The organism is Actinomycetota bacterium, from assembly GCA_035765775.1.
Classification (GTDB): domain Bacteria; phylum Actinomycetota; class CADDZG01; order JAHWKV01; family JAOPZY01; genus DASTWV01.
Window position 1 is genome coordinate 1 of the sequence record DASTWV010000013.1, and the last position, 56,159, is coordinate 56,159.

Annotated in this window: 53 protein-coding genes and 1 pseudogene (1 of these 54 running past the window's edge); 33 read left to right on the forward strand and 21 right to left on the reverse strand. The window is 70.3% G+C overall.

From position 1 onward, the window contains the following. Positions 1 to 83: 83 nt before the first annotated feature. The 3 genes from VFW71_02390 to VFW71_02400 form a co-directional block, all read right to left on the reverse strand. The gene (locus VFW71_02390; GenBank protein ID HEU5001613.1) at positions 84 to 248 is read right to left on the reverse strand and encodes a hypothetical protein; all 165 of its coding nucleotides are present in this window, start codon (positions 246 to 248) and stop codon (positions 84 to 86) included. Between the two features lie 247 nt (positions 249 to 495). Continuing rightward, the gene (locus VFW71_02395) at positions 496 to 810 is read right to left on the reverse strand and encodes an ATP-binding cassette domain-containing protein (protein HEU5001614.1); all 315 of its coding nucleotides are present in this window, start codon (positions 808 to 810) and stop codon (positions 496 to 498) included. A 67-nt stretch (positions 811 to 877) separates the two neighbouring features. Then, positions 878 to 1,366: a flavodoxin domain-containing protein gene (locus VFW71_02400; GenBank protein ID HEU5001615.1), complete on the reverse strand. Its 489-nt coding sequence runs from the start codon at positions 1,364 to 1,366 to the stop codon at positions 878 to 880. Between the two features lie 629 nt (positions 1,367 to 1,995). Here VFW71_02400 and VFW71_02405 point away from each other — a divergent pair. After that, complete coding sequence (locus tag VFW71_02405) at positions 1,996 to 4,773, forward strand: GNAT family N-acetyltransferase (protein HEU5001616.1); 2,778 nt, start codon at positions 1,996 to 1,998, stop codon at positions 4,771 to 4,773. Here the strand turns inward: VFW71_02405 and VFW71_02410 are convergent, their stop codons facing one another. From VFW71_02410 to VFW71_02420, 3 genes and pseudogenes are all read right to left on the reverse strand, one after another. Then, positions 4,774 to 5,658, reverse strand: coding sequence for a universal stress protein (locus VFW71_02410; protein HEU5001617.1), 885 nt, complete (start codon positions 5,656 to 5,658; stop codon positions 4,774 to 4,776). 38 nt (positions 5,659 to 5,696) lie between these two features. After that, positions 5,697 to 6,014: pseudogene (locus tag VFW71_02415) on the reverse strand (universal stress protein). A 442-nt stretch (positions 6,015 to 6,456) separates the two neighbouring features. Continuing rightward, entirely contained in the window at positions 6,457 to 7,110 is a 654-nt protein-coding gene (locus tag VFW71_02420) for a response regulator transcription factor (protein ID HEU5001618.1), read from the reverse strand. Between the two features lie 146 nt (positions 7,111 to 7,256). On the opposite strand from VFW71_02420, the gene VFW71_02425 reads away from it, so the two are divergent. After that, positions 7,257 to 7,673 (forward strand): universal stress protein, encoded by a 417-nt coding sequence (locus VFW71_02425; protein HEU5001619.1) that lies wholly within the window; start codon positions 7,257 to 7,259, stop codon positions 7,671 to 7,673. Positions 7,674 to 7,714: 41 nt separating this feature from the next. Here VFW71_02425 and VFW71_02430 read toward each other — a convergent pair whose 3' ends face one another. Further along, positions 7,715 to 9,373: a GAF domain-containing sensor histidine kinase gene (locus VFW71_02430; GenBank protein HEU5001620.1), complete on the reverse strand. Its 1,659-nt coding sequence runs from the start codon at positions 9,371 to 9,373 to the stop codon at positions 7,715 to 7,717. A gap of 429 nt (positions 9,374 to 9,802) precedes the next feature. Between VFW71_02430 and VFW71_02435 the strand changes: the two genes are divergently transcribed. The 3 genes from VFW71_02435 to ppsA all read left to right on the forward strand — a co-directional run bounded on the left by VFW71_02435 (position 9,803) and on the right by ppsA (position 15,840). Further along, the gene (locus VFW71_02435) at positions 9,803 to 10,378 is read left to right on the forward strand and encodes a CBS domain-containing protein (protein ID HEU5001621.1); all 576 of its coding nucleotides are present in this window, start codon (positions 9,803 to 9,805) and stop codon (positions 10,376 to 10,378) included. Between the two features lie 100 nt (positions 10,379 to 10,478). Further along, entirely contained in the window at positions 10,479 to 13,361 is a 2,883-nt protein-coding gene (locus VFW71_02440; GenBank protein ID HEU5001622.1) for a cation-transporting P-type ATPase, read from the forward strand. A gap of 79 nt (positions 13,362 to 13,440) precedes the next feature. After that, entirely contained in the window at positions 13,441 to 15,840 is a 2,400-nt protein-coding gene (gene ppsA, locus VFW71_02445) for a phosphoenolpyruvate synthase (GenBank protein HEU5001623.1), read from the forward strand. A 298-nt stretch (positions 15,841 to 16,138) separates the two neighbouring features. Here the strand turns inward: ppsA and VFW71_02450 are convergent, their stop codons facing one another. Continuing rightward, on the reverse strand, positions 16,139 to 16,813 hold the full coding sequence (locus VFW71_02450; protein HEU5001624.1) for an integrase core domain-containing protein: 675 nt from the start codon (positions 16,811 to 16,813) through the stop codon (positions 16,139 to 16,141). Continuing rightward, on the reverse strand, positions 16,810 to 17,247 hold the full coding sequence (locus VFW71_02455; GenBank protein ID HEU5001625.1) for a transposase: 438 nt from the start codon (positions 17,245 to 17,247) through the stop codon (positions 16,810 to 16,812). Before VFW71_02455 ends, VFW71_02450 begins: the two co-directional genes overlap by 4 nt. A gap of 65 nt (positions 17,248 to 17,312) precedes the next feature. Between VFW71_02455 and VFW71_02460 the strand changes: the two genes are divergently transcribed. The 4 genes from VFW71_02460 to VFW71_02475 all read left to right on the forward strand — a co-directional run bounded on the left by VFW71_02460 (position 17,313) and on the right by VFW71_02475 (position 18,340). Continuing rightward, positions 17,313 to 17,450, forward strand: a complete 138-nt coding sequence (locus VFW71_02460) for a DUF4160 domain-containing protein (GenBank protein HEU5001626.1) — start codon at positions 17,313 to 17,315, stop codon at positions 17,448 to 17,450. Positions 17,451 to 17,459: 9 nt separating this feature from the next. Then, complete coding sequence (locus VFW71_02465) at positions 17,460 to 17,720, forward strand: DUF2442 domain-containing protein (GenBank protein ID HEU5001627.1); 261 nt, start codon at positions 17,460 to 17,462, stop codon at positions 17,718 to 17,720. 114 nt (positions 17,721 to 17,834) lie between these two features. Continuing rightward, positions 17,835 to 18,083 carry a type II toxin-antitoxin system prevent-host-death family antitoxin gene (locus tag VFW71_02470; GenBank protein HEU5001628.1) on the forward strand — a complete coding sequence of 83 codons (249 nt, stop codon included), beginning with the start codon at positions 17,835 to 17,837 and terminating at the stop codon, positions 18,081 to 18,083. Beyond that, positions 18,080 to 18,340, forward strand: coding sequence for a Txe/YoeB family addiction module toxin (locus VFW71_02475; protein ID HEU5001629.1), 261 nt, complete (start codon positions 18,080 to 18,082; stop codon positions 18,338 to 18,340). The genes VFW71_02470 and VFW71_02475 overlap by 4 nt, the downstream gene beginning before the upstream one ends. Positions 18,341 to 18,409: 69 nt before the next feature. On the opposite strand, the gene VFW71_02480 is transcribed toward VFW71_02475, so the two are convergent. Next, a complete protein-coding gene (locus VFW71_02480; GenBank protein ID HEU5001630.1) occupies positions 18,410 to 19,495 on the reverse strand; it encodes a helix-turn-helix transcriptional regulator in 1,086 nt (361 codons plus the stop codon). A gap of 140 nt (positions 19,496 to 19,635) precedes the next feature. Here VFW71_02480 and VFW71_02485 point away from each other — a divergent pair, with 140 nt between their 5' ends. From VFW71_02485 to VFW71_02510, 6 genes are all read left to right on the forward strand, one after another. Then, positions 19,636 to 20,535: a GNAT family N-acetyltransferase gene (locus tag VFW71_02485; GenBank protein ID HEU5001631.1), complete on the forward strand. Its 900-nt coding sequence runs from the start codon at positions 19,636 to 19,638 to the stop codon at positions 20,533 to 20,535. A gap of 45 nt (positions 20,536 to 20,580) precedes the next feature. Next, complete coding sequence (locus VFW71_02490) at positions 20,581 to 21,117, forward strand: cupin domain-containing protein (GenBank protein HEU5001632.1); 537 nt, start codon at positions 20,581 to 20,583, stop codon at positions 21,115 to 21,117. 134 nt (positions 21,118 to 21,251) lie between these two features. After that, the gene (locus VFW71_02495; GenBank protein ID HEU5001633.1) at positions 21,252 to 21,680 is read left to right on the forward strand and encodes a nitroreductase family deazaflavin-dependent oxidoreductase; all 429 of its coding nucleotides are present in this window, start codon (positions 21,252 to 21,254) and stop codon (positions 21,678 to 21,680) included. A 79-nt stretch (positions 21,681 to 21,759) separates the two neighbouring features. Beyond that, complete coding sequence (locus VFW71_02500) at positions 21,760 to 22,083, forward strand: metalloregulator ArsR/SmtB family transcription factor (GenBank protein ID HEU5001634.1); 324 nt, start codon at positions 21,760 to 21,762, stop codon at positions 22,081 to 22,083. Next, positions 22,083 to 22,838 (forward strand): DUF2071 domain-containing protein, encoded by a 756-nt coding sequence (locus VFW71_02505; protein HEU5001635.1) that lies wholly within the window; start codon positions 22,083 to 22,085, stop codon positions 22,836 to 22,838. The genes VFW71_02500 and VFW71_02505 overlap by 1 nt, the downstream gene beginning before the upstream one ends. A gap of 115 nt (positions 22,839 to 22,953) precedes the next feature. Then, positions 22,954 to 23,358, forward strand: coding sequence for a DUF4332 domain-containing protein (locus tag VFW71_02510; GenBank protein ID HEU5001636.1), 405 nt, complete (start codon positions 22,954 to 22,956; stop codon positions 23,356 to 23,358). A 295-nt stretch (positions 23,359 to 23,653) separates the two neighbouring features. Here the strand turns inward: VFW71_02510 and VFW71_02515 are convergent, their stop codons facing one another. After that, positions 23,654 to 24,298 carry an alpha-ketoglutarate-dependent dioxygenase AlkB gene (locus tag VFW71_02515; GenBank protein HEU5001637.1) on the reverse strand — a complete coding sequence of 215 codons (645 nt, stop codon included), beginning with the start codon at positions 24,296 to 24,298 and terminating at the stop codon, positions 23,654 to 23,656. 122 nt (positions 24,299 to 24,420) lie between these two features. Between VFW71_02515 and VFW71_02520 the strand changes: the two genes are divergently transcribed. The 7 genes from VFW71_02520 to VFW71_02550 all read left to right on the forward strand — a co-directional run bounded on the left by VFW71_02520 (position 24,421) and on the right by VFW71_02550 (position 31,154). Next, positions 24,421 to 24,933 (forward strand): SigE family RNA polymerase sigma factor, encoded by a 513-nt coding sequence (locus VFW71_02520; protein ID HEU5001638.1) that lies wholly within the window; start codon positions 24,421 to 24,423, stop codon positions 24,931 to 24,933. Next, on the forward strand, positions 24,930 to 25,937 hold the full coding sequence (locus tag VFW71_02525) for a hypothetical protein (protein ID HEU5001639.1): 1,008 nt from the start codon (positions 24,930 to 24,932) through the stop codon (positions 25,935 to 25,937). The genes VFW71_02520 and VFW71_02525 overlap by 4 nt, the downstream gene beginning before the upstream one ends. Positions 25,938 to 26,101: 164 nt before the next feature. Then, positions 26,102 to 27,244 carry a methyltransferase domain-containing protein gene (locus VFW71_02530; GenBank protein HEU5001640.1) on the forward strand — a complete coding sequence of 381 codons (1,143 nt, stop codon included), beginning with the start codon at positions 26,102 to 26,104 and terminating at the stop codon, positions 27,242 to 27,244. A gap of 61 nt (positions 27,245 to 27,305) precedes the next feature. Beyond that, positions 27,306 to 27,608, forward strand: a complete 303-nt coding sequence (locus VFW71_02535) for an antibiotic biosynthesis monooxygenase (protein HEU5001641.1) — start codon at positions 27,306 to 27,308, stop codon at positions 27,606 to 27,608. Between the two features lie 33 nt (positions 27,609 to 27,641). After that, positions 27,642 to 29,468: an SARP family transcriptional regulator gene (locus VFW71_02540; protein HEU5001642.1), complete on the forward strand. Its 1,827-nt coding sequence runs from the start codon at positions 27,642 to 27,644 to the stop codon at positions 29,466 to 29,468. A 29-nt stretch (positions 29,469 to 29,497) separates the two neighbouring features. Beyond that, entirely contained in the window at positions 29,498 to 29,875 is a 378-nt protein-coding gene (locus VFW71_02545; GenBank protein HEU5001643.1) for a ChaB family protein, read from the forward strand. Between the two features lie 718 nt (positions 29,876 to 30,593). Next, positions 30,594 to 31,154 (forward strand): iron transporter, encoded by a 561-nt coding sequence (locus VFW71_02550; protein HEU5001644.1) that lies wholly within the window; start codon positions 30,594 to 30,596, stop codon positions 31,152 to 31,154. 6 nt (positions 31,155 to 31,160) lie between these two features. Here VFW71_02550 and VFW71_02555 read toward each other — a convergent pair whose 3' ends face one another. The 3 genes from VFW71_02555 to ligD form a co-directional block, all read right to left on the reverse strand. Further along, positions 31,161 to 33,404 (reverse strand): cation:proton antiporter, encoded by a 2,244-nt coding sequence (locus tag VFW71_02555; GenBank protein ID HEU5001645.1) that lies wholly within the window; start codon positions 33,402 to 33,404, stop codon positions 31,161 to 31,163. A 526-nt stretch (positions 33,405 to 33,930) separates the two neighbouring features. After that, positions 33,931 to 34,704: a PhzF family phenazine biosynthesis protein gene (locus tag VFW71_02560; GenBank protein ID HEU5001646.1), complete on the reverse strand. Its 774-nt coding sequence runs from the start codon at positions 34,702 to 34,704 to the stop codon at positions 33,931 to 33,933. 432 nt (positions 34,705 to 35,136) lie between these two features. Then, on the reverse strand, positions 35,137 to 36,114 hold the full coding sequence (ligD, locus tag VFW71_02565) for a non-homologous end-joining DNA ligase (GenBank protein HEU5001647.1): 978 nt from the start codon (positions 36,112 to 36,114) through the stop codon (positions 35,137 to 35,139). Between the two features lie 504 nt (positions 36,115 to 36,618). Between ligD and VFW71_02570 the strand changes: the two genes are divergently transcribed. Both VFW71_02570 and VFW71_02575 read left to right on the forward strand, forming a co-directional pair. Then, positions 36,619 to 38,679 (forward strand): DUF11 domain-containing protein, encoded by a 2,061-nt coding sequence (locus tag VFW71_02570; protein HEU5001648.1) that lies wholly within the window; start codon positions 36,619 to 36,621, stop codon positions 38,677 to 38,679. Between the two features lie 618 nt (positions 38,680 to 39,297). Beyond that, positions 39,298 to 40,356, forward strand: coding sequence for a hypothetical protein (locus tag VFW71_02575; GenBank protein ID HEU5001649.1), 1,059 nt, complete (start codon positions 39,298 to 39,300; stop codon positions 40,354 to 40,356). A 1-nt stretch (position 40,357) separates the two neighbouring features. Here the strand turns inward: VFW71_02575 and VFW71_02580 are convergent, their stop codons facing one another. Beyond that, positions 40,358 to 40,543: a hypothetical protein gene (locus VFW71_02580; GenBank protein HEU5001650.1), complete on the reverse strand. Its 186-nt coding sequence runs from the start codon at positions 40,541 to 40,543 to the stop codon at positions 40,358 to 40,360. Positions 40,544 to 40,689: 146 nt separating this feature from the next. Here VFW71_02580 and VFW71_02585 point away from each other — a divergent pair, with 146 nt between their 5' ends. After that, the gene (locus VFW71_02585) at positions 40,690 to 41,073 is read left to right on the forward strand and encodes a hypothetical protein (protein HEU5001651.1); all 384 of its coding nucleotides are present in this window, start codon (positions 40,690 to 40,692) and stop codon (positions 41,071 to 41,073) included. A gap of 357 nt (positions 41,074 to 41,430) precedes the next feature. On the opposite strand, the gene VFW71_02590 is transcribed toward VFW71_02585, so the two are convergent. From VFW71_02590 to VFW71_02600, 3 genes are all read right to left on the reverse strand, one after another. Then, positions 41,431 to 42,447 carry a plastocyanin/azurin family copper-binding protein gene (locus VFW71_02590; protein ID HEU5001652.1) on the reverse strand — a complete coding sequence of 339 codons (1,017 nt, stop codon included), beginning with the start codon at positions 42,445 to 42,447 and terminating at the stop codon, positions 41,431 to 41,433. Between the two features lie 186 nt (positions 42,448 to 42,633). Beyond that, positions 42,634 to 44,199, reverse strand: a complete 1,566-nt coding sequence (locus tag VFW71_02595) for an ATP-binding cassette domain-containing protein (protein HEU5001653.1) — start codon at positions 44,197 to 44,199, stop codon at positions 42,634 to 42,636. A gap of 4 nt (positions 44,200 to 44,203) precedes the next feature. Beyond that, a complete protein-coding gene (locus VFW71_02600) occupies positions 44,204 to 44,710 on the reverse strand; it encodes an FtsX-like permease family protein (GenBank protein ID HEU5001654.1) in 507 nt (168 codons plus the stop codon). A gap of 433 nt (positions 44,711 to 45,143) precedes the next feature. Between VFW71_02600 and VFW71_02605 the strand changes: the two genes are divergently transcribed. Next, a complete protein-coding gene (locus VFW71_02605; GenBank protein ID HEU5001655.1) occupies positions 45,144 to 47,648 on the forward strand; it encodes an APC family permease in 2,505 nt (834 codons plus the stop codon). Between the two features lie 208 nt (positions 47,649 to 47,856). Here the strand turns inward: VFW71_02605 and VFW71_02610 are convergent, their stop codons facing one another. Next, on the reverse strand, positions 47,857 to 48,069 hold the full coding sequence (locus VFW71_02610) for a hypothetical protein (GenBank protein ID HEU5001656.1): 213 nt from the start codon (positions 48,067 to 48,069) through the stop codon (positions 47,857 to 47,859). A 71-nt stretch (positions 48,070 to 48,140) separates the two neighbouring features. On the opposite strand from VFW71_02610, the gene VFW71_02615 reads away from it, so the two are divergent. Next, entirely contained in the window at positions 48,141 to 49,160 is a 1,020-nt protein-coding gene (locus VFW71_02615; protein HEU5001657.1) for a helix-turn-helix domain-containing protein, read from the forward strand. Between the two features lie 55 nt (positions 49,161 to 49,215). Here VFW71_02615 and phoU read toward each other — a convergent pair whose 3' ends face one another. Next, positions 49,216 to 49,932: a phosphate signaling complex protein PhoU gene (phoU, locus tag VFW71_02620; GenBank protein ID HEU5001658.1), complete on the reverse strand. Its 717-nt coding sequence runs from the start codon at positions 49,930 to 49,932 to the stop codon at positions 49,216 to 49,218. Between the two features lie 94 nt (positions 49,933 to 50,026). On the opposite strand from phoU, the gene VFW71_02625 reads away from it, so the two are divergent. The 6 genes from VFW71_02625 to VFW71_02650 all read left to right on the forward strand — a co-directional run bounded on the left by VFW71_02625 (position 50,027) and on the right by VFW71_02650 (position 55,695). Next, positions 50,027 to 50,572 carry a hypothetical protein gene (locus VFW71_02625; protein ID HEU5001659.1) on the forward strand — a complete coding sequence of 182 codons (546 nt, stop codon included), beginning with the start codon at positions 50,027 to 50,029 and terminating at the stop codon, positions 50,570 to 50,572. 163 nt (positions 50,573 to 50,735) lie between these two features. Then, positions 50,736 to 51,164 carry an alternative ribosome rescue aminoacyl-tRNA hydrolase ArfB gene (gene arfB / locus VFW71_02630; protein ID HEU5001660.1) on the forward strand — a complete coding sequence of 143 codons (429 nt, stop codon included), beginning with the start codon at positions 50,736 to 50,738 and terminating at the stop codon, positions 51,162 to 51,164. 120 nt (positions 51,165 to 51,284) lie between these two features. Next, complete coding sequence (ettA, locus tag VFW71_02635; protein HEU5001661.1) at positions 51,285 to 52,964, forward strand: energy-dependent translational throttle protein EttA; 1,680 nt, start codon at positions 51,285 to 51,287, stop codon at positions 52,962 to 52,964. A gap of 14 nt (positions 52,965 to 52,978) precedes the next feature. Continuing rightward, positions 52,979 to 53,713, forward strand: a complete 735-nt coding sequence (locus tag VFW71_02640; GenBank protein HEU5001662.1) for an SDR family NAD(P)-dependent oxidoreductase — start codon at positions 52,979 to 52,981, stop codon at positions 53,711 to 53,713. A gap of 240 nt (positions 53,714 to 53,953) precedes the next feature. Further along, a complete protein-coding gene (locus VFW71_02645) occupies positions 53,954 to 54,412 on the forward strand; it encodes a MarR family transcriptional regulator (GenBank protein ID HEU5001663.1) in 459 nt (152 codons plus the stop codon). Then, the gene (locus VFW71_02650) at positions 54,409 to 55,695 is read left to right on the forward strand and encodes an MFS transporter (protein ID HEU5001664.1); all 1,287 of its coding nucleotides are present in this window, start codon (positions 54,409 to 54,411) and stop codon (positions 55,693 to 55,695) included. The genes VFW71_02645 and VFW71_02650 overlap by 4 nt, the downstream gene beginning before the upstream one ends. A gap of 26 nt (positions 55,696 to 55,721) precedes the next feature. Here VFW71_02650 and VFW71_02655 read toward each other — a convergent pair whose 3' ends face one another. Further along, a protein-coding gene (locus VFW71_02655; protein HEU5001665.1) for a hypothetical protein crosses the window boundary here: on the reverse strand, positions 55,722 to 56,159 show its 3' portion. The gene runs 42 nt beyond the window's last position; only the last 438 of its 480 coding nucleotides appear in the window; its start codon lies beyond the right edge, outside the window; the stop codon is at positions 55,722 to 55,724.

Consider the following 56,159-nt stretch of genomic DNA (forward strand, 5'->3'; position numbering starts at 1 on the left):
GGAGGCCAAAGCCCGCGCCCAGGTGGGGGCTCCAGTGAAGGAGGAGGTGATCGCTCCCGCCAAGCCCTGACCCCCGTAGATGCTCAGGAGGTGGGGACTTTTAGTTGGCCACCAGTGGGGCGCGCGACTTGGCCATTGACATCCTTGAACAGCGTGGTGGCCTGGTTCGCGAGAGTCGTGTCGTTCGGATTGGCCTGCGCCGCCGTGCTGACCTGGTCGCAGGTCTTGCCCCCGGCGACCTCCTTCACGTGGGCGCCGATAACGTGGTCGGCGTACGCACGGGCCTGGGCACCGAGGGCCATCTTCTGGGGTCGCTCTTGACTAGCGCGCTGGACCGGCCCGAAATGCCTCCGGTTCAGGCTTCCCTCTTTCCAGCGCTACGCAAGGATGGCTTCAAGAGCCCTTTGCGAAGGCCTGCCTCCATCGCCTTGACCCGGGCCTCTTTGGGATGACGCCTCGCCACCAGCAGCTACAGCTCCACGTTCTCCACCGCGGTCAGGACCGGCATGAGGTTGTAGAGAATTGAAAGACAAAGCCCATCCGTTCCGCCCGGTAGCGGGTGCGCTCCCGATCGGACATCTGGTCGAGGGGCACCCCCTCGATGCGCACCACCCCTCCGTCGATGGAGTCCAGGCCGGACAGGCAGTTCAGGAGGGTCGTCTTCCCGCACCCGCTCGGCCCCATGACCGCCACCATCTCGCCGCTCGCCAGGCGGAGATCCATGCCATTGAGGGCCGGGACCTGGACCCGCCCGGTGTCGTAGATCTTGGTGACGCCCACGGCCTCGACGATCGGGGTCGTGACACCCACAGCTTCGACGATGGGCGTCGCCCCCGTTGCCGTGGGGGGCGCTTCGTCGTGGCCATGCCGCGCATAGCTATGCCGCGCGAACATGGCCCTTCCCCACGAGTTGGTGCTGCATCTCCTCGCCCCACATCCGAGCGTGGGCAAGTTCCCCGTCGACCAGCGGGCCCTTGGCATCGGTGACGTAGAAGCTCTCCGCGGCAGCGGCGAGATGGAAGCCCTTCCGCCGAAGGTGCCTCGCCGCCCCTCCTGCCGCCGAGCCAACGAGCCACCCTGGCCTGGGGAAGCGGGTGTCGAAGGTCGCCGCCCAGCCAGTCCGCACCGGGTCCAATGAGTCGATCCATTCCCGGATGCCGACCCGTCCCTTGCGAGTCGAGGACCGGCTCATGCCGTGGGCGTGGGTGGGACCGCCGATCACCAGAAGATCCGTCTCCGGATCCTTCGGGGCCTGCTCGACGTCCACCACGTCCACCTGCATGCCCGTCGCCAGCCCGGCGGCGATCGCGTCTGCGACGGCCCTGGTGTTGCCATAGATGGATTCCACAACGATCAATGCACGCATGGCGCACCTCCTTGCCTCGACGCTATGCCAGGTTCAGCGTGGGCCGACAGAGCCGTTTGGGCTGGTCGCCGGGGGCCCTTCGGAGTGGCCCGGGCTCCCCTGGTTCCTCGATCTAGGCCGGTGAAGCGAGGTCAGCCCAGCGGTTGCAGGATAGGCCCAGTGGCGTATGTGCGGAGGTGGGCGGACTTTCTCCCTAACATGTAGCTTTTTCCGCCCACCGCCGAGCTGGCCCTGAGCAGTTCCTAGCCGCGAGGACCTTGCGCAGCATGCGGTACTGCTCTACGTCGATCTCACCCCGGGCGTGTCGCGGGTCCAGGATGCTGCCGGCATCCTCGGACGCCCGCCCGTCGGGGCATCGGGTGGCGGCGGTGAGCAGCGCATTACGCCGCCCAGATGACCAGAACCCAGACGCGATCATCCCGGCTCACATCAGGCCAACCTGCCAGAACGCCACGTGGCTGATGTACCAGAGCATCATCTACCTCCCCACCTGGGGACGGGCGTGCGGAACTCCTGCCGGCCCCGTTCTGCGCATGTCCGCCCTTGCGCCGCCAGCGACGGCTTCAAACGGGCGCCAATCAGGCGTCGTATGCTCGCCCTGGCGTGACAGCGCGAACCGATCGGCTGCGATGACCGAGCTGAGCCGGCAGGACCCGGCCCTCCCCGCCCGCTACCCCGCTCACCGCATCGCTGACATGGTGCTGCGGGACGGCTCGACCGTGCGGATCCGGCCGGTGCTGCCCTCGGATGCCGACCAGGTGTTGGCGCTGTTCGGCCGGCTCTCGACCGAGTCTCTGGCCCGCCGGTTCCACGGGGTCCACCGCCTGAGGCCGTCCGAGGCGCGCTACTTCTGCACCGTCGACTACGTGGCCTCCTTCGGCTTGGTGGCCGAGCATGGCGGGGGGCCGTCGCTGCGAGTCGTCGCCCTTGCCAACTACTTCGCCACCCGTCCGGGGGTCGCCGAGTGCGCCTTCTGTGTGGACGAGAACCTGCAGGGCCGAGGCCTGGGCAGCATTCTGGTCGAGCACCTGGCGGAGGCGGCCGCCGAGGCGGGGATCACAACCTTCGAGGCCGATGTCGTCGGCTCCAACACCGCCATGCTGGGGGTCTTCGGCGCCACCGGCCTGCCGCTGGAGCGCGAGGTGTCTGCTGGTGAGGTGCATCTCGAGTTCCCGACCTCGCTCACCCCCGCTGCGCTGGAGGCCTTCGATCGCCGGGAGGCCACTGCTGCGGCCGCCGGCGTGGCCGCCCTCCTGCGGCCCCGGACGGTGGCGGTCGTGGGGGCGTCCCGGCGCCAGGGATCGGTCGGGGCGGCGATCTTCCGCAATCTCGTGAGCAGCGGGTTCCAGGGCACCGTGTTCCCGGTCAACCCCAAGGAAGAGTCCGTGCTCGGGGTGGCCTGCTTCCCGTCCGCCCGCACACTCCCCACTGCCGTCGACCTGGCGGTCATCGTCGTGCCCGCGCCCGCGGTGCTTGAGGTCGCCCGGGACTGCGGCGAGGGGGGGGTGCGAGCGCTCCTGGTCATCTCTGCGGGTTTCGCCGAGGTCGGTGCCGAAGGCCGGGCGCGCCAGGCAGCGCTGGTTGAGCTGGCCCGAGCCTACGGGATGCGGATCATGGGGCCGAACTGCCTTGGGGTGATCAACCTGGACCCGGACGTCCGGCTCAACGCCAGCTTCGCTCCGGAGCTGCCGGCCGCGGGGACCGTGGCGTTCACCTCACAGTCCGGCGCCCTGGGCATCGCCCTCCTCGACGAGATGAACTCCCTCGGGCTCGGCGTTTCGAGCTTCGCCTCCTTGGGCAACAAGGCCGACCTCACGGGAAGCGATCTGTTGGAGTACTGGGAGCAGGATCCCCGGACTGGTGTGGTTCTCATGTATCTGGAGTCCCTGGCCAACCCTCGCCGCTTCGCCCGGGTCGCCCGGCGGGTGGGGCGGGCGAAGCCGGTGGTGGCCATCAAGAGTGGCCGCTCCAAGGCAGGGGCGCGGGCCGCCGCCTCCCACACCGGCAGCCTGGCGCAGGGCGAGGCAGCCGTCGGCGCCCTGTTCCGGCAGGCCGGCATCATCCGTACCGAAACCCTCGAGGAGCTGTTCGAGGTGGCCGGCGTGCTGGCCCGTCAGCCGCTCCCGCCGGGCAACCGCGTCGGCATCCTCACCAACGGCGGAGGTCTCGGCGTCCTGTGCGCCGACGCCTGCGAGACCGCCGGGCTGGCGGTGCCGGCGATGGGGGAGGCCGCCGCCGCCGCCCTGCGCGAGTTCCTCCCGCCTCAGGCCGCGGTCGGCAACCCGGTCGACATGCTGGCCTCGGCCACGGGCGACCACTACCGGCGGTCACTCGAGATCCTGCTTGCCGACGACGGCTTGGACGCCGTCGTGGTCGCCTTCATCCCACCCGTCGTCACCGAAGCGGCTGAGGCGGCCGCCGGGCTGCTCGCCGCTGCCGGCGGAGCGACGAAGACGGTCGTAGCCTGCTTTGCCGGTGTGGAGGGTGCGCAGCGAGCACTCGACGGCGCCGAGGTGCGGATCCCGGCGTACCGCTTCCCGGAGTCGGCGGCCCGATCGCTGGCCCGTGCCGCCGACTACGCCGCCTGGCGCCGGGCTCCGGCGGGGACCGCATGGCACTTCGGCGACATCGACCACCTTCGCGCGGCGGCGCTGGCGGCCCAGCTCCTCGCCGATCCGGGTCCCGGCTGGCTCAGCCCGCTGGTGACTGCCGAGCTCCTCGGGTGCTACGGCATCGATGTCGCCCGCGGGGTGGCGGCTGCCACCCCGCAGGAGGTGGCGACCGCAGCCGAGGCCATAGGTGGGCCGGTCGCCGTCAAGATCACCTCACGGAGCCTGTTGCACAAGAGCGATGTCGGGGGGGTGGCGCTCGGGCTCGCCACACCGGGGGAGGCCGTCGCTGCGGCTGAGCGCATGCAGGAGGCGCTTGCCAGCTCGGGACTGGGAGCGGGCATAGACGGCTTCCTGGTGCAGGAGATGGTGGCCGGCCCGGGCATGGAGCTGTTCGTCGGGGTGGTGACGGACCCGTTGTTCGGGCCCCTGCTTGCCTGCGGCGCCGGGGGAACCCTGGTGGAGCTGTTGCGCGACGTCTCGGTGCGGATCACCCCGGTGACGCGGGAGGAGACGCGGGAGATGGTACGGGCGCTCAAGACGTTTCCTGTTCTCGAGGGCTACCGCGGCTCGCCCGCCCTCGATTCCGGGGCCCTTGAACAGCTGGTCGGCCGGGTGGGCCTGCTCGTCGAGGACCTGCCGGTGGCCGAGGTGGATCTGAACCCCGCCTTCGTGCGTCCCGCGGGCCAGGGATGCCTCGTGCTCGACGCCCGGATCCGCCTTGCCCCCCCGCCTCCCCGGCGCCCCATGGGGTCCCGGCTGAACCCGGCGGCGCCGGCCCGCCCGCAGGCCGGCTGATCAGCCGGCCGGCCCCAGACGTGCCCGGCCGACCAGCGTTGCCGGGGCGTGATTGACCAGGGCTTCACTCACCGAACCCATGAGCGCCCGCCGGATTGGCCCCAGCCCGCGGGAACCCACGACCGCCAGGTCGAACTGGCCGTCTCGCACCGCATTCAGCAGGCTGGACTTCACCGGTCCGAATACCATCTCGGTCTCGGCGGCAAAGCCGGCCTGGCTCAGCGCCCGCTCGGTCTGAAGAAGTTCCTCGAGGGCGTCTGGTGTCAACGGCGGGCCGACATAGGGAGCGGTTAGCCCGGAATCGACCGCGGTCGACCACTTGGGTGGCATCGCCGAGGCGGTCACGACCTTGATCGAGCAGCGGTGGGGGTCCAGGAATCCTTCCAGCCCGGAGGCGGCGACGCGAGCCTCCGCCGAGCCATCGGTGGCCAGCAGCACCCGGCAGCGCTCGAGCGAGGCGGGTGCGCGATGAGCCAGCAGAACCGAAGTGGGCGCTTCCTGGAGGAGGAAGGAGCCGGTGCTGCCGAGCAGCCGCGTCCCAAGCCACCGGTGCCTTCCGTAGCCCATCACGACTAGGTCGGTGGTTCCCCGATCGAGTTCGTGAAGCACCTGGGCGCCCGGGTGCCCCGTGCCGACGAGGGAACTGGAGCGAAACCCATTCTGAGCGAGGTGCTCGGCCACCGTTCGCGAGGTCCGTTCGGCCCGTTCCAAGTCCTCGGCCACCGCGTCCTTCAGGTAGTCCGGCGGCCACCCCGGCGCGGTATCGGCCAGGGTGGCGACGGAGAAGGCGGTGATGGTGACGGTGTCGCGGCGGGCGCCGGCGATCAGGAGCGACGCGGCGGCCTCCGCCTCCTCCGAGCCGTCCGTCGCCAGCACCACATGCATAGCTCTTCCCTCCCCCCCGATCGGTTGCTAGGGGCCGGTTAGGCCGGATGTTCGCCGGGCTCGAGCGGAACCACTCTCACCGGGCAGGTGGCGTGGTGGAGCACCGCTTGGCTGACCGAGCCGAGCATCATCCCGGAGAAGCCGCCCAGCCCGCGGCTCCCCACGACCAGCACGTCAGCACCCTCCGAGGCCTGGATCAGAGCGGGGACCGCATGATCTTTGATCAACAGCTCCTCGACTTCGATCCCGGTACCGTCCACGGCACCGTGGACGCATTTCACCACCTTGGCCGCGGCCTCCTCCAGGAACGACCAGTCGACAGCGGGGCCGACCGCGTCGGCCAGGCTGAGCGATGCCGGGACGTGCCAGGCGTGACCAGTACCAGCCGGTCATGGCGGAGACGGGCCTCTTCGGCCGCCCAGCGCACGGCCGTCAATGAGCCCCCTCGAGCCGTCGACGCCGACAACGATCACACCCATCGCCTTCCTCTTCTCGCTCCGCCATCGGATGGCCGCCGGTGCGAATGGACCGCCCGCGGCCGGCGCCTGCGACGTCCCCACGCCGCTGGCACCATCCTCGGATGTCGGCGCCGGTGTCACCACTTCCGTTCGGCCCCCGTTGCCGGATCTACTCGGCTCACGCGGCGCGACGGGTGACGGTCCTGGATCGCCGGCCCTCTTTGCCTACACAGGAGGGGCCACCTGGCTCTAGCCCCACCGTTGGCGTCGAGCCATCGTGGGGGACGAGCAAGCGGGTTGGGTGACCGGAGAAACCATCGTGAAAATCGCTCAAGGGCCGTTAACCGACGTCTGGCGGCGCGGCATGGGTGGATGCCTTGCTGCGGGCCACGTAGGACGCCGCCTCGGACCGCCGCTGGACCTCCAGCTTGCTCAGGATGCTGGACACGTAGTTCTTCACGGTCTTGTCGGACAGGTGGATTTTCTCGGCGATCTCCCGGTTGGTACGGCCCTCGGCCACGAGGTCCAGGATCCTTTCCTCCTGCGGCGACAGCCGCGCCAGCTTGGGATCCTTGTCGTCGTATTTGGCCTTGCGCAGCCGCTCCAGCACCCGGGCGGTGATCGACGGGTCCAGCAGGGACTGCCCGCCCGCCACCCGGCGGATGGCGTCGATGAGGTCATGGCCCCGGATTTGCTTGAGCACGAACCCGGAGGCGCCGGCCATGATCGAGGTGAAGAGCGCCTCGTCGTCGGAGTACGAGGTGAGCATGATGACCGAGGCGCCGGGGAGGATATCCCGCAACGCCCGGCAGGCTTTGATCCCCCCGCCGTCGGGCATGCGCACGTCCATCACCACGACGTCGGGGCGGTAGATCGGTGCCACGCGGACGGCCTCCGGGCCGCTGGAGGCCTCTCCGACGACTTCCAGGTCTTCCTCGACCTCGACCAAGGAAGCCAGCCCTTTGCGGACCACCTCGTGGTCGTCAACGAACATTACGCGGATTGCCGTCAGCGCTCACTTTCTCGTGTCCCGTACACCTTGGAAATCACCCCGGATCCTGGCTGCGTTGGGGAGGAGGAATCATGATCATGGAACAGGATCTCACGAGCTCACCAAGCCCGGCAGCTTCCCTTTCGGTCATGTTGGCGACTGATGGTTCTGACCATGCCCTCCGGGCCGCCCGTTTCCTCGCCCGCGTGCTCGATCCCAGCGTGGGAACAATCCGGCTGCACACCGTGCTGTCGGTGTCGATGGAGCCGACCAGCTACATGGGCGACCTGGCGGACGCCTTGGAGCGGCGTGCGGCGATCGCGGCTGCTGTCGAGGAGGCCACGGCGGCGTCCCGCCAGATCCTGGAGAACGCGGGCTTCGCCACCACGACGTCCCGGTCGTTCGGCCATCCTCCCGACGAGGTGCTGACCGAGGCCACGGAGTTCGGCATCGATCTGCTGGTGGTGGGCCGTCGCGGGCTCCGCCTGCCCACCGCCCTGATGCTGGGAAGCGTATCCGGCTACCTCCTGCACCACGCCACGATGCCGGTCCTGATCGTACCCTGAGCCTTGATCGTTCCCCGGGCCCGCGGTCCATGGGCCTGGCGTCACGGGACGGGCACCGCAAGCATGCGACGCATTCCACCGCCTTCCCGTGGCTGGACGAGCCAGGTGGCGCCGAGACCGGCCGCCCGGCTCTCAATGTTGGTGAGCCCGTGCCCTCGGGTGGCGGTGGCCGGATCGTAGGGCTCACCGTTGTCCTCCACCGTGAGTTGCACGCTGTCCGGGAGCGGGCTCACAGCGACGTGGACCTGCGTCGCCTTCGAATGCCGGGCGATGTTCGACAGGGCCTCGCGCAGGATCTGGATCATGCTGGCCTCCTGATCGGTGCTCAAGCGGGCGAGGGCTTCTCGGTCGAGGTCTGGAACGACCTGCGCCAAGGTGTTGACCTCAAATTCTTTGATCAGCTGATGGATGGCGCCCTCACCGCCCTGCTCGATGATGGCGTGGGGGCGGAGTTGGAAGATGTAGTTGCGCACGTCGCGCACCACGTCGTCCAGGCGGGTGATGGCCTCGTCGAGGCGGGCCCGCACCCGTGGGGTATCCCTATCCAGCAATCCCATGGACCCCTGCAACGACAGGCCAACTGAGTAGATGGCCTGGATGACGCCGTCGTGGAGCTCACGGGAGATGCGTTCTCGTTCCTCGAGCACGGCCATCTCCCGCAGCATCCCGCTGAGCCGTTCGTTCTCGAGGGCCATGGCCACCTGGTTGCCCAGCATCTGGAGCACAAGCAGGTCGTCATCGGTGAACGGCCGCCCGCCCGCCTGCCCGTAGACGGCCAGCGCGCCCAACGGGCGATCGCGGATCTGCAGCGGCGCAAACGCACCATTTTCAGGGTTGCCCAGTAAGCGCCGCACCTGGCCGTTGATCTCGGGGTCGGAACTCAGGTCGTTCACCCGTTCGGGACGGCCACGGTCCATGATGGCCCCCGACTTCGATGTCCCGGGATGGAGGTGCGCCCCGATGAGCTTTTCCGGCTCCGGTCCGCCCACGGCCTGGCGGATGACCAGGTCGTTGCTGTCGGGGTCGCGCAGCATCACCGTCGCCCGGGTGCCGTTGGTGAGCGAGCGCGCCTCCTCGGCCAGCGCACGCAGGATCTGGTCGGTGGTCGTGGGGGCGACCAGCAGCCGCCCCACCCGGTTCACCGAGGCAAGCTGAGCGAGGCGCTGGGTCAGCTCCAGGCCACGCACCCGTAGCTGCTCGAACAGCTCCGAGCGCTCGATCGCGGAGCCGGCCTGGGCGGCCAGGACGGTTGCCAACCGTTCGTCCTCGTCGGAGAAGTCCTGGCCGCCTTCTTTGTCGGTCAGATAGAGCCGGCCGTAGATCCGGTCCCGCACGACGATCGGCACCCCGAGGAAGGAGTGCATCGTCGGATGATGGGCTGGGAAGCCGGCCGATCGCGGGTGCTCCGACACTTCCCTGAGCCGGAGGGGAGCGCGTTCGGTCAGCAACGCCCCGAGGACACCCTCTCCGGTGGGCAGGTGCCCGATCGCTTCCACGGTGTCCGGATCCATCCCGGAGTGGAGGAACTTCACCAGAGCGCCCTGGCGGACCACCCCGATGGCCCCGTACGAGGCACCGACCACCTTGCGGGCGAGCGTGGCGATGCGCGCCAGCAGCAGGTCGAGTTCGTGCTCACCGGCGAGGGCCATCGCCGATTCGACCAACGCGTCCAGCCGCCGGGGTCCCTGGCTGTCGGCCATGACGCGCCCGAGTTTACGACGCCGTTCGGGAATTGGCAGGCGGCCGTGTTCGGCCTGACCGGGGCCGGTCCTCGCGGACCGGCCAAGACAAGCCGTTCGGCACCTGACCCCACCGCGCCGGGCGGCGTAGCGTCACGGTTGGCAAATAGCGACAACCAAACGAGGAGAGTAGTGCACCATGCAGCGCCAAATTTTCGACCGCGTTGTTTCATGGATCGGTGGCACCGGCGCCAGGTCGGACCGGAGTTGCGGAACTTCAGCCCCGAACCCGTGCCCACCGCCGCATAGGGTCGGTATCCATCGAAGGACATTGGTCCCTCCGGCGGTGGGCCGGGTGGCCCTCCCCTCCCGGGGAGGCCGAGTCCTAGAAATAGTGATGCCACTCGACGAAGGAGATGTGATGTGATGCGGCCCCGAGCTGTTGACATCATGACGCCCGACCCGGTGACGGTGACCGGAGACACCTCCTCGGGAGGGGTCGCCCGTATCCTGGGGGAACATCACTTCAAAGGGATCCCGGTCGTCGACGAGGCCGGACGCGTGATCGGCGTGGTTTCGGAGACTGATCTACTGGTCAAGACCTTGCGCGAGGACGACCTCCGTTCCCGGCTGGATGTGGTCACCAACCGCTCCCGCGAGGAGCGCCGCCGCCACCCTGGCGGAACCGCCGCCGACATCGTGACCCGTGAGCCAATTACGGTTCCCGAGCAGATGCCAGTCACCGAGCTGGCCCGGCTCATGCTGCGCCAGGAGATCCACCGGCTTTCCCTGGTCCGTGACGGCAGGTGCGTGGGCATCGTTACCCGCAACGACGTCCTGAAGGTGTTCAGCCGCGCCGATGGCGAGACTGCCCTGGACCTGCGCGACGACGTGGTCGAAGACTTGTGGATTGACCCGCACCGCCTCCGCATCCGTCTTGCGGACGGCGTCGTCACCCTTCAAGGCGAGGTCCAGGGCGAGATCGAGCAGGGCCTGATCACGGAAGCCGCCAGGACGCCGGCGTGACCGATGTCGACGCCACGCAGCTCAGCCATGCCTAGGACCGGTACGGCCGGCGGGTACGTCGATAGCGGGCGGTGGTTGGCGGGCGCTGGCGAGGTGAACGGTGGCCGTTGACGTCCAACCGGCAGCGGTGACCGGCGGGCCGGCGGGCCTCCTGCCAGAAACCCTCGTCCGGCTTCCGGTGGACGAGGTCTACCGCGCTCTGGCCTCAACGCCGGCGGGCTTGTCGAGCTCCGAAGCCGAGGCTCGGCGTTCCTGGGCCGGGCTGAACCGGATCGTCGAGCTCCCCGGGCCACCGTGGTCGCGACGGCTGGCGGAACAGTTCGTCCACCTGTTTGCGCTCCTGCTGTGGGCTGGCGCCCTGCTGGCGCTGATTGCCGGGGAGGTGACCGTCGCCGCCGCCATCGTGGCGGTGATCGTGCTGAACGGAGTCTTCGGGTTCGTGCAGGAGCACGCCGCCGAGCGCGCGGTGGCCGCGCTGAAACGACTGCTGCCCGGCGATGCGGCGGCGCTTCGTGACGGCGCGGTGGTGCGGATTGGCGTGGACCAACTGGTCCCGGGGGACGTGGTGGTGCTGGAAGAGGGGGACCGGGTACCGGCCGATCTGCGGTTGGTGATGGCCACCGACCTCCGGTGCGACGAGTCGAGCCTGACGGGCGAGGCGTCGCCCACCCACAAGGTGGCCCAACCAGCTGCGGAGCGGCCCGGGACCGTCATCATGGCGCCCAACCTGGCCTTCGCCGGGACGACGGTGACCTCCGGGGAGGGGACGGCGGTCGTGTTCGCCACCGGGATGGGTACGCAGTTCGGGCGCATCGCCGCCCTCACCCAGGCCGTGGAGGATTCGCCGAGCCCCCTGCAGATTGAGGTCGGCAAAGTCGCCAAACGAGTCGCCCTGCTGTCGCTGGCGATGGGGGCCGGGTTCTTCTTCATCGGGCACGCGGCGGGCGATCTCAGCCTGCGCGGCGGCGCCATCTTTGCGATTGGGATCGTGCTGGGCAACGTCCCTGAGGGGCTGCTTCCCACGATGACGCTCGCGCTGGCGATGGGAGTCAAGCGAATGGCGTCCAGGAACGCCATCGTCAAGCGGCTGTCCTCGGTCGAGACGCTGGGATCGTGCACCGTCATCTGCACGGACAAGACCGGGACGGTGACCGAGAACCAGATGACGGTCCGCGAGCTGTGGGCTGGTGGCCGCTCGGCGACTGTCACCGGGTCGGGCTACGAACCGGTCGGCCGGCTCGACGTCGGCGGGAAGCCGGCCGGCACCCGGGAGCTGGCCCCATTCCTCCCGGCGCTCCGTGTGGGCCAGCTGTGCAACTCAGCCGCGCTTGTTGCCCCCACCGAGCGGGAACCATGGCGCCTGCGCGGCGACCCCACCGAAGGGGCGCTGCTAGTGGCGGCGGCCAAAGCAGGTCTGGATCGCCAGGCCGAGGAGGCCCTCCGCCCGCTCGTCCGAAAGCTGGCCTTCGATCCCCGCCGGAAGCGGATGTCGACGATCCACCGCAGCTCGCAGGGCGACGAACAGGTGGTGGTCTACGTGAAGGGCGCCCCACGGGAGCTGCTGGCCCACTGCTCGGCGCTGCTGCGCGACGGGGTTGAGGTCGCCCTCACGCCCGAGCTCCGCCAGCAGGTAGCGGAGGAGAACGACCGGTTGGCCGCACAGGGGCTGCGCGTCCTGGCGATGGCCTACCGGCACTTCAGCGCCGCCGAGGAGAGCACGCTGGGAACCGCAGAACCGGGCCAGATCGAGCGGCACCTGGTCCTTGCCGGGCTGATCGGGATGCAGGATCCCCCCCGCCCGGAGGTGGCGGATGCCGTCGCCAAGTGCCATCAGGCGGGGATCAGGATCGTGATGATCACTGGCGACTATGGGCTGACCGCGGCCTCGGTGGCCCGCCAAGTGGGCATCGTCGGAGGCGGACCGCTCACCGTGGTGGACGGGGGCGACCTCGACGCCACCTCGGACGACGAACTGCGCCAGCTGCTTGCCGGCGGCCAGGTGTTGTTTGCCCGTGCCACTCCCGAGCACAAGCTCCGGGTGGTGTCCCTGCTGCGGGCGATGGGCGAGGTGGTCGCCGTTACCGGCGACGGCGTCAACGATGCCCCGGCGCTCAAACGGGCCGACATCGGGGTTGCCATGGGGCGGGCGGGGACCGATGTGGCCAGGGAGGCAGCGGACATGATCCTGGTTGACGACAACTTCGCCACCATCGTCGGCGCCGTCGAAGAAGGCCGGGCCATCTTCGACAACATGCGCAAGTTCATCGTGTACATCTTTGCCCACCTCTCGCCGGAGGCGCTGCCGTTCATCCTCTACGCCCTCTTCCGGGTGCCGCTGCCGCTGACCGTGATGCAGATCCTGGCGATCGACCTGGGCACGGAGACACTGCCGGCGCTCGCGCTTGGGATCGAGAGGCCGGAGCCCGACGTGATGGCCCGGCCTCCCCGCCCAAGGAGTGAACGGCTGCTGAGCGGGGGCTCCCTCCTGCGCGGCTACGCCTTCCTCGGCGGCCTCAGCACCGCGGTGGTGACGTCCGCCTTCTTCCTGTTCCTGCACGCCGCAGGCTGGCGCTGGGGAGCCCCGGCTCCGGCGCCCCGGACGGGCGCCGAGGCCGCCACCATCGTGTTCCTGGGCATCGTCGTCATGCAAGTGGGCAACGCGTTCGCCTGCCGGACCGAGCGGGCCTCGGTGTTCCGGGTCGGGCTGGCCGGCAACCGGCTGCTGTTGTGGGGCATCGCGTTCGAGCTCGCCTTCGTGGTCGCCCTGATCTACCTACCCTGGCTGCACCCCGTCTTCCAGACGGCTTCCGTCCCGCTGCTGTGGTGGGTGTACTTCACGGCGTTCCTCCCGGCGATCTTCTTTGCCGAAGAGCTCAGAAAGCGGCTGGTCCGCGGTCGGGCTGGAGCCGCTCCAGCGCGATCCGGCCGGCCTGCACGACGGGGGTCATTGGGCCCTGGGGCGGCGCCGGGCGGGGCGCCATGATGGTCGGGGCGCATCACCGGCTTTGCCTGCGACACCGTCGTCACGGCTTGCGGCTCACTGCGCGAGAGGGAGGATGGCAATGAGCGAGTACCGCTTCCTCAAATTCTTCGATGAGTTCGGGATCGGCGACGTCCCCCAAGTCGGCGGGAAGAACGCCTCGCTGGGGGAGCTGTACCGCACGCTGTCCGCCCGCGGCCTGCTGGTCCCGAACGGCTATGCGATCACGGCCGACGCCTACCGCTACGCGCTCGACGCCGCCGGTGCCGCGGCCAAACTGCGGGCGACCCTGGACGGGTTGGACCCTACGGATGTCGACGATCTGGCGGAGCGGGGCAAGCTGGCCCGGGAGATCGTCTACGGCGCCGGATTGCCGGAGGATCTTGTCAGCGAGATCCTTGCTGCCTACGGGCAGCTGCAGGCCGAGTACGGCGACGGCGTGCGCCTCGCCGTGCGCAGCTCCGCCACGGCCGAGGACCTGCCGACGGCCAGCTTCGCCGGGGCGCAGGAATCGTTCCTCAACATCCGGGGCGCGGACAACCTGATTGAGGCCACCCGCCGCTGCTACGCCAGCCTGTTCACCGACCGGGCGATCCACTACCGCATCGACTCGGGCTACGAGCACGAAAAGGTCGCCCTGTCCGTCGGGGTCATGAAGATGGTGCGGTCCGATCTGGCAGCCTCCGGCGTGATGTTCACGCTGGACACCGAGTCCGGCTTCCCGGACGTTGTCTTCATCAGTGGCGCCTACGGCTTGGGGGAGAACGTCGTCCAGGGCGCAGTGGACGTCGACGAGTTCTACGTTCATAAGCCGACCTTCCGCAACGGGCACCGGGCAGTGCTGCGCCGGCGCCTGGGCAGCAAGGAGATGAAGCTGATCATGGTCGAGGGGGGAACCGGCCACAGCACCCGAAATGTCGCCACCCCGCAGGCGGACCAGGACCGGTTCTGCATCAGCGACGACGACGCCCTGGCGCTCGCCGGCTACGCGCTCGAGATCGAGGACCACTACCGGCGGCCGATGGACATCGAGTGGGCCAAGGACGGCGACGACGGCAGGCTCTACATCGTGCAGGCCCGGCCGGAGACCGTCGCCGCCCGGCGGGCGACGACCACCCTAGAGACTTTCGTGCTGGAGGAACCGGGCGCGGTGGTGATCGAAGGCCGGGCGGTGGGCGAGCGGATCGCCAGCGGCTCGGCCCGGTTCATCGCGGACTTGTCACACCTGCACGAGTTCCTGCCGGGGGAGGTCCTGGTGGCCGAGACCACCACCCCGGACTGGGAGCCGGTGATGAAGACCGCCGCCGCCATCGTCACCGACCGGGGAGGCCGCACCTGCCATGCCGCCATCGTTGCTCGCGAGTTGGGGGTCCCCGCGGTCGTGGGCACCAGTACCGCCACGACCACCGTCCGAGGGGGCTTACCGGTGACGGTGTCCTGCGCGGAGGGCGAGACCGGGCGGGTCTACGCGGGGAAGCTTCCGTACCGGGTGGAGTGCACCGACCTGAGCGACCTCCCCCGGCCAGCCACCAAGATCATGGTGAACCTGGGCAACCCGGACCTCGCCTTCAAGACCTCGTTCCTACCCAACGACGGGGTGGGGCTGGCCCGGATGGAGTTCATCATCAGCGAGTCGATCAAGGCTCACCCGCTGGCGTTGATCCACCCCGAACGGGTCACCGATGCGGAGGCCCGCCAGGAGATTGCCCGGCTGTGCCGGGGCTATCGCGACGGCGGGCAGTACTTCGTGGAGCGGCTGTCCGAAGGGGTCGGCACGATCGCCGCCGCCTTCTGGCCGCGGCCCGTGGTCGTGCGCATGTCGGATTTCAAGACGAACGAGTACGCCAGCCTGCTGGGCGGTGCCGCCTTCGAGCCGGCCGAGGACAACCCGATGCTGGGTTTCCGGGGCGCCTCCCGGTACGCCCACCCCGCCTACGAGGAGGGCTTCGCTCTGGAGTGCGGGGCGATGCTTCGGGTACGGCGGGACATGGGACTGACCAACGTCGTGCTCATGCTGCCGTTCGTGCGGCGGGTGGCCGAGGCGCAACTAGTGCTGGAGCGGATGGCGCAGCTGGGGCTTCGCCGGGGCGAGTACGGGTTGAAGATCTATGCCATGTGCGAGATCCCCAACAACGTGATCCTGTTGAAGGACTTCGCCCCGCTGTTCGACGGCTTCTCCATCGGGTCGAACGACCTAACCCAGCTCACCCTCGGCATCGACCGGGACAGCGAGCTTGTGGCCTTCGATTACGACGAGCGCGATCCCGGGGTCAAGGAGATGATCCGCCTGGCGGTCGAGGGCTGCCACCGCTACGGCATCCATTCCGGGCTGTGCGGCCAGGCACCGTCCGACTTCCCTGACATGGCCGAGTTCCTGGTCGAGATCGGTATCGACTCGATCAGCCTCAATCCCGATACGGTCGTGCGCACCACCGCCAGGCTGGTCGACCTGGAAGCCCGGACCGGTCGGAGCAATCCTTGACGCCGCCGGCGGTCGGTGGGTGCCGGAGCGGCAGTGCGAGAAGGCGCCATCAGGCTGGCCAACGTCGGCCTGGCCTACGCCAAGCGCTTCGAACGCAGTGGGGATCTCGGCGATGCATCGGCAGCCGGTGCCAGGTGGGAGGAGGCGCTGTCACTCTCCCTGCGGGAGACATCGATCGGATCGGCATGCTTTCCCAGGCGGACGCTGGGGCCGAGCCTCAGCCCCCAACACCCGAGGTGCCGTGGCCGCCTCGGGGGGAAGCGGCAGTTGGGCTTCCCCCGTCAGCCGGACACACAATCTAGGCTGCGGTGCGGGTCTTGAGTCGCTCCTCGAATTCGACTGGCGGTACGTAGCCCAGTGAACTATGAAGGCGTGTTTGATTGTACCAGAGTATCCACTCAAAGACAAACACTCTGGCCTCCGCTATTGTTTTGAAATGAGTCTCGTAAACGAGTTCTCTTTTGAGCGATGCCCACACCGATTCGGCCATGGCGTTGTCGTTGGAGTCGCCGACGGTGCCCATTGAGCGGGTGATGCCCAGCCTGGTGCACAGCTCGGCGTACTCGGCGCTGGTGTATTGGCAGCCGTGGTCGGAGTGGAAGTCGCGCTGGACCAGGTCCGGCGCTGGCGTGGCGGCAGGGTCCTTGCGGGTGGTGACCACCTTGCGTCGCCCGCAGATGCCCTGGATGCCCAGCATCCGCATCAGCCGGGCCACCTTCTTGTCGTCAGCAGCCCGGCCCTCCCGGCTGAGCTGGGCGGTGACCCGAGGAACCCCGTAGCGGCGGCGGGAGCCCGACCAGATGTCGTAGATCCGGTTGGCCAGGTAGGACTCCTCGATCGTGGCCGCATCCGGGCCGGCGCACGTGGCGCCGGCCCAGTCGTAGAACGCCGAGGTCGAGGTCTCGCACACCCGGCACAAGATCTTCACGGGGAAGCTGGTCTTCTGGGAGTCGATGAAGCGGTAGAGCCTCACTCGTTCGACTCCTTCACCCAGAAGACCACAGCTCGTTTTAAGATTTCGCGCTCCATCTCCAGCTCAGCGATGCGCTTCTTCAAGCGCCGGACTTCCTGCATCTCGGCATCCTCCGGGCCGGGGGGAAGTCCGGCTTTCTTGTTGTTTCGTCGATCGTCTCGGACCCACTTGCCAAGGGTGGCGTCATCGACCCCCAGTTCCCTGGCGATCTGGGCCATCGGCCTGCCCGACGTGTGCACCAACGCAATCGCGTCTCGTCGGAACTCGCCGTGTACGACTTGTTCACGGGCACATCCTCTCCCCAACCTCAAGGGCTGGTCCAGGTGGCTCCGGTGGACGGGGGGAGGATCAGGCGTAACCAGGCGGTAGTCTCCGAACGTGCCCAAAGTGAGCACCTTTATGGGATCGTCATCGCCATGTACCTTCATGAGCATGGCGTTCGCACTTCCACGCTCGTTACGCCGGAGAGCAGGCCTCGATCGCGATCGCGGGCCTCGGAGTGCTAGCGGGCACGCTCCCTGAGCGCGCCATGCGGCTGGTCCGAGAATGGGCGACTATGCATCAGAGCGAGTTGGAGGAGAACTGGCGTCGAGCACGGGCGGAACAGCTCCTGGAGCCCATTGCGTCACTTCCTTAGGATGGACACATGACTGAACTCATTGACGTCACAGACGTGCGGGTGGTGGGGACGCACAGGCTCCGCGTTACCTTTGCCGACGGCTTCGCTGGGGAGCTTGACTTCACCAATCGAGAATGGGGCGGTATATTCGCATCTTTAGCAGAGCCTGAGTATTTCGACAAGGTTCACTTGGACCCAGAGCTTGGGACGATCGTGTGGCCAAATGGGGCAGACATCGCGCCCGAGATGCTCTACGAGCTGGCTACCCAGCAACGGCTCAGCGCCTGACTGGAGGCCTGCTTCAAACCTATTGCAGTTCACGCGGTACGGCGGCGAGAGTGCTCGAAGACGATGCCAGTCGTCGACGGGTGGTACAGTTTCCTGTACCAGAAGGAGGTCGCGGTGGCAATTACGGCGAGCGAGGCGCGTCGAGCCCTATTCCCGTTGATCGAGAAAGTCAATGACGATCGGACGGCTATTGAGATCACATCCAAGCGCGGCAACGCGGTACTGATGTCAGCCGACGAGTACGCGGCCTGGCAGGAAACGGCCTACCTGTTCCGGTCGCCGGCCAACGCACGGCGCCTGCTTGATGCGGCGGAGGCGGCACGGTCCGGCGAGACCGCAGAGCACGCTCTCGACCGGGAGTGAGGCTGGTCTTCACTCCGCAGGGATGGGAAGACTACAAGTACTGGCAGAGCGTCGAACGATCCGTTGTTAAGCGGATCAACCGTCTTCTGGATGACTCATTACGCGATCCCACGAGCGGAATCGGCAAACCAGAGCCCCTCAAGTATGGAATCAGCGGGGCGTGGTCGCGCCGCATCAACGAGGAGCACCGGCCCGTCTATCAGACACTTGGCGCCGACCTAGTCGTTCTGCAGGCCCGCTACCACTACGAAGGGTAAGCAGGGCGGGCGCCGAGAGCTCGCCCATAGCGAGATTCGCGCTGCCTGGCACGGCCATCGGTCCCGCGGTCAGATCGCCGGGACCCCGTACATTGCCAGCACCAGCTCCCGGCGGTTGCGCACCCCGGCCTTGGTGAAGACAGCCTTCAGGTGATCCTGCACGGTATCGGCCCCGATGTGCAGCGCGGCGGCGATCTCGGGCCCGGAGCAGCCCTGGAGGGCGAGGCGGGTCACCTCGGCCTCCCTGGCGGTGAGGCCGAAGGCCTCGAGGTAGAGCGGGGCCAGCTGGTGGGGGGTGGCGGGCTCCATGACTACGGCGATCTGCGGCCCCGATCCCGCCTGGAGTAACGAGGCGTGCAGGACCAGCCATCCCTCTGCGGTGCGGACCCGGCACGAGGGCGGGCCCGGCGGTTCGGCGATGTCCTCGCTGTGGAGCAGGGAGATGCGCTCCGCCAACGCGACCATGGCGGTCGGCAGGCCCCGATAGCGGGTCTCATCGACGGCGAGCATCGCCTGCAGCCACCGCTCCGCAGCCATCGACGTCGCCGCCACTGACAGGTCCGACTCGAGGATGAGGACAGCGGCGCCGGGCGAGGACGTCCCGGTTGCCCGTGGGTGATCGCTCGCCCCGGCGATGGCAGCCCGGCGGAGGCCGTCGGTGACATAGGGGGCAAGGAAGCGCAGGGCGGCGGCCTCCTCGGCTCCGAATCCCGCCTGTGCGTCTTCTCGGTGCAGGCACAGGAACCCCCAGGTCGTCCCGCCGGAACGAAACGCCATCCGAAGCTCGTCGCCCAGGCCGAGGGGCTCCAGGATCTCCCGGTAGCGCGGACTCGTGGCGCGTTGGCCCGCCGTCGCCCGGTCCAGGGAGTCGATTGCTCGTGGCCCCCGGGCGAGATCGACGAAGTGGTTCACGTCGCCACCGCGCAGTTCGTTGTCGAGGAAGCGCTGCGAGGCGTCGGGCGGGATGTGCCGCGTGGTCGCCCCGGTGAACAGAAGGGTTGTGGGGTCGGTGGAAGCGAAAAACGCGGCATCGACCGGCAAGACCTTATTGAGTGCCGCCAGCACCCGCGAGCGGAGGTCAGCCGACGCCAGGCCGGTGGATGCGATGGAGATCACGTCCCGGCGGGCTTGGCGAAGCTGCTCCCTACGACGCATTGCTCCAGAAGTCTATGACCGCTCGCGGACGCCGGTCATCCCCGTAAGCGGGGATTGAGCCGGTCCGCGTTCGCCGGCAGGCTGACGACTGTCAGGGCGGAATGGGCCCGTGAGGAGCGGAAAGGGAGGAGCAAATGAACGTGACGACTGGTGCGATGCCAACTCGTGGCCTGGCTGAGGCGGGCAGGCTGCACCTACGACGGGGAACGGCGGCGGACGCTGACGCCTGCGGGCGGATCTTCTGGGAGGCCTTTGCCAGCGTCGCCAGCCGGCACGATTTTCCGGCTGAGCCCGTCACATCGCAGTTCGCCGCCATGATGGCCCCGCTGTGGCTTGGCCAGGCAGGCATTGACTGTGTCGTTGCTGAAGCCGAGGGCGCTCTGGTGGGTTGCGCCTTCTCGGACCGGCGGGATCCCGTGATCGGGATTGGGCCGGTGTGCGTCGCGCCCCAGGCTCAGGACGCCGGCATTGGCCGGGCGATGATGCAGTGGCTCCTGCACGGCTACATCCAGGAGGGGGCGGCGGCGGTGCGGCTCGTGCAGACGGCCTACCACTACCGCTCGTTGGCCCTGTACGCCAAGCTCGGTTTTGTGGTCCGCGAGCCATTGTCGGTCGTTTCGGGCTCACCGCTCGGAGTTGTGATCCCTGGCCGCTCCGTGCGCCCGGCCAGCGCCGACGACCTGCCGGTCTGTAACGCCATCTGCTCGTCGGTGCATGGCCACGACCGGGGTGCTGAGCTGGGTGAGGCTGCGGGCATGGGGATGGCGGTTGTCGTCGAGAAAGCCGGTGAGGTGACGGGCTATGCCACCGGGTTCGGCTACGGCTTCCATGCGGTCGGTCGGGAGAACGCCGACCTGATGGCCCTCATCGGGTCCGCCCCGTCGATTCTCGGCTTGGGGATCCTGGTGCCGAGCCGGAACGCCGAGCTCCTGCGCTGGTGCCTCGGCAACGGCTTGCACATCGTGCAGCAGAGCACCCTGATGACCATCGGCCACTACCAGGAGCCGGCCGGTGCCTGGCTCCCCTCGATCCGCTACTGACGATTCCTGCACTGGCGGTTCTCTACGGGAGAGGGGGTGGGGCTGATGTTGCAGCTGGGACACGAAGTGGCGCCAACCGTGGTCGGACCGGGTGAGGGGTTGGCCCTTCTGGCGGGCGGGAGCGGGACCGTCTTCAAGCTCTTCTCCGCCGAAGCTGGCGGGCGACTTTCGCTCGTCGAGCACCCCGTCGATCCGGGTGTGCTGATCCCGCCCCACGTGCACAGCCGGGAGGATCAGATCTCGCTCATCTTGGAGGGCACGGTGGACATGTTGGTGGGAGAGAAGACCTTCCGCTGCCCGGCCGGGTCCTACGTCACCAAGCCTCGAGGGCTGCCGCACGCCTTTTGGAATCCCACCGCACAGCCCGCCCGGCTCCTGGAGATCAGCCTGCCGGGCGGCGTGGAGCACTACATGCGGTCGATGTTCGAGCACCTGCTGGCAACCGCAGGATCGCCCGACCCGAAAGTCCTTCACGCGCTGGCGGATGCCTACGGGATCACGCTGGCGCCGGAGCTCGCGGTGCAGCTCTGCGGACGCCATGGCGTACGGCTTATGGGTACCCGGTCGCCGGGGGCGCTGTAAGCCGGCCCTGGTTGATCAGCCCGCACCCTGGGCGACGCCGGGATAGCCCAGGACCCCTCACTGCCCTATCCTGCCTGGGTACCCGACGGCCGATCCGGGCTTCGAGCGGATAGGCGACGACCCAAGGAGCAGACATGGCAGATGCGAACGACTGGAACACCAAGATCATCGAGGAGTTCCGCGCCAATGAGGGCCGCGTCGGCGGGCCCTTCGAAGGGGCTCCCGTTGTGCTGGTGCACCATCACGGCCGCAAGACCGGTCAGGAGCGGGTCAATCCGATGATGTACCTGCCCGACGAGACCAACGACGACGTCATCTACGTGTTCGCCAGCAAGGCGGGCGCACCCAGCCACCCCGACTGGTACCGCAACCTCACGGCTGCCGGTGAGGGCTCGGTCGAGCTTGGAACCGACACCTATCACGTCACCGTCCGTGACCTGGCCGGCGAGGAACGCGATCGCATCTACACCGAGCAGGCCCGGCGCTACCCGCAGTTCGCCGACTACGCCAAGAAGACGGAGGGCATCCGCACCATCCCGGTCCTCGAACTCACCCGCAGCTAGCGGAGGGACCAACCGCAGAGGCCGGCGGCCGGGCGGAGCCCGCTTGACGGGATCCGTAGCTATATGGCTAAATAGCTATATGGAAGAGGACGCTGCGGCTAGCGTGTTCCGGGCCCTCGCCGACCCTACCCGGCGCCAGATCCTGCAGGACCTCCGGGAGGGGGAGCTGGCCGCCGGCGAGATTGCGGCCCGGTTTCCCATCAAGGCGCCCTCGGTGTCCCGCCATCTCTCGGTGCTGAAGGCCGCCGGCCTGGTCCGGGAGCGCCGGGATGCCAACCGCATCCTGTACTCCCTGGCCAAGGACCGCCTGGCGCTCTGCGTCGGCGGCTTCCTGTCCAGCGTCTGCCCGGAACAGGTGGTCTTCCGCCACCGGCGCTCCCGGCGTGCGGACGAGCCGTCGTGATGCCTACCCTCCAGGCGACGATGCAGCGGCGCATCCTGGTCAACTACCGGGTGGACCCCAGCCTCCTCGCCGCCTGGCTTCCCCACCCCTTCCGGCCCGCGGTGGTCAACGGCTACGGCGTGGCCGGCATCTGCCTGATCCGCCTGGGCCACATCCGGCCTCGAGGGATCCGGGCAACCCTCGGGCTCACTACCGAGAACGCCGCCCACCGGGTGGCGGTCGAGTGGGACACCGCCGAAGGTCCCGTCACCGGCGTCTACATCCCGCGCCGGGACACCTCGTCGCGTCTCGCCGCCGCCCTCGGGGGCCGCGCCTTCCCGGGCTGGCAGCACCTTGCCGCCTTCCGGGTCGAGGAGTCCCCCGACCGCTACCGGATCCAGATCGACAGCAAGGACGGCGAGGTCCACGTCACCGTCACCGCCCACCGCAGCGACCGGATCATGGCCGGCTCCGTCTTTGCTGATCTCGACGCCGCCTCCCGCTTCTTCCAGGAGGCGCCGGTCGGCTATGCCGCCACCCCCACCGAAGGCGTGTTCGACGGCGTCGGCCTGGCCACCGATACCTGGCAGTTCGGGCCGCTCGCCCTCGACGAGCTCAGATCCAGCCTGTTCGACGACCCCCGGACCTTCCCGCCGGGCTCGGCGCACCCCGATAGCGCGTTCTGGATGGGCGGCATGGCGACGACCTGGCAGCCCCGCCCCAAGCTAGTTGCCTGCCAGGCACCCTTCCCGGCAGGCTGCAGCGAGGCCTGCTGAGGCCCACCGGCGTCCACGTCGGCCGGGGGCGCACCATGCACGCGCGGATGCGGCCGTAACCTCCCTCCGGGAAATGTCCGGTTAAGGTGGGAGGTCCCAGAGAAGGGAGCGCGAGATGACCAAGCTGGCGGAGGTGGAGGGCATCGGACCGAAGTACGCCGCAGCTCTGGAGGGGGCCGGTGTCGGCAGTGTTGAGGAGCTCTTGGAGCGGGGGGGCACGCCAGGGGGTCGCCAAGGAGTTGCCGACAAGGCGAAGCTCTCCGACAAGCTGATCCTGGAGTGGGTCAACCACGCCGACCTGATGCGGATCAAGGGTGTGGGCTCCGAGTATGCCGATCTCCTCGAGGAGGCCGGCGTCGACACGGTGCCGGAGCTCGCCCAGCGCAACGCCGCCAACCTCGCGGCGAAGTTGGAGTCGGTCAACGAGGCGAAGAACCTCGTCCGGCGGGTCCCCGCCGAGTCCCAGGTGGAGACCTGGATCGCCGAGGCAAAGAGCCTGCCGAGAGCAGTGCACTACTGAGGCTCCCAGGGTCAGGCGTCCAGCCCAGGCGGCCGTGCCGAACAGCCAGCCTTTGATGCCGGCCCGATGCCGGAGACGGCCAACCCGTTCCGTACCGGGCTGTGGCATGACCTCCCAGCCCACGATTCTCGGATTGCCAGGCGCCGTCCAGTGCCGCCGGCAGGGCCGGATGAGGACGATCTGCCTGCGGACCGGTTCCAGGGTCGGGAGCTGTTCGGGGGACACCCAGTCGTTGCCGTCGGCAAGCTCGTTGAACTTGGCGCCGTAGGGGGCTGTTTTCGCTGGACTCCGCCCGTTAGGTGCCCCGGTACGGGGCGGGCCGGGCCCCGTGCCGGAAGGCGATGCTGATCCGGGGCCCCACCGGGCGGGCCGACTTCGGGACGCTGTGGTCCCAGTCCCGCTGGAAGCGCCCGCCGGTGACGAGGAGGTCGCCCCCACCGAGGTGCAAGCTGCGGGACGCCCCGCCGCCATGGGGGCGCACCGAGAATCTGCGGTAGGCGCCGAGGGAGACCAGCACCACCAGCGGGTCCTGGATCTCCTTCGGGATGCGGTCCCGGTGCCAGGCGACGCTGTCGCTGCCATCCCGGTACAGGTTCATGCCCACCGAGTCGAATGCCGCCCCGTAGCGGGCGGACAGGACCGTGCGCATCTCCTCGAGCAGCGCCGGCCGGAGCGGGTGGCCCTCGGCGGCGTGCCAGTGGGACGTCAGCCGGGGCTCGGCCACCACCTTGTCGTACATGTGCCGGCTGCGCTGCGCCCAGTCGGCCGCCTCTACCAGGTCGGCGAACAGGTTGTCCTGGCCCCGCACCCATCCCGGCAGGTAGTCCAGCCAGGAGTGCTCGTCCAGCTGCATGCGGGTGAGCCCGGCGAAGCGGTGGTCGATGTCCGGCTCGGGCCCCGATCCGAGCAGCGTCGGCTGCCAGGTCAGCGCATCAGTCATGCATCCACGGTACCGGGGCGTCCTCGAGGCCCGACCGACTCCGACGGAAAACCTCAGGGGGCGACAACCTTCCTGCCCCGGGCGGGTGTCTACTGCTACATGCGAGCACCGAGGTCCACCCCCTGAGCCGCCCCGACGACGAGTTCCGTGCCTTCGTGGAGCCCCGGGCCGCCGCCCTGCACCGCAGCGCCTACCTGCTGTGCGGCGACTGGCACCTGGCCCACGACCTGGTCCAGGAGGCGCTGGCCAAGGCCTACCGGCACTGGGGGCGGGTCGAGCGGGCGGACAGCCCGGAGGCCTACGTGCGCCGCATGGTCGTCAACGAGGCCCACCGGCACTGGCGCCGGCATCGCCACCGGGCAGGCGTCGTCGACAGCCGCTCCGAACGTCCCATCCTCGACCCTGCCGCCCCGGATGCCAGCGACGACGTCGTCGCCCGGGCAGGCATCCTCCAGGCCCTCCTGGCCCTGCCCGCCCGCCAGCGGGCGACCGTGGTCCTGCGCTATCTCGACGGCCTGACCGAACGGGAGACGGCGGCGGTCCTGCACTGCAGTGAGGGCACCGTCAAGAGCCAGACCTCCCGTGCCCTCGCCACCCTCAAGACCTACCTCACCAGAGAGGACGCCATCCGATGAGCACCGACACCGAGACGCTGCTGTGCGCATCCCTGGAGGCCCTGGTGGCCGGCCAGCCCTTCACCCCCGACCCCGCCCGCATCGAGGCCCGGGGCCGCCACCTGCGCCGGCGGTCGACCATCGTGCGGGCCCTGACCGGCGCCGGAGTGGCAGGTGCCGTCGTGGCCGGGGCGGTCTTCGCCCCCGGTCGCAGCGTCAACCAGGCACCCTCGACGACCGCCGCCGGACCGGCGGTGCTGTACCACCTTGCCGCCACGTCCGCCGCGGTGCCCGCGCTGCAGGGCCGCTACCTCGTCCTGCCCGAGACCGACACCGACTCCCGGGCGCCCGGCGTGACGGAGCGCACCACGGTGATCGATACCCAGACCGGCGCATCGACCACCTACCGGCACACCTCGGCGAGCAGGCCGGCGTCGGGCACCGTGCACACCTGCTGCACCACGCCGCCTTCGGTGCTGACCGAGGGGCCGGACCCGACCCGGAGCGAGGCCTGGTTCGCCGCCCTGCCCACCGACCCGGCCGCCCTGCGCGCCCGGCTGATCTCCGTCGCCAAGCAGCAGGCCGCCCAGGCCGCGGCCGGTACTGGCGCCGGCAAGGCGGTGCCCACCGCGATCCAGCCGGTCCTGAGCGACGACGACTACGTCTACGAAGAGGCGAACAGCCTGCTCTGGAGTCCCCTCGTGCAGCCCGGCCTGCGCTCGGCGCTGTACCAGGTGCTCGCCCAGACACCCGGTGTCAACGTGAACCCCAACGCCACCGACCCGGCCGGCCGCCCGGCGATCGCCATGACCCGCACCGACGCCAGCGCCGGGGTGCAGGCCGGCTCGGTCGTGCACAACCCGAGCGGCTCCCGCGCCGCCACCGAGGTCACCTACGAGGACGCCGCCCGCGGTGCGGTCCTGGCCCAGGTCTGGACGGTGAACCACGACACGCTGACGGCGGTCTACCAGCCGGCGACGGGCTCGGCGACGATCCCGCCGGACCCGTACCCGGCCGCCGGGTAGGGCCGGCGCCGGGGGGACCGGCTCAGGGCTCGAGGGTGAAGCCCAAGACCGATCAAGCGGCCCGAGCCCAAAACCTTCAAAGCAGTTTCGTTCTCACACGCCCGCTCACACGCCCCGCCCGGAAGCTAGGCCCCGTCCGGATCCCCGAGACCAAGGAGGAGCGTATGAGCACCGCCGGCAGCACCATCGCAGCACCGCCCGAGACCCAGCCCACGCCCGGGGCGGAGGACGACATCGGGACGCAGATCGAGGCCTTCGCCGGGCGGATCCTGGAAGCTTTCCTGGGCGCGGCCGACATCGTTTCGGCATACGTCGGTGAGACACTCGGCCTCTACCGGGCGCTGGGCGACGACGGGCCGGCCACCAGCGACGAGCTCGCCCGGCGGGCCGATCTGGACGAGCGCTACACCCGGGAGTGGCTGGAGCAGCAGGCGGTGACCGGCATCCTGGAGGTCGATGACGCCGCCGACGACGCGGGTGAGCGGGTGTTCCGCCTGCCCCCCGCCCACGCCGAGGTGCTCCTCAATGCCGACGGGATGGCGTACCTGGCGCCGGTGACCCGGATGCTGGTGGGGGTCATGCCCCAGCTGCCCGCCCTCCTCGACGCCTTCCGCACCGGGGGCGGCGTGGCCTGGTCGCAGCACGGCGCCCTCCTCCGGGAGGCCCAGGCCGAGCTCAACCGCCCGCTGTTCCTCAACCAGCTGGGCCAGAGCATCCTGCCGTCGATCCCCGAGGTCCATGAGCGGCTCTCCCGGCCCGGGGCGAGGGTGGCCGACATCGGGTGCGGCGGAGGGTGGTCGGCCATCGCCGTCGCTCTCGCCTATCCCGGGGTGCAGGTGCTCGGCATCGACGACGACCCGGCCACGATCGACCTGGCCCGGCACAACGCCGCCGAAGCCGGCGTGTCCGACCGCGTGCGCTTCCAGCTCCAGGACGCCGCCACCCTCACCACCCAGGGCGACTTCGACCTCGTGGCCGCCTACGAGGTGATCCACGACCTCGCCCAGCCGGTGGAGACCCTGCGGGCGATGCGGGCCCTCGCCGGGCCCGACGGCCGGGTGCTGGTCATGGACGACAAGGTCGCCGAGTCCTTCACCACCGAAGGGGACCCGATCGAGCGCCTCATGTACGCCGCCAGCATCTTCGTCTGCCTCCCGGCGGGCCGGGCGACGCACCCCTCGGCGGCCACCGGCACCGTGATGCGCCCCGGCACCTTCCGGGCCTACGCCCAGGAGGCCGGCTTCCAGCGGATGGAGATCCTCCCCGTGGACGCCGGGTTCTTCCGCACCTATCTGCTGCAGGGCTGACGGGCCCCCTATCCGCCAACCATCGATGGGGCCCCGCCCCCGACGCCGAAGGAGGAGTGCAATGTACGGAACCATCATGCGGGCCCGGGTGAAGCCCGGGGTGCGGCACGTGTTCGAGGACGAGGCCGCACGGAATTCTGCCGCCCATCCCGACGGGTACCTGTTCTCGGAGCTCGCCTGGGAGGACTCCGACGCCGAGGCCCTGGTGCTCATCGTGCACTTCCGGGACCGGGCCTCCTACCTCGCCAACGCCGCCTCCCCCGAGCAGGATGCGCAGTACCGCCGGATGCTTCAATACTTCGAGGGGGAGCCGGAATGGATCGACATCCGCTACGCCGCGACCTTGGGGCCCGGGGGCGCCTGACCGGCGCTCGCGCCGGGGACCGCTGAGGTCGCCGTGGGCCTCAGCATCCACCTGCTCGGCCGGCCCTCCGCCACCCGCGACGGGAAGCAGATCGATCCCGTCCGGGGGCGGAAGGCCTGGGGGCTCCTGGCGTTCCTGGTCTGCACCGGCCGGGCGGTAAGCCGGGAGCAGCTCGCCCAGCTCCTCTTCGGCGAGGCCGACGACCCGCTCGGTGCCCTGCGCTGGAACCTCGCCGAGGTCCGCCGGCTGCTCGGCGACCCGTCGGCGCTCAAGGGCGAGATGGTCCGCCTCGATGTGCCCCCCGGCACCTGGATCGACGTCCGGGCCATCGCCCAGGGGACCTGGCACGAGATGGTGCGGATCTCCGGGCTCGGCCAGGACCTGCTCGAGGGGATGGCCTTCGCCGCTTCGCCCGCCTTCGAAGCCTGGCTGCTCTCCGAGCGCCGCCACGTGCAGTCGATTGCCGAAGGCCTCCTCCGAGAGGCCGCCCATGCCCGCCTCGCCGCCGGGGAGTGGGGGGCGGCCGGCTCGCTGGCGATGGACCAGTTCTCCGAGGCCGCCCACGCCCTCCTGATCCGGAGCCTGGCCGCAGGCGGGGATCGGGAGGCTGCCGCCCGGCAGCGGGCGGCGTGCATCGAGCTGTTCCGCCGAGAGCTCGGCGCAAGCCCCGGTGCAACGGTCATGCACGCCCTCGATCCGGGCGAAGAGCTCGCCCGCACCGCCGCCCCCACCGGCGGCCGGGCTGGGGCGTCGGCCCAGCTCGAGGCGGGTGAGGCCGCCGTCCACGCGGGCGCGATCGAGGCCGGCCTGACCTGCCTGCGGCGGGCGATCGCCGAGAGCCATGAGGCCGGCGCCGGCGACCTTGAGGCCCGTGCCCTGCTGGCCTACGGGTCCGCCCTGGTGCACGCCGCCCGCGGCCGCTACGAGGAGGCCACCACGGCGCTGCAGCGCAGCATCCTCCTGGCGGGGGGTGCCGGGGAGGCCGCCACCGCGGCCGCCGCCCACGGCGAGCTGGCATGGATGGAGTGCAACGCCGGCCGCTACGAACGGGCGGAGGCGGCGATCGGCCGGGCCACCGAGCACCTTGAGCCGGACCACCTGCTGTGGGCCTGGGCCCGGATGGGGCTGGCCTCCTGCCGGCTGGCGCAGGGCCGCTACGGCGAGGCCATCGACCTCATCACCCGGGGTCTGCGCCAAGCGGACAACGACGGGGAGCTGCAGGTCAGGATCGCCTGCCGGGCCCAGCTCGGGCTCATCCGGTTGATGCGGGGCGAGCTCGACGCGGCCCGGGTGGTCCTGGACGAGGCGCTGGCGCTGTCCCAGTCGGGGCGCATGGTGAAGCTCACGCCCTATCCCCAGGCGGTCCTGGCGGAGTTCCACCTGGTCTCCGGGGACCTGGACCTCGCCGCTCACCACTTCGAGCAGGCCTTCGCGCTCGCCTGCCAGCTCGAGGACCCGTGCTGGGAGGGCCTGAGCCTGCGGGGCATGGGCCTGCTCGCCGCCCGCCGGGGCGACGTCGACACCGCCCTCGCCGCCCTCGAGGACGCCTACGCCCGTTCGGGCAGGCATCCGGACAGCGACCAGTGGATCGTGGCTTACATCCTGGACGCCCTCTGCGCCACCGCCATCCAGTCCGGGCGCGTGCCCGGCCGGGCACTCGAGGATCTGGCGTCGCTCGCCTCCCGCACCGGCATGACCGAATTCCTCGCCCGGGCGTACGGGCACCGTGCCCGGCTGGGTGACCCTGCGGCATTGCGGGCTGCGGTGTTCCTGGCCGCCGGGGTCGACAACCCCGCGCTGCACCGGGACCTCGCCCGGGTCGCCGGGGAGGCGAGAGGTCAACCCCCACATTGGGGATAACACAGGGAGGTGGGCGAAAGGAGGGCGAAATGCCGAACGCCAAAGAGGACCTGCCGGGCACCATCAAGCGGTCACCGGCCAAAGCCCAGCGGACCTACGCCGAGACGCTCGACGCGGCGCACAAGGAATATGACTCCGAGGAACGCGCCCACCGCACCGCCTACGCGTCGCTGAAGCACAGCTTCGAAAAGGTCGGGGACCATTGGGAGCCCAAGGACCACCGGGGCCCGTCCGATGAGCGGGCGGCCCACGGCGGCCGGAGCGGCGGCGAGTCCGCCGGCGGGGTCGACGTCAAAGGGCACACCCGCCAGGAGCTCTACGATCGCGCCGCCCGCCTCGGCATCCGGGGCCGGTCGTCCATGAACAAGCAGGAGCTGGGCCAGGCGATTGCCCGCAAGCAGGACTGAAAACCCGCCCGCACTGAATTCTCGTCATATCGCGCCCTCGAGGCTGCCCCACGGCCTGCCGACCTACTGGAGGAAGGGTCGGGTGTGCGCTGCGGTCTGGCGGGAGGAGACAAGCGGTGCGGAGGCCAGGCGTGTCGAGGCTCCGGTCGGCAATTCATCCGCCGGGACCCCGCCTACGGCTGGCGCTGGGTCACCGTGCGGCGAGGCAGGCCGGGCGCGCCGGGACCGGGAGCCACGGCGCACCCGTAGACGGCTGCGCTCCCGGTGACACCTACCTGCATGGGCGATGCCGGGGAGGAGCACGGGGTGTTGGGGCCGCTCGGGCTTGACGCTCGGCTGCCCGCCGTCAGGAGCAAGACCGTGACCAGGCCGGCCCCGAGGCCTGCGAACCCACGAACCAGCGGCCTGTTCCACACACCCACGATCGACCACTGTCGCCTGGGGGGTCGCCTGGGGGGTGGAGAAACGCCCTGCATGAAGATCCTCCCGCTTCCAACGCCTGGGGATCCTATGATGCGGGCTCGCCCGAGCGCTGTGAATGGTCCTCGGGAGCCATTTTGGGGTACCCCGTCCGGCCCACCCCGACGCCCATCGAGCCCGGCAGCGCCATCCCCCCGAAGGCGGCCGCCGGGGCCCGGGAGGGCCAGGGCGAGGTTCCTGCGGACGCGGGCAGGGCAAGTATCCCTATGGAAGAACACCGAGTGAAGGGAGCACACCCATGGCAGGCACCGAGACCCGTACGCCGCCGCGCACGGTCAGCGACGAGGCCGACACCGAGGAGCTGCTCCTCGCCAACAAGCAGGGCCACAGCTATGCCGTCGCCCTGGAGCACATGGTGCGTCGCGTGGCACACGACGGCAAGGAGGAGGCCATCGGCGACTACCTCGTCGCCTACGCGGTCGAGAAGGCCGAAGGCATGTACATGCCGGGCAGCAGCGGCCTGCAGTGGCACGAGCCCGGCCCCGGGGAGAACTGCCACTTGGAGATTGCGGTGCGGGACAAAGCTGACGGCCGTTTCATCCCCGGGCTGGACGTCCACATCACGCTGTTCTCGGCGGACGGCTCCGAGGTGGCCAGCGGGCAGCAGCCCTTCATCTGGCATCCCTGGCTCATGCACTACGGCCGCAACTGGCAGGTCCCGGGGGACGGCGAGTACCGCCTGCGGGTGCGGATCGAGGCGCCGACGTTCCACCGCCACGACAAGGAGAACGGCCTCCGCTATGCCCGCACCGAAGAGCTCGAGTTCCCGGCGGTGAAGATCGCCACCGGCCAGAAGTAGGGCGCGTCAGGCCTCGCCGGTCCCCGCCGTGGTGCCCGCGAGCACCGCTCCCGCCTCGGGCACGGTGATGAGGGCCACGGGGCAGGGGGCGTGCTGGAGCAGGTAATCGATGTCGTGGCCGAAGAAGGCCCGCCGGCTGACCGGTGCCCGGGTCGTCTCCAGCACGATCAGGGCAGCCCGCTTCCGGGCCACCTCCACGACCTTGCGCTCGGGGTTTTCCGCCACCGCCACCTCGGTCTCGACGGTGGCACCGACCCGGCCGGCGAACTCGGCGAGCCTGGCGACCAGGTCGCGTCCGATGGCCTCGGCCCGGCGGCTGGTCCCCCCCGAGCGCAGGAGGCGCCACCGGGAGCCTTCAACCGGATGGAGGATGTCCACGACCGCCTTCTGGGACCGTGCGATCGAGAAGGCGACCTCGGCCCCCCGGCTCACCCCGTGGTGGCCCCACACCGGGAGCAGGATGTTGGTGCGGTTCCCCGTGCTCGGGGCCGGCCAGTCCCGGTCGGGGCTGCTCACGATGAAGACCGGGCAGGGGGACTTCTGGATGAGCTCGTCGACATACGGGCTGAACAGGGGGGCGTCCTCGTCATCGATGTCGGCTACGGCGGCCGCCTCCCCGCGGGCCGCGGCCCGGGACAGCAGGGCGTCGGTCCCCACCACCAGCAGGTCGTAGCCCTTCTCCGCCTCGGCGAGCACAGCGGCCGCCGCCCCGTCCGGGGTCCGGCGCTTCAGCGCCCGGGTATTGGGCTGGTCGGCCAGCTCCAGTGCCACCAGCTCCTCTTCCAGGTCCTCGTCCGCGTCGCTGGGCTCCTCCGGCTCCAGGCGCAGGGTGGTGATCTCCACCTCTTCGTCGCCGATCATCGAGCGCACCAGGTCGGCCGCCACCGCGCAGCTGGCATCCGCCGTCATGGGCAGCAGGACCCGCCGCAGGTTGGCCACGAAGCTCTCCTTGCGCAGGCTCTCGGTCTTCAAGCGCTCGATCTCCTCCTCGCCCATCTCGACATGCCCCAGCGCCCAGCGCAGCAGGGGCGGCGCCATCAGCGAGGTCACGATGGCGGTCAGGAGAATGATCGAGTACATCCGGGAGGTGAGCACGCCGAGGCTGAGCCCGATGGTGGCCACGATGATCTCCATCGCCCCCCGGGCGTTCATGCTCGCCCCGAGCGAGAGCGACTCCCAGTGGCTCAGCCGGCTCAGGCGGGCGCCGGCGTAGACGCCGATAAACTTGCCCAGGATCGCCACCGCCAGCACCAGTAGGCCCACCGCCAGCACCGAGGGCGTCGCCAGCTCGCGCAGGTCGACCCGGAGTCCGGAAAGGGCAAAGAAGACGGGGGCGAAGATCCCCAGGGCCACGGTGCCGAACGTGTCCCGCACCTCGTGGTCGAAGCGCTTGACCTGGCCCACCAGGATGCCGGCCAGGAAGGCGCCGAGCACCGCCTCGAGGCCGAGGAGCTGGGTCAGCGACGCCATGGCGAGGGCGATGAGGGCCAGGCTCGTGATCTTGGCCAGTGGCCCGCCGATGTGGTTGTCCACCGCCCGGATGATGATGGCCACCACCCGGCGGCCCACCGTGAGGGAGAGGACGAACACCAGGAGCACCGACAGGATCGACTGGGCCGCTGTCCCCAGGTTGAGGGCCCCCTTGAGGGCCAGGCCGGAGACCACCGACAGCAGGATCCAGCCGACGGTGTCGTCGATCATGCCGGCTGCCAGCGTGATCTGCGCCACGTCACGGCGGATGATCTGCATGTCCATCAGCACCTTGGCGATGACCGGGATCGCCGAGATGCTCATCGCCGTGCCGACGAACAGCATGAAGACCCCGCGCTGGTGGGCGTGCGCCACGTACTGGCTGGATAGCGCCGACGCCAGGGCGATGCCGGCCCCGAACGGCACCAGGATCCCCCCTGCGGAGATGGCCAGGGCACCCTTGCCCTTGCGCAGGATGAGCCCGATGTCGGTCTCCAGGCCGGTCAGGATGAGCAGCATGATGACGCCCACCCAGGAGATGACCTCGAGGAGGTGGACCTGCTCCACGGTGCCCGGGAACAGCGTGGTCTCGACCCGGGGGGCGAGGGCCCCGAGGATCGAGGGGCCGAGGACCAGGCCCGCCAGCAACTCGCCCACGACCGAAGGCATGCGCAGCCGGCGGGCGCCCTCACCGAGGGCGCGGGCGACGCCCAGCAGCAGGCCGAACTGCACCAGCAGCAGGAGGAGTTCATGGCCGCCCAAGGGCTTGACGTGTTGCATTGGGGTGATCCTTCCCTACCGCAGTGCAGAATCCACCAGAGTTTTCCGGGGCCAACGGGGCGGGCCGGGGCCTGCTGCCGAACCCTCGCTACAGCCTCAGTAGCGGGCGGAGGCACCCCGCCACCGCACCCAGGGCCTCGGCCGGGGGGACTATGAGGTGCTCCTATAGATAGTCAAGCGCCGGGGGCGACCGGTTGGGGGGACGTGGGGAGCAGCGCTTCGTTGGACTGCCGGTCCCCACTCTCCAGTGCAGGCGGTGGCGGACCACCTTGCCGCTGGAGGCCTCGAGGGGCGCCGCCGCCCAGCTTGGCGACATCATTCGAGGGACATTTGTCCCACTGCCCGGGACAGATGTCCCCGACCTCAGCGGACTCGGACCGCCGCCACATCATCGCAGGTCACTTTTCGAGGGACGTTGGTCCCTCCTTACCATCCCCTCAAGTCCCCTTAAACGGTTCACCTCGGGCGGCGCTGACGCCGAGTAGCCCTGTGGAAGGGAAGCCGGCTCAGGGAGGGCGAGGGTCGATCAGGCCTCGAACCTCACCCGGGAGACCGTGACCGCCCGGCCGCCCAACAGCACCCGGTCGCCGGCTCGGCGCATCCGCACGCTCCCGCCCCGGGGGGAGGCCTGCTCGCCGGTCAGCTCGTCCCGGCCCAGACGGTCGCCCCAGTAGGCCGCCAGGGTGCAGTGGGCCGACCCGGTGACGGGGTCCTCGGCGACCCCGACGTTGGGGGCGAACACGCGGCTGACGCAGTCGATGCCGGGCCGGTCGCCGGCGGCGGTGAGGATGACCCCGCGCAGCCCGAGCGCCGCCAGGGCGGCCATATCGGGCTGGTAGCGGCGCACCGCCTCGGCGCTGGCGACCTCGATCAGGTGATCGAAGCGCCCCCGCCCCCGCCAGCGGATCTCGGCGCCGAAGTCGAGGTCCGGTGCGGGCCCGGGACCCGGCTCGGGCGACGGGGGATCGGCGGGGAAGTCCATCCAGATCCAGCCGTCGCCGCCCACCTCGCAGGCCAGCACCCCGCTGCGGGTGTGGAACCAGGGCGACCCGCCGAGCACGTGGGCCGAGGCCAGCGTCGCATGCCCGCACAGGTCGACCTCGGTGGTCGGCGTGAACCACCGCAGGTCGTGGCCGCCGCTGCCCCGGGCCACGACGAACGCCGTCTCGGAGAGGTTCATCTCCCGGGCGACCGCCTGCATCCGGGCGTCGTCAGGGAAGGCGTCGACGACTCCGATGGCGGCGGGGTTGCCGGCGAATGGCCGGTCGGTGAAGGCATCGACGACGACCAGTTCAAGCATCGCCGGAGGATACCGCCGGGGTCGGCCCCACCCGCCAAGGATCGCCGCCAGGGGGATACGGCCCCGGGCATGCAGCTCCGGGGGCCTTCTGGGCCTACTGCCATCGCCGTGGTTTTGGGGTAGCTGTGTGCTGACCGGAGTCAGTCCCGCCGGACGGGGATCCGATATTTGTGCCTGGCTGAACATGATAATCCTGTTCTGCCATGCACAAAAGATCCGGTTGATCTGGACGTAGTCTCCGCCGCGGCGGGGGCCCGCTGGGTGGGCCGGGCGCAGATCGGTGACTACACGCTGATCCTCGAAGGCCACGACTTCCCGCTCGATGGTCTGGCTCTGGTGCGCATCTGCGACTTGAGTCCCTACCAGTCACCCTGAGGGCGGCCGCCGGCCTCCCCGGCCGCCGGCCTCCCCGGCCCCACCCGGCCGCCGGCCCTACCCGGCCTCCGCGCTGGCGAGCGCCGCCAGCAGGTTCGCCGGCCCCCTGAGCGACTGCCCCGTGAGGGCCGGCCAGGCAGGTTCGCCCCGGGCAACCCGCTCCGGCACCGACCGGAGCGTGAAGTGCTCCGGCCGGAGGCGCCGGTCCTCGACCTCCTCCCACGTGAGTGGCGTCGCCACCGGGGCACCCGGCCGGGCACGGACGGCGTAGGGCGCCACCACGTGCTGGGCGTAGGCGTTGCGGGTGGTGTCCATGAAGAGCCGGCCCTGGCGCTGCTCCTTGCGAAACTCGGTGGTCAGGCGCTCCGGGTCGCGCCCGGCGAGGACCTGCCCGGCGGTATCGGCGAAGGCCCGGACCGCCCCGTAGTCGGCGGAGCGGTCCAGGGGGACGACGACGTGGATGCCCTTGCCGCCCGTGGTCTTGGCGACGCAGCTGAGCGTGAGGTCGCTGAGCAGGTCCCGCACCGCCAGCGCCACCCGTTGTGCCTCGCCGAAGGCGTCGTAGCCGGGCGGGTCGAGATCGAAGATCAGCAGGTCAGGATTCATGGGCTCGTCGATGCGGGACAGCCAGATGTGGGGCGTGATGCACGCCTGGTCGGCCAGCCACACCAGAGTGGCGGCGTCGGCCCCGATCGCCTGGGTGAGCTCGCCGCCCTTCTTGCTCACCACCGCCCGGTGCACCCACTCAGGTGCCGAGGAGGGGAGCTTCTTCTGGTAGAAGCGCTGGCCGCCCAGACCGTCCGGGAAGCGCTCCATGGCGATGGGCCGGCCAGTCAGGTACGGCACCATGAGCTCGGCCACGGCGGCGTAATACTCCGCCAGATCCCGCTTGGTGATGCCGTCCTCCGGGAACAGCACCTTGCCCGGACGGGACACCGGTACTGCGCGCCCGCCCGCCGGGATCTCGATCGTCTCGCCCCCCCGACCGCCGTGCGCTTTGGCGGCTTTGTGCTCCGCCTGGTTCTCATCTTCCATCGCTGGCTCCCGTCTTAGGCTACGCCCCGACCGCCGCTGCGCCTAGGCCAGCGCCATGGAGGCCGGTGTACCCGCCGTCGGGCATGCCCCGCCAGACGGCAACTGGCCACCATTTTCTGCCACGGATCTCTCTGCACCCCGGCCTGCGCGCCGGGGTGGCCCACTCGGGTCATGCCGGGGGATGGTCAAGCGGCGCTCCGCCATTACTCTCGGCGTTGAATCGGGCTCATTTATCCCTCTGGGCGCCCGGCACCCACCCGCCGGCCTCTCCCCGGGGGGCGGCAAATCTCGCCCGAGCTAGCCAGTTTCGGCCCCATCCAGTAGCCCAACCGCACTATTGAACTAGATAAGTCGAGGCCTCGGGTGATGCCGTGTGGACCATAAAAAATAGGCCTAATAGCCACTCAACTTCTAGAGATTTACGTGCCATAGTTTGTGCTACCAACCGGGACAGCCGGGGGGCAATGGCTGGCAGGGCAGCACTGATTGAGGAAGGAATGCGGCATGGACAGACACCGTCTTTGGAGCTTGGTCGCAGTCAGTGCGGTGACTGCCGCCTTGCTGGCGTTCTTCGTAACCCCGGGCACCGCCGCCAACGCCAGCGACGTCTGGCTTACCAACTCCACGGCCTCCGGTGCGGGCCACGCCCACGAGCCGCACCTCGCCAACACCACCATCTACCTCCACGGCTCCGACCTCACGACGAGCTCGGGGACCTTCGACATCGCCTCGATCCCCGGGACGGGCTCGGGCAAGACCATCTGGAGCGGCCTGTTCTGGGCCACCGCCAATGGGACCGACGTCATCACCCAGCTCGACGGTGCCGCCCTGGTGGCCGACGCCATTGCCCAGGACAGCGCCGTGGCCAACCCGAACCAGGGTTACCACTTCAAGATCACCCTCTTCCAGAGCGGGGCCACGCCCTCGGTCGCCACCGCAGCGACCAAGCCCGGCGACACGAAGACCAAGACCTTCTGGGTCAACGGCAGCGAGGCGTCGCCCAGCCCGTCGCTGACCGTCACCAAGACTGCCGACGCCGCCTCGGTGACCTCGGGCGCTGCGGTCGGGTTCACCATCACCGCTGCCACCGGCGCGAGTGGTTTCGCCAATGACGTGTCGATCAACGACCCACTGCCCTCGGGCGACGGCCTCGACTGGTCGATCAGCCCGGCCTACAGCGGGCAGGGGACCTGCACCATCACGGGTACGCCCCCGAGCCAGACCCTGTCCTGCTCCATCGGGGACCTCAACGGCACCTCGGTGTCGGTCCACGTGCACTCATCGACCGTCGCCGGGACCACCGCCGCCCTGGCACCGCTCACGCTGACCAATGAGGCCTGCGCGTCGTTCGACCTCGGCGAGGACAACGCCGGCGAGGACCAGCCCCAGGCCGAGTCTGCGGGCCACTGCTCGACCGCCCAGACCGTGGTCGATCCGGCGGCGCCCGACCTGACGATCGCCAAGACCGCCGATGCCGCCCTCGCCCCGGCGGGGAGCCTGGTGGGCTTCACGATCACCGTCGGCAACCCGGGTCCGGGCGTGGCGCTCGCCGTCACCGTGAGCGACCCGCTGCCCGCCACCGGCACCGGGGCCTGGTCGATCAGCCCGGCCTATGGTGGCCCGGGCACCTGCTCGCTGTCCGGCTCGGCGCCGAACCAGCACCTCACGTGCGCCCTCGGCAACCTGGCGCCGGGCGTCACCGCAACGGTGCACGTCTCCGCCCCGACCCCCGCCACACCGACCATCGCGCTCACCAATGTGGCGACCGCCTCGGCCACCAACAATGACCCGGTTTCGTCCATGGCCCACACCGGGACCACGACGGCGCACCTGACGATCACCAAGGTGGCTGACGCCGTCACCACGACCGCCGGCAGCCCGGTGGGCTTCACCATCACGGTTGGCAACACCGGGAGCGATGCCGCCACCGGCGCCACGCTCGCAGATCCCCTGCCCGCATTCGACGGGGCGTCGTGGTCGATCAGCCCGGCCTACAGCGGCCCGGGCACGTGCACGGTGACCGGAGCGTCGTCGACCCAGACGCTGTCGTGCGCCCTCGGCGACCTGGCGTCCGGCGCGACGGCGACCGTGCACGTCGCCACTGCGACGCCATCGACCGTCGGCCTGACCCTGACCAACCTGGCCACCGCCTCAGCGACCAACGACGATCCGGTCACCGCGACGGCGGTCACGCACTCGCTGCTGCCGGGCCAGGTGCTCCCCGCCACCGGTGACCCGGGCACCCCGGGCACCCAGGTGCTGGGCGAATCGCTCACCCGGCCGGCCCTCGGCGAGGTCCTGCCGTTCACCGGCGGCCCGTCACCGCTGCTCTTCGCCCTGGCGGCCCTGCTCCTGCTGGCCGGCACGGTGGTACTGCTCATCGCCCGGCAGCGCCAGCCCCTGGTGGCCGAGACCTCGGCCGGAGTGGGCTCGACGGGCCAGCCCGGCGCGGAGCCGGGGAGCCCCTCGGGGCCAAAGGCGCCCTGGGTGGGCACGGCCGCACGCACGACCCGGGCCCACTGGGCCACGTCGATCGGCTTCGGGTTCGGGAAGAGACGGCGCTGAGGTTCGCCCCGTAACGCAGGGAGGCCCGGCCGGATCCGCTCCGACCGGGCCTCATCGCGCCTGGGCGGGGCCGTCGACGACGTCTGTGAGTGCCCAGGTGCGTAGAGCGCCCCCCAACACTCACAGGCGTTCCCCAGGGAGGCGAATGGCCTCGATCGCCCTGATCCGCCAGGGCGAGTCCGGGGCGACGGCGAAAATCGCCGTTGGTGGCACGAGCACGGGCGGGGACGCGGCCGGGGCGCTGGATCTGGGCGCTTCTGCCCAGTCTGTGGGTGCCCAGTTCCGTATAGCACCATCAGGCACTCACAGAATTCGCACAGCTTGGGGCTGAGGCGATCCGGGGTGCCAGCGGTCGACGGTCTGGGACTGATGTCGAGCCGGAAAATGAAGTGCCCCGAGAAACCTCGGGACCGAAGTCCCTCTGCCTCTCGGGGCGAGTTCAGTATGCGCCCGGCAGCGCCGGCCGTCAACAGCGCGAAAATTTCACCGGGACGCTCCGGCCACGGCCCCACGCCGGCACGGGCGGTATTGTGCGCCGGCTCACGAACGCGCCAACCGATACCGCAGCACCCAACTCGAGAGCCCGGGCAACCAACCGGAGCAGCAGGGGAGCCAGGCATGGGACGGGACGTTCGCGCCGGACTTCTCCGCAAGATCGGCGCCCTGCGCGGGTCGGAGGTCATCGCCTACATCACCTCCACCCGGCCCGGGCTCGAGGCCCCAATGGCCATCGACGTCATGCCGCTCATCCACGAGCACCTGCGGGCGCTCCCGGCCCGGGCGGACCGCCACATCGACCTCTACCTGCATTCGAACGGGGGCGACGGCGTCGTGCCCTGGCGCCTCGTCACCCTGGCGCGGGAGTTCTGCTCCGAGTTCTCGGTGCTGGTCCCCAACCGGGCCTTCAGCGCCGCGACGCTGACCGCCCTGGGCGCCGACGAGGTGATCATGCACGCCATGGGGATGCTCGGCCCGACGGACCCCACGGTCACCAACGAGTTCAACCCGCCCAACCCCCGCAGCCAGGGCCAGCTGCTGGGCATCTCGGTGGAGGACGTGACCTCCTACATCTCGCTCATCAAAGACGAGGTGGGGGTGCGTCACGAGGACGAGCTCGTCCAGGCGTTCCTCGCTCTCACCCAGCAGGTGCATCCTCTGGCGCTGGGCAACGTGAAGCGGTCAACGTCGCAGTCCCGGATGATGGGGGAGAAGCTGCTCCGGGCCCGCAAGAAGACGCAGCTGGCCGACCACGAGATCCAGCAGATCATCACCCGGCTGACCTCCGAACTCTTCTACCACGGGCACCCGATCAACCGGCGGGAGGCCCGCGACGACCTGGGTCTCAGCTTCGTCCAGGACGCTGAGCCCGAACTGGAGTCGACGATGTGGGACCTGTTCGGCGAGTACGACGGCCTCATGAACCTGAACGAGGAGTTCCAGCCCATCGACGAGGCGGTGGTCCTGGCCGGCCTGCCCGACCTGCCGCCCTTCAACGAGCCGCCGACGATCCGCCAGCAGGACCTCGGCCCCATCCCGCTGGTCTTCGTGGAGTCGGCGGGCCGGGCGGATGTCTTGGAGATGGAGCTGCAGGTGACGATGCGGAGGGACGCGCTGGGCTCGCTCGAGGCAAGCGTGGTGCGGACGGCCCGAGGTTGGAGGACCGAGTCCGAGGTGTGATCTAGCGGGGGCTGGAGGTGCCCCGCAACTCGCCGGGAAGGACCGAGCTGAACAGGTTCTCGCCCGAGGTGCCCGTGAAGCGGGGAGCGACCATGGAGCCCTGGAGCCACTGGGCGTTCGTGGTGAACGATGAGTCGTGCCGGATGTGCACCGGGTACTTCCGTGGCGGTTCCTGCTTCTTGCTCACCGGCATCTCGTCACGCCCTCCCCGTCGGCCCCCACAACCTAGGACCCAGCTTAACCCCTTCGGGCGCATGCTGGCGAGATCCCCCCAGGTGGGGGCGGGGCGCCGCAGAATGCGGCGATATGCTCGCGGTGGAGAGGAGAGTGGCCATGCACACACGAGGAGACCACGACCTGCCCTCATGGGACGGCCAGGGCGGGGGCGACCCGGAGGAAGATCCCGGCGACGAGCTGGAAGCTGCCATCGAGCAGGCCGACCATCCCTTCGCCAGCGAGTCGTTCGGCCTCACCGGCGACGAGGCGGAGGAGGGCGAGTCCCTCGACCAACGCCTGGCGGAAGAGCGCCCCGACCGGTTGGGCGACGAGGACTACGTGGCGCTCGAGGACACCGGGGAGGGCGACGAGGAGCTCGTCGGTGACGCCACCCCCGGTCACGACCCCTTCGTCGCCCCGGAGGAGGCCGCCGTGAGGATCCAGGACCGGGCACCAGGGGCCGTGGCTCACGATCCCGAACCCGCCGTCGAGGAGGAATGAGCACAGGTCCCCTTCCGGCGAACCCGAATGCAACGTCCTCGTCCTAGCTTCGCTCCGCCTGGTCCTCGATACGGTGCGGCTCCTGCCTCGTCCTCCTTGGGTATATCTGACCATCCATAAGCAGGAAGTGCCCAATTAGGAGGCTCCTAATTCTGGCGTGGAGCGACTCAACATCGTCTGTAAGTTTGTCAACTGAGACGAGCGGGGACATCCTCCGGGGGAATGGTCGGTGCAATGGCGGGCGGGGCACGAGCCCAGCCCGCGCCGTCGGCAGGCACGTCAGTAGACGGATCCTGACGTGAGAGAGGGGCGGGTGCCGAGACCTGGCACCCGCCCCTCCATGCGACCTGCGAACGGCTAGCTGGCCGTGATGGCACCCCCCATGCCGCTCCCGGCGTGGTAGATGCAGACGTACGGGAACGTCCCGGCCGTCGCCACGGTGTAGGTGTACTGGCGAGCCACCAGTGGCGGCCCGGCTCCCGGCGGGGCGTTCGGCGGCAGCGTCCCGGTGTTGAAGAAGCCCGTCGCATTCAGCGTCTGCGGGGACTTGCCCGGGGCGGCTGTCGTGGCGGTCACGCTCTCCGGGTCCTGCGGGATCGTGCCACTGCCGGCGAAGGTGGCCGTGTGCGGCGCGGCGGAGTCGTTCTCGAAGACCACCTTGTCGCCCGGCTTGACGGTGCTCGACACCGGGCTGAACGCCAGGATGTCGGTGTGCGCCGTGGAGGTGCCCATGAGCACCGTCCAGGTCTTTGACCCGTTGGCATTGGTGGTGGACTTGGCCGCCGTGCTGGCGAAGGTCTTGGCCGCCGCCTCACCTTCGGTCTGCCACTGGGCAAGCTCGGTGTCGCCCCGGGCGCTGATGGCCGCCTGGGTGTCCGCCGTGGTGCCCGCCGGAACGACGGTCACCGTCCCGGACATCTGCGCGTGGATCACGCAGTGGTACACGTAGGTGCCCGGCTTGCTGAATGCCAGGCTGAAGCTGGCCGGCTGCGGCCCCTGGGGTATCAGGCCGCTGTTGACCAGCGTGGTCCCGTCATACGGGACGGTCGCGGTCCCGGTGGGGGCGAACAGTGACGGGTTGCTGCCCGGGGCGGGCACGGGGCCGTTGTTCGGTTCGAAGGTCACCGAGTGGGGCTCCGGCCCGGCGATCTGCCAAGTGACGGTGGTCCCGGCCGTCACGGTGACCGACCCCGGCAGGTACTGCAGGATCGCGATGTTCTTGTTGGTGGGGTCGTTGAGCCCCGCCCGCAGCGACACCGCGGTCCCGGTGGGGCTGGCCGACGTTGCCGGCGCCGGGGTCGTGGCCCCGGTTGATGTGTTGGACTTACTCGAGCACCCCGCCAGAGCCAACAGACCCACCATCCCCAGCGCCATCCCCCCGCCTACTCTTCGGCTGATCCTTGGGCGTCCTTCCTCGCGTGGCATCCACCTCCCCTTTCCGGCTCTTCCCTCGGGCCAGGCCCCGGATGGGGTCGGCCTCGCCGGACATCCTGCCCGAATCGGGGGCCGGTGTACCAGGACCCGGAGCCCAATTTGGCAGGGGGCCTCAAAGATCGGGGATCAGTGGTGCGCGGGGGCGGTCGTGGTCGGGCTGGGGGTCGCAGTCGGGTTCCCGGTCGTCCCGGTCCCGTTGGTGCCGCCGCCGTAGGTGTTGAGCAGCTGGCTCATCGCAATCCACCAGGCCAGGGCGTTGGTGGTAGGCGAGACCGCCGGCGTCGGTGCGGCCACGGGCGCCGGGGCCGGCGGGACCACGGCGGCGGGCGACGGTGCCGGGGGCGTGGTGACCTTGGGGGCAGCCGTGTGCGAGGTGGCGGGCTTCACTCCCACCTTGGCCGTGACCGGCTGGGTGACCGCCGGGGACGGGTTCGGGATCGGGGGAACGTCCGCCACGCTGGCCACCTGGGGCGCCTCCGGGGAGGGCGAGGGGGCGGGCACGCTCTCGGACTTCACGGTGGCGACCGCCGGGGCGGGGCGCTGCGATGCCGAGGGGGCGAGCGGGCCGATGGCGAACACGCCCACCAGGGCCACCAGGCCGGTGGCCGCTGCCGACATCAGGATCCCGAAATGCGGCACACGCCATGCCGGGCGCCCGGTCGTCGCAGTGGACGCCGTGCGTACGGAGGTAAGGCCCGCCAGCGCGCCCAGGCGGGAGGCCCGTGCGACCGGCCTCGTGGGGGTGGCGGTGGCCGAGGTCACCGGGGTGACCGGCCGGAGGGGTGGTACGGCGGCGACCGGCCGGAGGGGTGCCACCGGGGTGACGGGCCGGAGGGGTGGTACGGCGGACGCCGCGGCGGCGGGCCGCGGGGCGGGGGCCGGGCGGGACTGGCCAATCGGGATCAGGGCCGGGCGCACGGGGCCGACGGCAGCGACCGGGCGGAGGGCCGGGGCAGCCGGGGCGGGCGGCGCCGCAGCGGCGGTGCCCCATCCGGGCACCGGCAGGATCAGCACCGGGGCGGCCTCGGCAGCGGCCGGGGCGGTCAGGCGGATCTGGCGGTCGCACTGGGCGGCGATGGCCGCGTCGTGGGTCACCATGACTATGGGCACCGTCATGCCGATGCGCCGCAGGACTGCCACTGCCTCGTCCACCAGCGCGGCATTCAGGCTGGCGGTCGGCTCATCGGCCAGGATTAGGTCGACGTTCCTCGCCAGGGCCCGGGCGATCGCCACCCGCTGCTGCTGGCCACCGGACAGCTCGGCGATGCGGCGCCCGGCGTGGGCGGTCATCTCCATCTGCCCCAGCGCCCGGGCGACGCGCTCCTCGCAGGACGACCGGGGGACCCCGGCGTCGAGCAGGGCCTGCACCAGCATCTGGCGGGGGGTCTGGTTGGGGAGCAGGCCGAGGTCCTGCGGGATCAGGGCGATGCGCCGGAGGTGGAGCTGGCGGGCCCGGTCGGTGCGCAGCTGCGACCATTCCTTGCCGAGGACCTCGACCGACCCCGAGTACGGCTCGTTGATGGTTCCCGCCAGCAGCTCGATCAGGGTGCTCTTGCCGGCGCCGCTCGGGCCGGTGATGGCGACGAGGCCGGGCCGGTCGATCTCCAGGCTGGCCAGGCTGAGAGCGTCATGGCTGGCGCCGGGGTAGCGGAACCGGAGGTCGCGAACCTTGAGGAAGCTCGTGGCGGGCACCGGACTACTCCTTCCGTAGCAGCGCCGGGCTGGCGTTCGCCGAAGCCCAGGCAGGGATCAGGGTGGCAAGGACGGCAAGCAGGATCGTGGTGGGGAACGCCGAGAGGGTGGACACCAGGGTGAAGCGGATCGGCAGGACGGTTCCCGAGCGCAGGATGAGCCCGGCGATGACGCCCAGCACCTCGCCAATGGCCCCGCCGGTGAGGCAGGGGATCAGCATCGCCCGGCAGAACTCGGCCAGCAGGGTCGAGCGCAGGACGCCGTTCTGGCGCCGGATGGCGATCTCATCGCGCCGGGAGCGCATCAGGGCGCTGCCCATGGTGTAGGTGCTGATCGCCGTCTGCAGCAGCATGGCGCCGGCGACCACGATCGTGAGCCACAGCAGGATCTCGTGGATCCGGTGCACCGGCACCAGGTTCGGCGGCAGGGGCAACGTCGGGCGGGCCACCAGGCCGTCGATCTTGGCCTGCACCCCGAAGGCGACGCTGGTCAACAGCACCGAGAAGGCCACGCCGATGACGACGGCGGCGCCTGCCGGGATCTTCCAGAACTCCCGCGGCGCACGCGATGCCGTGCGCGGTGGGGGGGACGGGGAGTAGGTGGGCGCCGGCGACCAGCGACCCGTCGTACCGCTCGAGATGGTTGCGATGGTAGCCCTCCGCGTTCGCAGTGTCAGGCCCCTCATGAGCCCCGCCCGGTAACCGGCGGCGGCGAGCACAGGGGTATGGGTCAAGGGGGTGGTTCGGGGTGGCCCGAATTGCTTAGTGCGCCGGGCGGGGGAGGCGCCCGGTGTCACCCGGAGCGGTCCGCTGCTCACGTTCAGTAATGTCGGCCGGCAGGGCCCGCCTCATAAGGACCACTCAGGGGGTCCATCCCGGCTCCCCTGGTGTTTTTACAGCTTCTTTACGGACGGTACCCGCGCTGCCATACTCGGTCGCGGGCACATGAAGACCGAAGGCGAGCAGCGAGCGGACTCCGGCTCGGCGGACGACGCCGCGGCCGAGGCTTCGCCGACCGCGCACCACAAGCTCTCGCTCCGCCCGCAGGCGCCCCACCGGTTCCGGCTGCTCAAGCGTGTCCTTGTGGGCCGCCCGCTGTCCACGGACCGCCTGGAGGAGGAGCGCCTCGGCAAGCCGACCGCCTTGGCGGTGTTTGCCAGCGACAACCTTTCCTCCTCGGCCTATGCCACCGAGGAGATCGTCCACGTCCTCGTGGAGGCGGGCGCCATCGGCGTCTTCGTCATGGTGGTGCCCATCACGCTCGCGCTGCTGGGCGTCCTGGGAATCCTGTTGTTCTCGTACCGCCAGACCATCAAGTCCTATCCCCAGGGCGGCGGCGCCTACCTGGTCAGCCGGGACAACTTCGGACCGTTGCCGGCGCAGGTGGCGGGCGTGTCGCTGCTCACCGACTACATCCTGACGGAGGCGGTGTCGGTCTCGGCGGGCACTGCGGCGCTCACATCGGTCCTGTCGGGCCTGTTCCCCTACCGGGTCCCCATCTCCTTGTTCTTCATCGTGATCCTGACCTGGGGGAACCTGCGGGGGGCCAAGGAGGCGGGACGCATCTTCGCCCTCCCCACCTACCTCTTCATCGCCATGATGGGGTGCCTCCTGGTGGGCGGCACCTACGAGGCGTTCACCGGCGGGCTGCACCACGCCCAGACCTTCGCCCAGAAGCCCGTCCTGACTTCGGTCGGGCTCTTCGTCATCCTGCGGGCGTTCTCGTCCGGCGGGGCGGCGGTCACCGGGGTGGAGGCCATCTCCAACGGCGTCCCGGCCTTCAAACCGCCCGAGTGGCGCAATGCCCGGATCACCCTGATGTGGATGGGCGCGCTGCTCGGTGTCATGTTCCTCGGCCTCTCCATCCTGGTGGCGAAGCTGCACGTGGTGCCCGACCCGACGGGCGCCAAGACGGTCCTCGCCCAGGTGGGTCACACGGTGTTCGGACACTCAGGCGTAGGGACCGCTTTCTACGTCGCCCTCCAGGTAGCCACGATGATGATCCTGGTGCTGGCGGCCAATACCAGCTACGCCGGGTTCCCGCGCCTGGCGAGCTTCATCGCCGCCGACCGCTACCTGCCCCGCCAGCTCACCCGCTACGGCGACCGCCTGGTCTACTCCAACGGCATCATCGTCCTGGCCGGGCTGGCCGCCACCCTCGTGGTGGTCTTCAAGGCGAGCGTCACCCACCTGATCCCGCTCTACGCCATCGGGGTGTTCACCTCCTTCACGTTCTCCCAGGCCGGCATGTCGAGGCACCACCTCAGGTACAAGGAGCCCGGCTGGCGGCGGGGCCTGGTGATCAACGCCATCGGGTCGGTCGTCAGTGGCCTGATGACGATCATCATCGCCGCCACCAAGTTCACCGAGGGGGCCTGGGTCATCCTCATCGTGGTCCCGCTGGCGGTGTTGGGACTCCTGGCGGTCCACCGGCACTACATGGAGGCGGCCCGCATCCTGCGGGACCCGGCCGGCAAGGTGCCGATGGACTACCCCCGCCAGCGGGTCGTCGTCCCCGTGCCGAGCGGTTCGCGGGGCGACGAGCCCATCGTGCGGGCAGCGCTCGCCTACGCCCAACGGGTGTTCCCCACCGAGGTCCGCACGACCTGCCTGGTCCGCCCGGGCGAGGATTACTCCGCCTTCCTGAAGACCGACCCCGTCGGCGACGAGGTGAAGGAGGTGGCCCTCGCCGGGGGCTCGGAGCGGGAGGCCCTCAGCGACTACATCCGCACGTTGCGCCGGGAGGTAGGCGCCGGGGAGGTCCTGAACATCATGATCCCCGAGGCGGTGACCGGGCAGCGGCTGCGCTACATCGTGAGCCAGCGCCGGCTGCAGCGGCGGAAGTCGTCGCTGATCACTGAGCCGGGCGTCGTGGTGACCAACCTGGCGCTGCACGAGGGCTACGAGGCCCTGGAGCCGGGCGAGCACGCCGCCCGCTCCCGCTCGGCATCGCCGTCGCTGCGGGCGCAGCGCCCGTGGCGCCACGTCGCCGTCGTCCTGGTGGGAGGCCTGCACAACGGCTCGCTGGCCGGCCTGCGCTACGCCCGGTCGCTGGGGGCCGACGAGCTGCGCTGCATCCACATCGAGACCGACGCCAATGAGACCGAAGCCCTGTTGGCAGAATGGGCCGCCCGGGTCCCCCGGGTGCAGCTCGAGGTGCTGCCCTCGCCCCACCGGGAGGTGAGCCGCCCGGTGTTCGAGTTGGTGCGGGGGATCCTCGATGCCAACCCCCGGACCTACGTGACGATCGTGATCCCTGAGTTCGTATGCCGGCGCTGGTGGCACCATGCCCTGCACAACCACACCGCCCTGCTGCTGAAGCGCACCTTCCTCTTCGAGCCCTCGGTGGTGGTGGCGGCCGTGCCCTACCGCCTGGACCGGCCGGCCCATGCCGGGAAGGGGACACCGGCGGGGCAGCCCCCGGCGGTGGAGAGCGTGCTGGCCCGCTGACGGGTCGGCTCCGGCCGGATGGTCGGGGGCGGGCTGGTCGGCACTGGGGCTTGTGCGGGAGAGGCTGACCGGCTCCCAGAACTTTTTGCCTCGCTCGACATGATATTCATGTTCAGCCATGCACAAATATGCGGCTGTGCTCCGCCCCGGCCGGTGGTTCGTCGGGCCGGGGCCGGACGGGCGCTCGAGCCCGGACTGAGCAGGCCCGTCAGACCGCAGGCGCGTGGCCTGCGAGCCTGCGCCCGAGCGCGATGAGTGAGGCACCTGCCGCTTCCCGCACGCGGCCCACCGGCCGGGGTGCCGCTTCCCGCCCGAGGCGGGCGGCGGCCGCTTCCCGGGCCAAGTCGCCTTGGCGCTCGGCGACGAGGCGCCCGACGAGGTAGGGGTGCATGTGGCCTCGTTCCCCGCTCTCGCTGTCCATGCCGATGATCATGGGGGCACGGCCGCCGCCGAGCGAGTGGCAGGACTGCCTATCTTCGATAAGATCCAGCCATGGCAAATGCACCGCCACTCTGGAGCGTCGTCGCCGTCTTGGTGTTCGACTCCGCCGCCGTGTTCGAGATGGCGGTGCCCTGCGAGGTCTTCGGCATCGACCGCTCCGCCATGGGCGGGCCGACCTACGAGGTCTTCATCGCCGCCGGTGACCCGCCTCCGTTGCGGACCTCCGAGGGGGGCTTCAGCATCGATACCCCCCACGGCCTCGAGGCGTTGGAGCGGGCGGGGACCATCATCGTCCCGTCGTGGCGGAACCTGCGGGAGAGACCCCCGGAGCGAGCGCTGGTGGCGCTGCGGGCGGCGTACGACCGGGGGGCGAGGATTGCCTCCCTGTGCTCGGGGGCCTTCGTCCTGGCCCATGCCGGCCTGCTGGACGGGCGCCGGGCCACGACGCACTGGATGTTCGCCGACTTCATGGCGCAGCAGTTCCCCAAGGTGGACGTGGACCCGTCGGTGCTGTACATCGACGAGGGCCGGGTGCTGACCTCGGCGGGCACGGCGGCGGGCATCGACCTGTGCCTGCACATGGTGCGCCAGGACCATGGGGCCGAGGTGGCAAATCTCTTCGCCCGCCGGATGGTGGTGCCGCCGCACCGCTCGGGTGGGCAGGCGCAGTTTGTCGAGGCTCCCGTCCCGGTGTGTGCCGGCGAGGACCCGCTGAGCGTCACCATGGCGTGGGCCATCGAGCACCTCGGCGAGCCGCTGACCGTGCGGACCATGGCGGCGCATGCCCACCTCTCCACCCGGACGTTCGCCCGCCGCTTTGTGGCCACCGCGGGGACCAGCCCCCTGCAGTGGCTGCTGGTGCAGCGGGTGACCGCGGCGCAACGCCTGCTGGAGACGACGGACTTGGCGATCGACCGGGTGGCCGAAACCTGCGGGCTGGGGACGGCAGCCAACCTTCGCCTCCACTTCAGCCGGGTCGTGGGTACCTCACCCGGTGCCTACCGGCGGACCTTCCGTCAACTCCCGACGGCCGCCGAGAGGGATTCGGGCGTCGCCGCGGTAGCCCCGTAGATCTCTGGGTGGGCCTCACGGTCGGGCGGCCTGGGCCTCGGAAATGCCGCTAGCCTCACTCCACTCCGGCGGCCAGCTCGGGATGCTCGATCTCGGGGTGGGAGGCGTCGGTGAACTCCTGGAACTCGCCGGTGACCAGGTAGGCGACCTGCTCGCCGATGTCCACGGCGTGGTCGCCCACCCGCTCGATCTGGCGGGACACCATGTGCATGGACACGCACCACCGGAGGAGGTCCTCGTTCCCGGCGGCCGCCAGCACGTCCTTCAGCATCCCCCGGTTGAGCTCGTCGATCGGTTCGTCCATTGGCGGTAGCCGGCGGCTCAACTCGGCGTCCCGCCGGGCGAAGGCATCCATGGCCGCCTCGAGCATGCGGAGGGCGAGGCTGGCCATCTCGTCGAGTTGCTCCAGGACCCCGGGCGAGCGCGGGAGGCGCTGGGCCGCGGCCCCGATCTTGGCGATGTTCACCGCCTGATCGGCGACCCGCTCGAGATGGCCGTTGATATGGAGCAGGGCGGTCAGCAGGCGGAGGTCCGAGGCCACGATGGGGCTCTGCAGGGCGAAGAGGTCGGTGACGCGCTGCTCGATGCGCAGGTAGAAGGCGTCCACCTCGTCGTCGCCCGCGATGACGGCCCTGTAGACCGCCGGGTCGTGGCCATCGAGGGCGCCAACCGCTTTCTCGAACAGGCGCTCGGCCGCGGCGGCCATCGCCTGGATGTCGTTCTCAAGCTCCGCAAGCAGGTGACGGAAGAGTGGCCGGCCCTCTGCCGCCATTCGTCCCTCCTCCCGCCGCCGGACCGTCTCCGCTGATGAACCTACCCAGATTGTCGCCTCAAGGCGGCGGGGTGATCTGGCCGAAGTCATAACCATGCGCTGGTTGTTGGTCGCCGGGGCCGTTGCGCTGGTGGCGGCGCTCAGCTTTGTGTTGCTCAGGGCTCCCTCGGGGCTCGATCGACGGTATGGCCCCGACGGCGTCGTGCTCGGCAGTCCGCAGCCCGCCGAGGGGGACCCAGCACCGCCCGGCCCCTCGCCCTGCCCGACGCTGGCCCCCACCAAACCCGCACCCTCGACGATTGCCTGCGGCCCGGCGGCCGGTCCGGGCAACGGCACCGGTGCCGACGGCGTCTGTACGGGCGCCGAGACCGCGCCTCCGTGCGGGCCGGGAGCGGTGCCGGGGACCTACTACGCCTACTCGCTGCCGCTGCGCTGTGACGGGCTAGTGGTCTTCGACGGCAAGGTGTGGAAGTCGGAGCTGCCGCCGCCCTTCGCCGGACCGACCGAGGACGTGTGGATGGCGCTCACTCCGGGCGGTGGGGGGGTGGGCTTCATCAGCGTCCGAGGCGACGTGGGCTTCACGCTAGAGTCGGCGAGCCCGTCACTGCCGCCCGCCCCACCGTGCCCCGCGACGCCGTAGCCCGACGCCAAGGTTCGTAGTCGGGGATCTTCTGGTACCAGCTCAAGGCGCAACCTGCCGAGTTCTCGCCTACTCGTCCACCCTTGCCGCCGCGGTCGATTCGCTCAGCGGCGGTCCGCCCCTCCCTGTGAGCTCCCGGTAAACCAGGCTGCATCATGGGGGCATGGAAGGTATCCGCATCACCCGGACCCTCGTGCTGCCCGAGGGCGAACTCGACGTCCGCTTCTCGCGCAGCGGCGGGCCGGGCGGGCAGAACGTCAACACCCGGGACACCCGGGTGGAGGTCGTGTTCGATGTCGCCGGCTCGCCCTCGCTCGGCCCCCGGCAGCGGGCGCGGCTCCTCCAACAACTGGCGGGCAAGCTGGACACCGAAGGCCGCCTCCACGTCGTCGCCTCGGACGAGCGCAGCCAGGCCCAGAACCGGGAGCTGGCAACGGCCCGCTTCGCCGACCTGGTCCGGGAGGCGCTGAAGCCCGACCCGCCCCCCCGGCGCCCCACCCGGCCCTCCCGGGCCTCCCGGGAGCGCCGGATCGAGACCAAGCGGGTGGCCGGCCGGCGCAAGCGGGAGCGCCGGACGATCCCGGACGACTGAGGACGCCGTCGCCCACTTCATCTCGGGGACATTTGTCCCACTGGCCGGGACAAATGTCCCCCACCTCCGCCGCCCTGGGCTGTGGGAGCCGCGCACCGGACGTCGGCTAGGCTGGTCCGCATGACCGCCCAGTTCATCTTCACCATGCGCAACCTCCGCCGGGTCCACCCGCCGGACAAGGAGGTGCTGCGCAGCATCAACATCTCGATGTTCCCGGGCGCCAAGATCGGGGTCCTGGGGGCCAACGGGGCGGGCAAGTCCTCCCTGCTTCGGATCATGGCGGGCGAGGACGACGGCTACCAGGGCGAGGCCCGCCTGACGCCCGGCTTCACTGTCGGGTTCCTGCCCCAGGAGCCCCGCCTCGATCCGTCCAAGGACGTCGCCGCCACGGTGGCCGAGGGGCTGGGGGAGGCCAAGGCCCTGGTGGACCGCTACAACGCCATCTGCGAGGCGATGGGCGACCCGGATGCCGACTTCGACGCCCTCCTCACCGAGCAGGCCGAAGTGCAGGACCGCATCGACGCCGCCGACGCCTGGGAGGTGGACCGGCGCCTGGAGATCGCCATGGACGCCCTCAACCTCCCGCCCGGCGACGCCAGCGTCGCGACCCTGTCGGGCGGGGAGCGGCGCCGGGTGGCCCTCTGCCGCCTGCTGCTCACCAAGCCCGATCTGCTGCTGCTGGACGAGCCCACCAACCACCTGGACGCCGAGTCGGTGGCCTGGCTGGAGCGCACGCTGCAGGACTACGCCGGCACGGTGGTGGCGGTGACCCACGACCGCTACTTCCTGGACAACGTCGCCGGGTGGATCCTCGAGCTGGACCGGGGCCACGGCATCCCTTGGGAGGGCAACTACTCGTCGTGGCTGGACCAGAAGCAGCAGCGCCTGGCCCTGGAGGAGAAGGCCGACGCCCGCCGCCAGCGCACCCTGCAGCACGAGCTGGAGTGGATCCGGCTGTCGCCCCGGGCCCGCCAGGCCAAAGGCAAGGCCCGCCTGAACAGCTACGAGGAGCTGATGGCCGAGGCCGAGTCGGCGCCGGACCGGGCCGAGCGCCTGGAGATCGCCATCCCGCCCGGGCCCCGGCTGGGCGAGCTGGTGCTGGAGGTCGAGCACCTGACGAAAGGCTACGGCGACCGACTGCTGATCGACGATCTTTCCTTCTCGCTGCCCCGGGCGGGCATCGTCGGGGTCATCGGGGCCAACGGGGCGGGCAAGACCACCCTGTTCCGCATGATCACCGGGGCCGAGGAGCCCGACGCCGGCACGCTCAAGCGGGGGCCGACGGTGCAGATCGCCTACGGGGACCAGAGCCGGGAGGCGCTGCGCGGCGAGCTGACGGTCTACCAGGAGATCACCGGGGGCCAGGACCTGCTCACCGTCGGGGGCCGGGAGATGCACGGCCGGGCCTACGTGGGATCGTTCGGGTTCAAGGGCACCGACCAGCAGAAGCCGGTCGGGACGCTGTCCGGGGGCGAGCGCAACCGGCTGCAGCTGGCCAAGGTGCTGCTGGCCGGGGGCAACCTGCTGTTGCTGGACGAGCCAACCAACGATCTCGACGTCGACACCCTCCGGGCGCTGGAGGAGGCCCTGCTGGCCTTCCCGGGCTGCGCGGTGGTCATCACCCACGACCGCTGGTTCCTGGACCGCATCGCCACCCACGTGCTCGCCTTCGAGGGCGACTCGGAGGTGCGCTGGTTCGAGGGCAACTTCTCCGACTACGAGGCCGACCGCCACCGCCGCCTCGGAACTGACGCCGACCAGCCGCACCGGTTGCGCTACAAGCCCCTCGTGCGGGCCTGAAGAGGAGCCGGGCGATGGCGGGCGGGAGCCTCATCTGGATTTCAGGCGCCTCGGGCGGCATCGGCCAGGCCCTGGTGCGCACCGTGCCGTGGCCGGACGCCCGCGTCATCGGCATCAGCCGGCGGGAGGCGCCCGGGATCGCCACCGTCCAGGCCGATCTCTCGGACCCGGAGCACTGGGAGCGGGTGGCCCTGTCGTTTGCCGAGGAGGCCAAAGGGTTCACCGGCGACCGGGTCGTCTTCATCCACGCCACCGGCACGCTGGACCCGATCGGCTTCGCCGGCGAGGTCAGCGGGACTTCCTATATGAGCAACGTCGTCCTGAACAGCGCCGCCCCCCAGGCCCTCGGCCACCTGTTCCTGGCCGAGACCGCCGGGCTGAGCGCCCGCCGCCACCTTGTGATGCTCACCTCGGGCGCCGCCAAGAGCGTGTACCCGGGGTGGTCGTCCTACGGGGCAGGGAAGGCGGCCATCGATCAGTGGGTGCGCGACGTGGGCGCCGAGCAGGACCTCCGGGGTGGGGGAGCGGAGGTCATGGCCATTGCCCCGGGCACCATCGACACGGGGATGCAGGCCGAGCTGCGGGCCACCGCCGAGCGGGACTTCCCCAGCCGCCAGAAGTTCGTCGACCTGCACGCCCAGGGCAAGCTGACGCCCCCCGACGAGGCGGCGGCCAAGATGTGGGCCCTCCTGGGCACGGGGCTCCCCAACGGGAGCATCATCGACCTCCGGGACCCGCCGAAACCCTGAGCGAGCGGTGCAGTCGTGCGTATGGTCTCTCGCGAGGTTCCTCATGGTTGAGCTGGGCGCCCGGGCGGTCATTGGCGTGCAGGACCCCATCCGGGTCGGCGAGGTCTCCGAGCCACAACCGGACCTCTTCGTTGCCCGCAACCCCGGTTCGGCGTCTGGAGCGTTCCTGCCTCCGCCCGGCTTGCCCGCGGCGGGCTCAAAGTTAGTTAGCGTAACTAACTACCGTGGTAGCATGGCTGCGTGCCCGCCGCCCTCCGCCCGCCTGCTCCCGCCGCCACCGATCCGGTCGCGGTGGCCGAGGCGCTCCGGCTTTCCGCCACCCGCCTCGCCCGCATCCTGCGCCGCCAGGACGCCGAAGCCTTGCCGCCCACGCTGGCCTCGGCCCTCAGCTCGATCGCGTGCGAGGGGTCGCTCAGCCTGAGCGAGCTGGCCGCCCGGGAGCAGGTCGCCCCGCCCACCATCACCCGGGCCGTCGACAAGCTGGCGGCCCGGGGCCTCGTGACAGCCCAGACCGACCCCAATGACCGCCGGGTGCGCCACGTCCGGCTGAGTCCGGCTGGGCGGCGCTACGTCCAACGCAGCCGCTCCGCCAAGACCGCCTGGCTCGCCACCGAGCTGGTGGCGCTGCGCCCCGAGGAGCTCGCCTGCCTGGCTGCCGCCGCCCCGATCCTGGAGCGCCTCGTCGAGGGGGGGCGGTGAGGGCCCGCCTACGGGCCGGCGCCCGCTCCACCTTCTCCTCACTGCGGGTGCGCAACTTCCGCCTGTTTTTCGCCGGGCAGCTGGTCTCCCAGGTGGGCAACTGGCTGACCACGGTGGCCCTCACCCTCCTTGTCCTGCACCGGACGCACAGCGGCCTGGCCATCGGGGTCCTCGTGGCCTGCCAGTTCGCCCCGCTCCTGGTGCTGGGGCCATGGGCGGGGCTGATCGCCGACCGGGCGGACAAGCGCCGGCTGCTCCTCGTCACCCAGGCCCTCGAGATGGCCCAGTCGGGCGTCCTCGCGGCGCTCGCCTTCCTCCACGCCGCCCCCCTCCTGGCCTTCTACGGCACCGCGCTGGCGGGCGGCTTCATGCTGGCCTTCGACAACCCGGCCCGGCGCTCCTTCGTGCCCGAGCTGGTGTCCGAGGACCAGGTCCAGAACGCAGTCAGCCTCAACAGCGCCCTGATGAACGGCTCCCGGATCGTAGGCCCTGCCCTCGCCGGGCTGCTGGTGATCACGGTGGGATACGGGTGGGGATTCGCCGGCGACGCCGCCTCCTACCTGGCCGTGCTCCTGGCCCTCTGGATGATCCGTCCGCCCGAGCTCTACCGCTCCCCGGCGGCGCCCCGGGGGCGGGGCCAGATCCGGGAAGGCTTGCGCTACGTGCGGGCGACGCCGGAGCTCTTCGTGCCCCTGGCGATGCTGGCCATCATCGGTACGCTCACCTTCAACTTCTCGGTGGTCATGCCGTTGCTGGTGGAGCGCACCCTGCACGGCAGCGACGCCTCCTTCACCCTCATGTACTCGGTGCTCAGCGTGGGTGCCCTGCTGGGCGCCCTGGGGGCCGCCCGGCGGCGCACCGTGGACATCCGCATGGTCGTCGTGGCCGCCGCCGGGTTCGGCGCCGCCATGCTGGTCTTCGGGTCGGTGCCCGGCCTGGCGGCGGGCTTTGTGGTGGCGGCGGTGGTGGGTTTCACCAGCGTGAGCTTCATGACCCTGTCCACCGCCATCGTCCAGGTGCGGGCGCACCCGGCGATGCGCGGCCGGGTGATCGCCCTCCAGTCGATGCTCCTGCTGGGCACGACCCCCTTCGGCGGCCCGCTGCTGGGCGTCATCTGCGACGCTTTCGGCGCCCGGGCGGGCGTAGCCCTCGGGGGCCTGGCGGCGCTGGTGGCCGCCGGGTTGGGGTTTGTGGCGGGCCGGCGGGTCACGACCTACCGGATGGCAACATCGCCGGTGGTGGCCCTGGAGGAGGTGGTGGGCAGCGAGGTGGACGCGGCCTGACGCCGGCCCCTTCTGAGCCGGGCCGGTTACGTGCGGGGCAGGAGCACCCCGAGCTGGTGCAGCACGCGGGCGAGGGGAGCAGGCCCGCCCCGGACGACAAGGCGGGTCTGGGTGCCGTCGTCCAGCCCCACGGCCAGGACGCAGCTCATCCGGAACAGCCGGGGCACGACCTCGGCCCAGCGCACGCTGGCGAACGCGATCGAGATCCGGCGCCCGCCGTGGCGGCGGCTGTAGCTGTCCGGCCGCCAGGCCAGCTCCTCGGTGCTGATGTACAGCCGGCCGCTGTAGGTGCCGACCGGGCGCTGCATGCCCCGGCGCCGGCTGGCGTCCGGCTGCAGGCCACCCCGGCGGACGAGGGCATCGAGCGACAGGGCTCCGGGGCAGGCGAACAGGGTGCCCTTGGGGCCCCGGGCATTGCGGGCGGCGTCCAAGCCCCGGGCCGTCCCGGCCACGAGGGCCACGAG

What these genes read in the sequence shown, in the direction of transcription:
- VFW71_02400 (HEU5001615.1), bottom strand. Translation starts at nt 1,366, where the DNA reads ATGCGTGCATTGATCGTTGTGGAATCCATCTATGGCAACACCAGGGCC.
- VFW71_02405 (HEU5001616.1), top strand. Translation starts at nt 1,996, where the DNA reads ATGACCGAGCTGAGCCGGCAGGACCCGGCCCTCCCCGCCCGCTACCCC.
- VFW71_02410 (HEU5001617.1), bottom strand. Translation starts at nt 5,658, where the DNA reads ATGCATGTGGTGCTGGCGACGGACGGCTCGGAGGAGGCGGAGGCCGCC.
- VFW71_02420 (HEU5001618.1), bottom strand. Translation starts at nt 7,110, where the DNA reads ATGTTCGTTGACGACCACGAGGTGGTCCGCAAAGGGCTGGCTTCCTTG.
- VFW71_02425 (HEU5001619.1), top strand. Translation starts at nt 7,257, where the DNA reads ATGTTGGCGACTGATGGTTCTGACCATGCCCTCCGGGCCGCCCGTTTC.
- VFW71_02430 (HEU5001620.1), bottom strand. Translation starts at nt 9,373, where the DNA reads ATGGCCGACAGCCAGGGACCCCGGCGGCTGGACGCGTTGGTCGAATCG.
- VFW71_02435 (HEU5001621.1), top strand. Translation starts at nt 9,803, where the DNA reads ATGACGCCCGACCCGGTGACGGTGACCGGAGACACCTCCTCGGGAGGG.
- ppsA (HEU5001623.1), top strand. Translation starts at nt 13,441, where the DNA reads ATGAGCGAGTACCGCTTCCTCAAATTCTTCGATGAGTTCGGGATCGGC.
- VFW71_02455 (HEU5001625.1), bottom strand. Translation starts at nt 17,247, where the DNA reads ATGCTCATGAAGGTACATGGCGATGACGATCCCATAAAGGTGCTCACT.
- VFW71_02465 (HEU5001627.1), top strand. Translation starts at nt 17,460, where the DNA reads ATGACTGAACTCATTGACGTCACAGACGTGCGGGTGGTGGGGACGCAC.
- VFW71_02480 (HEU5001630.1), bottom strand. Translation starts at nt 19,495, where the DNA reads ATGCGTCGTAGGGAGCAGCTTCGCCAAGCCCGCCGGGACGTGATCTCC.
- VFW71_02490 (HEU5001632.1), top strand. Translation starts at nt 20,581, where the DNA reads ATGTTGCAGCTGGGACACGAAGTGGCGCCAACCGTGGTCGGACCGGGT.
- VFW71_02495 (HEU5001633.1), top strand. Translation starts at nt 21,252, where the DNA reads ATGGCAGATGCGAACGACTGGAACACCAAGATCATCGAGGAGTTCCGC.
- VFW71_02500 (HEU5001634.1), top strand. Translation starts at nt 21,760, where the DNA reads ATGGAAGAGGACGCTGCGGCTAGCGTGTTCCGGGCCCTCGCCGACCCT.
- VFW71_02505 (HEU5001635.1), top strand. Translation starts at nt 22,083, where the DNA reads ATGCCTACCCTCCAGGCGACGATGCAGCGGCGCATCCTGGTCAACTAC.
- VFW71_02510 (HEU5001636.1), top strand. Translation starts at nt 22,954, where the DNA reads ATGACCAAGCTGGCGGAGGTGGAGGGCATCGGACCGAAGTACGCCGCA.
- VFW71_02515 (HEU5001637.1), bottom strand. Translation starts at nt 24,298, where the DNA reads ATGACTGATGCGCTGACCTGGCAGCCGACGCTGCTCGGATCGGGGCCC.
- VFW71_02525 (HEU5001639.1), top strand. Translation starts at nt 24,930, where the DNA reads ATGAGCACCGACACCGAGACGCTGCTGTGCGCATCCCTGGAGGCCCTG.
- VFW71_02530 (HEU5001640.1), top strand. Translation starts at nt 26,102, where the DNA reads ATGAGCACCGCCGGCAGCACCATCGCAGCACCGCCCGAGACCCAGCCC.
- VFW71_02535 (HEU5001641.1), top strand. Translation starts at nt 27,306, where the DNA reads ATGTACGGAACCATCATGCGGGCCCGGGTGAAGCCCGGGGTGCGGCAC.
- VFW71_02545 (HEU5001643.1), top strand. Translation starts at nt 29,498, where the DNA reads ATGCCGAACGCCAAAGAGGACCTGCCGGGCACCATCAAGCGGTCACCG.
- VFW71_02550 (HEU5001644.1), top strand. Translation starts at nt 30,594, where the DNA reads ATGGCAGGCACCGAGACCCGTACGCCGCCGCGCACGGTCAGCGACGAG.
- VFW71_02555 (HEU5001645.1), bottom strand. Translation starts at nt 33,404, where the DNA reads ATGCAACACGTCAAGCCCTTGGGCGGCCATGAACTCCTCCTGCTGCTG.
- VFW71_02560 (HEU5001646.1), bottom strand. Translation starts at nt 34,704, where the DNA reads ATGCTTGAACTGGTCGTCGTCGATGCCTTCACCGACCGGCCATTCGCC.
- ligD (HEU5001647.1), bottom strand. Translation starts at nt 36,114, where the DNA reads ATGGAAGATGAGAACCAGGCGGAGCACAAAGCCGCCAAAGCGCACGGC.
- VFW71_02570 (HEU5001648.1), top strand. Translation starts at nt 36,619, where the DNA reads ATGGACAGACACCGTCTTTGGAGCTTGGTCGCAGTCAGTGCGGTGACT.
- VFW71_02575 (HEU5001649.1), top strand. Translation starts at nt 39,298, where the DNA reads ATGGGACGGGACGTTCGCGCCGGACTTCTCCGCAAGATCGGCGCCCTG.
- VFW71_02585 (HEU5001651.1), top strand. Translation starts at nt 40,690, where the DNA reads ATGCACACACGAGGAGACCACGACCTGCCCTCATGGGACGGCCAGGGC.
- VFW71_02590 (HEU5001652.1), bottom strand. Translation starts at nt 42,447, where the DNA reads ATGGCGCTGGGGATGGTGGGTCTGTTGGCTCTGGCGGGGTGCTCGAGT.
- VFW71_02605 (HEU5001655.1), top strand. Translation starts at nt 45,144, where the DNA reads ATGAAGACCGAAGGCGAGCAGCGAGCGGACTCCGGCTCGGCGGACGAC.
- VFW71_02610 (HEU5001656.1), bottom strand. Translation starts at nt 48,069, where the DNA reads ATGGACAGCGAGAGCGGGGAACGAGGCCACATGCACCCCTACCTCGTC.
- VFW71_02615 (HEU5001657.1), top strand. Translation starts at nt 48,141, where the DNA reads ATGGCAAATGCACCGCCACTCTGGAGCGTCGTCGCCGTCTTGGTGTTC.
- phoU (HEU5001658.1), bottom strand. Translation starts at nt 49,932, where the DNA reads ATGGCGGCAGAGGGCCGGCCACTCTTCCGTCACCTGCTTGCGGAGCTT.
- VFW71_02625 (HEU5001659.1), top strand. Translation starts at nt 50,027, where the DNA reads ATGCGCTGGTTGTTGGTCGCCGGGGCCGTTGCGCTGGTGGCGGCGCTC.
- arfB (HEU5001660.1), top strand. Translation starts at nt 50,736, where the DNA reads ATGGAAGGTATCCGCATCACCCGGACCCTCGTGCTGCCCGAGGGCGAA.
- ettA (HEU5001661.1), top strand. Translation starts at nt 51,285, where the DNA reads ATGACCGCCCAGTTCATCTTCACCATGCGCAACCTCCGCCGGGTCCAC.
- VFW71_02640 (HEU5001662.1), top strand. Translation starts at nt 52,979, where the DNA reads ATGGCGGGCGGGAGCCTCATCTGGATTTCAGGCGCCTCGGGCGGCATC.